Origin of the sequence: Paenibacillus spongiae, assembly GCF_024734895.1 — a bacterium.
Lineage (GTDB): Bacteria > Bacillota > Bacilli > Paenibacillales > Paenibacillaceae > Paenibacillus_Z > Paenibacillus_Z spongiae.
In genome coordinates this window covers 292,501-350,171 of the sequence record NZ_CP091430.1, presented here as the reverse complement: position 1 = coordinate 350,171, position 57,671 = coordinate 292,501, and the positions used below count along the sequence as shown (strand labels likewise).

The window sequence follows — 57,671 nt, the reverse complement described above, 5'->3', positions numbered from 1 at the left end:
CATTTTTCGCAAGCTGCGGATTGCTTTTGAAATCTGACCATCGGGGGACTCGCTCAGATCTCCTTTTAGTATCCCCTGAATTTTGACTTGTAAGGCTGTACAGATTTCCTGAATGCTCTTATTCCCGCTTTTCGTTAACTTCTTTTTATTGACCAACAATTGTAATAGCATTATGGCAATCGCACCAAATACTAAGGAACTTAAGCGGATAGGTAACAGATCAAGCGTGACCGGAAAAGCTAAAACGAATAAATACTGCAAGGCAAAAGGGAAATACAAAGGATTCCTCAAGTTATATGACAGTGAATAACCGATGACAAACATCATGACAAATGTGATCGGAATCCCTGCCCACATGTTGGCATTCGCAATAAATGCACCGATTCCCATTGCTACATTCAAGCCAATCAACTTGAACGTGTTGCTAACGGGATGAATGGTTAAATCTCTTTCCAACAACATAAGCATAGCTGTTACGGTCGAAACGCCTATAAGCGTGTTTTCCACACCAAATAGCATATTGAAGAAAAGAATGAATCCAATAATAGCAATGAACAATATTGTGTTCGAGATAATGGTTTTTATATTCAAACGAAATCCTCCGCCTTATCAATAGTCAATCCATGTGTTTATTTCCATGTAATGAAGTGTTATCGAGCCTTCAATTTTGAGAAATAGCGCAATTATCGCATTTTAACGGACGACATTCAACCAGAAAATCATGTTTTAGGGTTGGCAATAATTACTTATGTAGAACTAATTACGGCTAATATTCAGTACAAATAGTCTAATTATTATCGTTCCCTGTTTATTTCGAAATAAACGCCCTTCTTAGGAACGGGCGACTCCCCCCTCTCGCATCACCATAACAAAACAAGCGACCTTCGAGATAAGATTTTACTCTCTTCTCGAAGATCGCTTTTTGTTTCCAATGGGCCAAGCATAGATTCTAGGATTCCATCGCGGAGGTGTCTCTTTCGAAGTGAGCAATATCATGGCCAGTGGGATTTTGGAAGGTACGAAGCCCAAATGTCGGCGCTGCTGCAAAAATGTGATCAAAGATATCCGCCTGAATCGATTCATATACCCCCCAGTTGGTATCATTGCTGAAGGCATAGATTTCCAAGGGCAGGCCGTTGTCTCCCGGCGCTAACTGCCTTACAATCAGCGTCATGTCCTTATGGATTTTCGGATGATTCCTGAGATATTGATGGATATACACTCTGAATACGCCAACGTTCGTAAGCTGTCTTCCGTTCACATTGCTTTCCGTATTAATTTGACGTTCCATGTTGTACGCGTTGATTTCGCCTACTATTGTCTTAATATATTCGGTAAGGTAGTGAATCTTCTTAAATTCCTCGATCATATCCTTCGTACAGAATGAGATGCTATTCGTATCGATATAGACGCTTCGCTTAATCCTTCGGCCGCCTGATGCTTGCATCCCCCTCCAATTTTTGAAAGAATCTGATATGAGGGCGTAGCTCGGAATCATGGTGATCGTTTTATCGAAATTCATGACCTTAACCGTATTCAATGTAATATCGACCACGTCGCCGTCGGCATTATATTTGGGCATTTCAATCCAGTCGCCTAAACGTACCATGTCATTTGAAGATAGTTGAACACCTGCCACCAGACCTAGGATTGAATCCTTAAAGACGAGCATCAGAACAGCCGATAATGCACCTAATCCGCTGAGAATAATCAATGGGCTCTGATCGATGAGATTCGAGATCACCACAATGCCGCCGATGATAAATAGAAAGATCTTGGCAACCTGAATGTATCCCTTGATCGGCTTGATCTTAGAGACCTCATACGAGTGATAAATAGCTTCTAAGGCGTTGAGCAATGCATTAAAGACCGTGATGGTTACGATAATCATATAAGTTAATGCGGCTTTTTCAATCAAAGTTTGATATGCTGAGAAGATGGACGCAGAAGAATAGATAATGATCGCCGGCACGAGATGCGACAGCTTGTGGAACACCTTTTTCTCCACCACAATACTGTCCCAGGTATACCGATTTTTATGAATGAAATGAATAATCGTCTTCAGAACGATTTTTTGAGTTATGAAATTAGCCAGTATGCAGACCACAGCTATCAATACAACCATGATTATTTCTGACAGATAACCAATGGTTTCCACGTTCATGCCATATCCGTCTAGTTGCTCTTTAATAAAATCCATTTCTTCCTCCTAGCGTCGTTTATATTAGCCTATTATTATAAATTATCTTTAGACACTAGGCAATAATTCAAGATAACTCACGAAACGATTGACTGAATGGCATTAATTGACGGCGGCGTAATGATATTGAATTAGATACATCGAACCCATTTAATATAGGTTGCGACGGATTGGGCAACCTCGGCGGTTCAGGGTATTCGCCGCGGATTCCATGTATAACCGTTCGTCGCAGGACATTGACATTATAACTGACGGTGTAAATTAAACAGCTTCGCTGCGCCTACTAACATTTTTATAGTATAATATTGTTTATTTTCTCTTAGAAGCGGATGATACCAAAGTTAGAAAGGAATTGCTGGCATATGTGTGAGAATGCTATTCTGCCTAAAAAAATGATTAAACTATTCCCCTCCAGTTACAAGGCATTCAGTCTTGCTTTGCAGGCGCTGGTATTATTAGCAAAGCATTCAAATACTTGCCCAAGTGGAGATATGGCTCAAAAACTGCAATCCGAAGCGACGTTATTGCGCAGGATTATGGCAAATTTGGCACGACATCATATCGTTGAGACACGTGAAGGGCGAGATGGGGGTTACCGTCTGACACGATCGTCTGATCACATTCGATTATCCGAAGTCTATAAGGCATTACAGGTTTGGGAATCCGTCAATACGTGCATGATCGATGCTACGGGAGACAATCATTTTGGTCAACAAATGAAATATGTGATTTCGGATTTGACGGATGAAATGGAAGGCAGTGTGATAGATACGTTATCACAATATACCATTGCCGATTTAGTGAAAAAATCTGGCGAGGTTTGATGCGAAATAGAGTTGACACGATTAAAAAGGAAATATATACTGTGCAATAAATAACACAGTTTTTCATAGGCTATACTGTGTTTATTATGACACAGTTATTTAGGAGGACATTACCAACATGTCAACACAACTAGACTTGAAACAAGATTATTTCACTGTAGCTCATCAGCGCCGTTCGATACGCCAATATGACCCGAATTTAAAGCTGTCGAAAGAGGAAATTAAGGAAGTGTTAACAGAAGGTACACTCGCTCCTTCATCTAGCAACCTTCAGCCATGGCGCTTCCTGGTTATTGATGATCAAGCTCAAAAAGAAAAGCTGTTCCCGATAGCTTATAATCAACAGCAAATATTGAATGCTTCGGCAGTTATTGTGCTGCTAGGAGATTTGGAATGGTACAAGTCGGCAGAACAGATCTATAATCAAGCTATTCAAGCCGGCTTCATGAACGAGGAAAGCAAACAACAGCTGCTTGCTAATGTGAATCGTTCATATCCTCATATGAGTCTGGAGAAAGCACGCAGATTAGTTGCCACAGATGGCGGCTTAGTCGCTATGCACATCATGCTGGCTGCACAAGCAAAAGGACTTGCAACGGGTCCTATGGGCGGCTTTAAAGAGGATGAATTGAAGGCAGTTTTCAATATTTCGGATCGATATGATGTTGTCATGTTAATAACAATAGGAAAAGCAGTTGCAGATGGTTATCCAACCGTTCGTTATGGCGTAGACGATATCACATCATGGAATGAAATGAATAGATAATACCCTTCTAGCAATACGCATGTCGTAACATGAGCTCACAACCCCACTCTCTGGTGCCGTTGTGAGCTTATTCGTTTAACTCCTGTCTGAAAATCACGCCACACGGTTCTCTACGGAGGTAGTGACAGTTTTGATGTCTAGGCATGAAACATCCTCGCTACCGATTCAACATCTTCTTCCAGTAGGACACGCAGTATAAAAGGAGCGTGCTTATGTCGGTTGGGCGTGTTGTAGAATTGTGCATTTGTTCTATTGAACCAGCGTACCTGCCATCTTCATCTTGCTCATATTCGAATGTTAATTCATATACGGATAGCAACTCTCTCAATTGTTGTTTAGAGAACGCCATAATTATATCTCTGTTCCGCTTTATAGCTTGAGGCTCTTTTCACGCACGATAGTGTCTATAATTCCACCCTGCGCGCGGAACGCACCCCAATGTCCTCTCGGATTCAGGGTAATCGTCTCCCCCCGCTCCAAAGAGGTGAACCGTGGTCGCATAAATCCACTATACCTTTCTGAACGCTTATCATCTTTTTGAAACAAATTAAAAATCCCGCCCCAAAGACATTATCTTAGGGACGAGATTATTTGATCCGATTGCCGACGAATCACTTGACACGTGCAGCGATCGTACGCCTATCCATTAAGCCAATCGATTCGCTTCGGGATCGTCCATATCATAGCCGAAGGCGTCAAGCTCCGGCCATAATTCAGGGGCAATCGGGTAATTCGCGAGTTCCACCGTCTGAGCTACCCGTTCCGGCTTGCTCATGCCAACGACCGTGCTGGTGATCCGCGGGTCGCGAAGCGAAAATTGAAGCGCCGCGGCGGCCAACGGCACATCAAATTCCTGGCACACTTTGGCGAACGAACGCGCTCTTTCCACTACGATCGGCGAAGCATCGCTATAGGCATAACGGGCGTATGCATCCGGACCTTTCGCCAATATGCCGCTGCCATAAGGAGCGCCGTTGATGACGGCGACGCCCATGCGGCTCGCGACATCAAGCAAAGGCTCGGCAGCTCGATTGAGCAGCGTATATCGATTGTGGGTTTCCACAGCGCTAAATGCACCCGTTTCTACATAACGAATGAGCATATCGATCGGTCCGCCGGATATGCCGATGTGACCGATGACTCCCTCATCTTGAAACTTTTGCAGTACTTCTAACGGTCCGCCGGGTCCCATCACATTTTGGAAGGTGGTATGTTCAGGATCGTGGATATAAACGTATTGCAGACGATCAAGTCCCAAGCGTTCGAGACTTCCTTCGACGGAACGTTTGATCTGTTCGCCGCTGAAGTCGCCTGTCGTAAAGTCGCGGTCGGCTTTGGTGGCCAACACGTAACCCGCCGGAAGTCCGCCATTCGCTTGGATGGCCTTGCCGATCCGCCGCTCGCTCTCACCAAAGCCATAGGATGCAGCCGTATCCAGGAAGTTGATCGGGCTTTCAAATGCGGTACGCAGCGTTACCAATGCTTGTTCTTCCGGCGTGCCATATTGAAAGGTTTCCGGCATATCCCCGAGCGGAGCGGCTCCAAGACATAGCGGCGTTACGAGCAGGCCGGTACTGCCAAACGGCCGTTTGGATAATAGTGTGTTCGACATAGTGTGATCCTCGCTTTCATAGATGTCTTCATTACAGCGATACGCCCAAAAAGCCCCGCGTCAATTGGAAATCGATATTACCTTGCTGATAGAGACGCGGCGCATACGTATGTTCCAAAACTTGTTTGCTGCGCTCGAGAATTTGATTCGCCCATAAGGTCGGGTTGCCCGAGAGCACCAAATCGACATCTTCCTGATGTTTCTGCATCATGGCCTGTTCTGACGTTATTTGCAGCATCGGGACGAAAGGATGCGTCTGCATCGGACGATTGCCGATCAGCGCGACCACGATTTCCACACCGGTGGCTGCGAGTCCCGTGACCGTCTCCACCCAATGCGTTGTCGGAGTCTCCATAATGTGGAATCCGTTGCGGCGGACATGTTCCCCATAGGCGATGGACGGCCGAACTTGAGACGCAGTAAATAGATGTTGGCTGAATGCAGCCGCAGCAAGCAATCCGCTATTCTCAGGAATAACGACCACGCCTCCAGCACCGACAATCATCTTGGTCAGCGCTGCCAGCTGCTCGCCGGCATCGTCGATAATGGCACCGTCGCTTACGATCCCGACACGCAGTCCTTCCAGTCCGACTGTCACCTTCTCCGCAGGCTCGGCCGCGGCCAATCGATCGGCGAACCAAGCTTCGACCTTCTCGCTCACCTTGGCGATTCCGCCGTCGAGCTGAATGCTGGCATAGCCGAGCCGGCTCGCATCAACGCCATTTACTTCCATCTGATGGCGCATATAATCGTTGTGCGTTTTCTCGCAGCCATGCTCCAGCAGCAAACAATGCTCCACCATCGGGTGCGTGATGTAGCCCATCATCGTGCGGGCAAAAAGCGATTCGGCTGCCCCCCCTGAGGCTCCGCAGCCCTCCGTGTGTGCCAATGCGACAAAGCCCGAGAGACCGGGCTGCCCCGCTCCTTGCCCATTCAGCCGCTGTGTGATCATGTTGGCTACTTGTCCGGCGCAAAGGCTAGTCGGCACAATCAAGCCGATATTGTCACTGGACTGCCGATCCCGTTGCCGAGTAAAGGTAAATTGGATCGGGTTTGCCATCGCTTCATCATCTTGAATTTCTATCGGCGCTCCTGTCGGTGTGGGAGCGTGCAGCAGCGTCTCCAGCTGGCTCGCATCGTTCTGCTGCCAGTTGCGCCAAATTTGCACCTGGGCATGGCCCGCTTTCTCGCCGACGCTTCGCTGGCCGGAGGCAATTCGGATCGCCAATTCGAATACCTCTTGTCCCAGCTCATCCATCGACTTGCCTTCCAGATATTTCCCTGCGTTCACATCCATATCGTTCGACAGCAATTGGAAGCGGCGAGTTGTCGTGACCACCTTGACCGTCGGCACATACGGGAAATTGGTTATCGAACCATTTCCCGTCGTAAAGAATATCATGTTGCAGCCTGCGGCCACCTGTCCGGCGATGCTCTCCAAGTCATTCCCGGGGCTGTCCATGAAATAGTAACCGCCATCTTTCATGAGCTCCCCGTACTCGGTTGCAAAATCGATCCGCGTTACGGGGTCTTTCTTCATTGCGGCGCCTATGGATTTGAGATAGATGTTGTACAAGCCGCGATACATGTTGCCACCGGACGGATTACCTTCCGCGCTGGTGCCATGCCAAGACGTGCGCTCCTTAAATCGATTCACAAGTTCCAGAAATTTGCGCGCGGTTTCCGCATTGCGTACATTCGACAGGACATAGGGCTCCGCGCCAATCAATTCATCGGTTTCGGCCAGGCTGGCCGCGCCGCCGTAACGCACCAACTCTTCAGAAATCCAGCCGAGCAGCGGATTCGCGGATACGCCGGAAAATGCGTCCGAACCGCCGCACTGCAAGCCGATTCGCAAGTGGCGGATGGATTCTGGCGTTCGCTGCATCGCATTGACCGCCGGCAGCCACTCCCGTACTAACGCTTCGCCTGTAACCAGTTCCTCTTCGAAGCTGCCCGTGAGCGATACGAACTTATGAAGCACTTCATCGATCGGGTAGCTGTGCTCGCGTGCGTAAGCCTCCACCATCTTGTTCGTGACCGATTCATTGCCATAATCGACAAGCAATACCGCACCGACATTCGGGTTGACCATAAAACCGGCGAGCGTCCGCAGCAGCAAGTCCACGTTATTCGGCATCGAAGTACCGCCCTCCGTATGGGCCGCGGGAACAATCCCATCGATATTTGAATAGTTGTTGCATTCGCCTTGCAGACGGGCGGCAAGCTTTTTCACATAGCTGCCCGTGTGCGAGGTGGTGCCAAGCAGTACGATGTAGTTGCGCGTGCCGACCCCGCGATCTTCATGGCGGCGATATCCCATAAAGGTGCGCGTCTCCGTATACGCTGGCGATGCCTGAGCCGGCCGGAAGTTGTCCTCATCAAAGATATAGGGATGAACTTGATCCGCGAAATTGGGCACAGGCGGTAGCGCGAATGCCAACTTGCGCACACTGAGCGCTTCCAATACGGTTTCGTTGATCACATAGTGGCCGGGATGAATCGGCTTAAGCGCCACGCCGAAAGGCAATTGCCACGAAAGCAGCTCTTCGCCAGGAGCGATCGCTTTTACCGCGAATCGATGGCCTTCCATAACCGTGTAATCCAAGACGAAGGATTGGTTTTCATACTGAATGACGGTACCGGAGTTCAATTGGCGAATTGCAACGGCGCAGTTATCCCCGGGTAAAGGAAGTCTGGCTACTTCTTCAAATTGGTAAACGACGTCCATCGATGATCGGCTCCCTTGACGTAAAATTTCGCGCGAAATCTCAACAATTGTTGAATGCGTTTTCAAACCATCCATTACTATAACGCCAACTTGCATAATAATTAAGATTATATCACGAGAGCCGCGTTAGGTTGTCTTTCATAAATAATAATAGAAAAATATATGCAAAAATCCACAACCTCATGCGGTTGTGGATTTACATGGTGGAGGCGAAGTATGGTATGGCAAATCCAGAATCCGACGGAGTTAGCACAAAAAGAAACATGCTCAACATCTGGTCGTTTATACCCATTAAAAAAGCCAGCCTTATTCGGCTGGCTCCAATGTTCGGCAGGTATTTTGCCCTTACCCCTGCCATTATACAACCCTGCGGTCTCCCACAACTCCACATGCGACTTACTCGCCGGTTACTTCTTCTCGTTCTTGCCCTCCAGCGCGGCCTTCAGGGCATCGGCCAGCCCGCCGGTCAGCGTGACCTTGTCGCTATACTGCTCGACGAGCCGCTTCTGCTGATGCTTGTTGGTCCGCCCGCCGCCGGCTTTGTCCTCCAGCATCTCAATGATATTACATGGGCGGCACTGCGCGTATTTGCCCGCTTTGCCGGTATGGATCTCCATCTTTTTATGGCATTGCGGACAACGCTTGTTCGACAGTACTGGCTCGGCCGCGCGGCGGTAACCGCATTCACGATCTTGACACACGAACGTCTTGCCTCGCTTGCCCTTGACCTCCATCATTCGATTGCCGCAATCCGGGCAGTGCGCATGTGACAGGTTGTGCGGTTTATACTCCTTCGAATCCTGCTTCACCTCGGTTACCCACGCTGCAGCCTTCTGGCGGATGCCGGCCATAAACTTTTTCGCATCGCCTTGGCCTTTCGCAATGCGCTCCAGATCCCTCTCCCACTCCGCGGTCAGCTCCGGACTGCGAAGCTCCTTCGAGGCCAGCTCGATGAGCTGCTTGCCTTTGCCGGTCGGCACCAGCCGATTGCCTTGACGATCAATCGTCTGCGAGGACAGCAGCTTCTCGATAATATCCGCGCGCGTGGCCGGGGTCCCCAGCCCGTATTTCTCCATCTTGGACAGCAACCCCGCTTCCGTAAAACGTGCCGGCGGTTGCGTCTTTCCTTCGCGAAACCTGCTTTGCCTCAAGGTTAACGACTGCCCGGAAGTGAGCGCTGGCAGAAGCGGTCCGCTGCCGCCTGCCTCTCGTGCCGCTCCTCTGCCTCCATCCGCTGCTGCATCGTCGCTGCCATCGTCCTCACCATCCGACCAATCGGCCTCCTGCACACCGCCGTACGCTTCCTTCCAACCAGCTTCCTTCAGTACGTTACCTTTGGCGTAGAAACGGTCTTCGCCGACTCGTATGACCACGCTAGTCTCGTCATATCGGCAAGGCGAGCTGAACATCGCAAGGAACCGTCTAACGATCAATTCATGCAGCTTCCGTTCCTCCGGGCTCAGTGCAGACAGGTTGACATATTGCTCCGTCGGAATAATAGCATGATGATCGCTCACCTTGCTGTCGTCGACGATGCGTTTCGTGACCGAAAGCGGCGCCCGAAGCAACTTACGCGCCAGCGCCGCATAAGGCCCGACTGCAATGCTCTCCATTCGACCCTTCAGGGTCGGCACCATGTCAGATGACAAATAACGCGAGTCCGTCCGCGGATACGTCACCAGCTTATGCTGTTCATACAGCCGCTGCAGCACGTTCGACGTCTGTTTCGCCGAGAAGCCAAGCCGTTTGTTCGCATCCCGCTGCAACTCGGTCAGATCGTACGCTTGCGGATGAGGCTCGCTTCGCTCTACTGTCCGCAGCCGTTCGACGACCGCCGGCTTACCTTTCGTACGTGCAACGATAACTTCCGCCTCTGTCTGCGTCCATAGCCTGCCGTCATGCCTTTCCTCGCTGCGCCAAGCAGCATGGAAGCCTTCGCCGGCGAACTCCGCGGACACCGTCCAGAAGGGCTTCGGCATGAAGCCGTTAATCTCGCGCTCGCGCTCCATCAGCATCCCGAGCGTTGGCGTCTGCACCCGGCCTGCCGATAGCTGCGCATTGTACTTGCTGGTCAAGGCCCGCGTTACATTCAGACCAACCAACCAATCGGCTTCCGCCCGGCACACGGCAGAAGCATACAGCCGATCATATTCGCGGCCCGGCTTCAGCGACGCGAAGCCGTCTTTGATCGCCTTATCCGTTTGCGACGAAATCCAGAGCCGCTTGAACGGCTTCTTCCAATGAGCGAGTTCCATGATCCAGCGGGCAACCAACTCGCCCTCCCGTCCTGCGTCCGTGGCGATGATCAGATCGCCGATATCGGGCCGCTTGCATAATTGGAGGACGGCCTTGAACTGGCCGGATGTCTCCTTCAGCGGCTTAAGCGTCATCCGGTCTGGCATGATCGGCAGATCCTCAAGGTTCCATGTCTTGTACTTCGGATCGTAGTCCTCCGGCTCGGCGAGACCGACGAGGTGGCCGAGCGCCCACGTTACCACATAGGACGGGCCTTCAATATAGCTTTTGTTTTTATTCGTACAGCCGAGCACACGCGCGATTTCCCGCGCAACGCTGGGCTTTTCCGCCAATATGAGCGATTTCAATTTCATCTACTATTTCCCCCTGCACTTGTCATACTCTCATTATTCAATATTCGCGGGAATATTGTCAAAAAGCCGCGTCTCCGCCAGATGACGGAAGCGCGGCGAAAATCTGTGCACTGATCCCGTTAGCAGCTTACTTGAATCAGCCGTTTTGCGCCCGCAATCCTCGGCCTTTGGAGATGACGCCTACCGTACTCTGTTCGATAAAGCTGCCGCTCTATTCAAGTCACTCGGGCAAAATCGCCCCTTTCAGAACGCAAACAAACGCACTGCCTTTACGGCTCTCGTTATCTTTCTTCGCTACAACGGATACCAATTTGTCATGGATCAAAAACAAGCTGAGGATCTGACAGTCGATATGGTAAACCATCATTACGCCTTCCAAGAACTCGCCGCAGTCATACGTGCACATAGCCAAACATAGCAAAAAACCCGACCTCACGCGGTCGGGTTAATGATGGTGGAGGCGAGGGGATTTGAACCCCTGTCCGAAGATCACGCCACATGTGCTTCTACGGGTGTAGTCACAGTTTTGATGTCACCTTAGCAAGCGCCCCGTAACCGGCTATCGCTAAGGTCAGCCTGTTTGTCTTCTTCAGCTCACCGCAGGCGGAGATGAGACAGCGTATCCCACTAAGTGTGAGCCCCTACACCTGGCACATGGGCGATGCAAGGGAGGAGCTTAGCATACAGTTTCTTAGGCTGCTGCTAAAGTTGTACGTTGGTTGCCATTTAATAGGCTTTAGCGTTGATAAAGCGGACGCGTCCCCACTACCCGCAACCCATGCTCGTACTATCCCCGTCGAATCCATAAACGCCCCCAATATCGCATAAACGGCGTCATCTGAAGGCGCGTCTGCATCTATCGCATCACCATGCGATGGCGGACAAACTGCAAATTCGCATCTCCATGTTCCGTTTAGCTTAGGCGCTCTGGCGACGTACCGATCGAACCCGTTGGGGCAATCGGCATAGCGCTTCGAGCATTTGAATCATTGCTTCGTTGTTGCTTATTTAGTATAACACAATCGAAGACTTATTGTGCCGATGTCTTTCTGGTAACATTGGCGACGAACGCCACAAGCTCCAGAATACCGACTAACCATTACCGTGCGACCTTCTGCTTCTCGCGAAGCGCACGCTGGATATCACGCTGCGCATCCCGCTTCGCCGCTGATTCGCGCTTGTCATACTGCTTCTTACCTTTACCTAATCCAATAAGCAGTTTGGCATAGCCGTTGCGGACATAAATCTTCAGCGGTACGATGGAGTATCCTTCCTGCTTCGATTGCCCGAGCAGCTTATGAATCTGCGTCTTATGCAGAAGCAGCTTCCGTGCCCGTGTCGGATCGGTCGGATTATGCCGATTGCCCTGTTCGAACGGACTGATGTGCATGTTGTGGATGAACATCTCGCCGTTGCGGATCGTTGCGAATGCATCGCTGATATTCGCTTTCCCCGCGCGCAGCGCCTTAATCTCCGTCCCCATCAGCACGATGCCGGCTTCATACGTATCTTCGATGAAATAGTCATGGGAAGCCTTCTTGTTCTGGGCAAGCTGTTTCCCGTCACTCTTCTTACCGCCCATGCCAATCACCTCTTTGCTCTAGTAGACTTGAACGACCGCCGGAGCATTGGAAACAAATGGACTCCTAAGCAGTATTCATCAGGAGTCCATTGTAACAACTTTACAAGGCGAAATCAAGAAGTGACACAGGTCCGCCGCACCCTGCGGGCAGCTATACGGCCCGTTAGTTCGGCTGTTTAGGCTCGGCAGCCGCAGCTGCTTGACCTGCGCGATTTTTCTTCTTACGCGGCTTTTTCTTCACCACATTAGCGTCTCCCGCATCCGGTTTCGAATTCACCGTGTTGACAGCGCCATTCTCTGCGGGCTTCTTCCGGCGCCGCTGGTTTGTGCCGCTGCCGGCATTCCCGCTCGCGCCTTTATTGGCGCTGCTTGGCGCCTTGCCACGGCGGTTTCCATTCGATCCGCCGACTTGATTGCGGCCTCCGCCGCCAGGTCTTCCGCGGCGTGAACCAACGCCCGGGGAGAAGTGCTCATACTCCCCTTCATCGATTACGCCCCCGGTACCAAGAATCGGCAGTCCCCACATATCCTTTCGTACTGCAGCGCCTTTCGCATGCTCCGGTTTCCCCTTGCTCGTCGAAGCAGCGCTCTCGCTGCTAACCGTTCCGTCTTCCGTTCCCATTATTCGGTTCAAGTTATAATCGTCCTCCGGTTTCCATCCTCTGCGTTCCCCTTCATTCCTTGCAGCGCTATCGCTGCCGCGTCGCGCGAATACCATTCCGCCGCGCTCGCCGTTCCCGCGCTGCTCCTTCGCGCCGCGGCCTGGGCGAGCGCCCGCACCGCGGGCACCGCCGCCGCGCGCTCCCGCCGCTGCGCCCACGCGCTCGCTTGCGCCGGCGCGCTTCTGGCCACCGCGCTTGCCGGCCGCTCCGGCAGCGCGCTCGCCGCCTGCGGCACTGCGCCCGCCGCCGCGTCCCCCGCGAGCGCCAGCACCGCCAGCCGCTCCGCGGGCTGCACCGCCGCCCGCGCCGCCGCGATTGCCCCGCCCGGCGCGCTGGCCCTCGCGGGCTGCGGCAGAACCAGTCGACTCCAACAACGCAAAGTCGATGGTGTGTTCGTCCATGTTCACATGCTCGACGCGCACGCGCACCTCATCGCCGATTCGGAACATCCGCGACGTCCGCTCGCCGACCAGCAGCATGTGCTGTTCGTGGAAGTGGTAATAATCATCCGTTAGATCACTGAGACGGATGAGCCCTTCCACCGTGTTCTCCAGCTCGATAAAGATACCGAAGCTCGTCACACTGCTAATTATACCATCAAATTCCTCGCCGATCTTATCCAGCATATATTCGGCTTTCTTGAGCTTATCCGTATCCCGCTCCGCCTCAACGGCAACGCGCTCGCGTTCCGAGGACTGCTGGGCAATATCCGGCATCCGGGCTCCAAGCGCCTCTAATCGCGCATCGGAGAGTACCCCGCCATGCTCGAATACCTCGCGCATGACGCGATGGATGACCAGGTCCGGATAACGACGGATCGGTGAGGTGAAGTGCGAATAGAACTCCGCCGCAAGCCCGAAGTGGCCCAAGCTCTCCGCTTCGTATCGCGCCTGCTTCATCGACCGAAGCATGACGGTCGAGATCACCGTCTGTTCCTTCGTGCCGCGGATATCTTCCAGCAGCGTCTGCAGTGCACGCGGGTGAATTGCACTCCCGCCCTTGCCCTTGATCGTATAGCCGAAATTCGCGGCAAATTGAACGAAGGCCAGCAGCTTCTCCGAGTCCGGATTCTCATGAATCCGGTACAGGAACGGCACGCGCAGCCAATAGAAATGCTCGGCAACCGTCTCGTTGGCCGCCAGCATGAATTCCTCGATGATTTGCTCGGCAATCGACCGCTCTCGCTTCACGATATCCACCGGCTTGCCGTTCTCATCGACGATGACCTTCGCTTCCACGAAGTCGAAGTCGATGGCGCCGCGCTTCATCCGCGTCGACCGAAGCCGCATCGCGAGCTCCTCCATCAGCTTGAAGGAGTCGACCAATTCAGCGTAGCGCTCCGTAACTTCCGGATCCTCATCCTGTAAAATTTTACGCACATTCGTGTACGTCATCCGTTCTTTGGTCCGAATAACGCTCGTGAATACATCGTGGCGTACCCGCTTGAGCGTCTTCGCGTCGAACTCCATCTCGCAAGACATCGTCAGACGATCCACCTGCGGATTCAGGGAACATATCCCGTTCGACAACCGATGCGGCAGCATCGGGATCACCCGGTCCACCAGGTAGACGCTGCAGCCCCGGCGGTAAGCTTCCTGGTCGAGCGCCGATTTCTCTCTCACGTAATACCCGACATCCGCGATGTGAACGCCTAGCAGGTAGTTGCCATTCGGCAGCCGCTCCACGTTGACCGCATCGTCCAAGTCTTTGGCATCCTCGCCGTCGATCGTTACAATGACGCGGCCCCGAAGATCGCGCCGGCCTTGGCTGAGGATCTCTTCCTCCGTAATCGATTCCGGAGCCGCTTCGGCTTCCTCCAGCACATCCTCCGGAAATCCTTCCGGCAGCTGGTGCTTCCGGATGATGGATAGAATATCAACGCCCGGATCATTCTTATGGCCCAGAATTTCAACTATCTCGCCTTCGGCGGCCGAACGCCCCTCCGGATACGAAACGATGCGAACGACGACCTTCTGCCCGCTCACCGCACCCTGGAATTGCCCCTTCGGAATAAAGATATCGCGGTTGATCCGCTTATCGTCCGGAACGACAAAGCCATAAGCTTCATGGTTATCGAACGTGCCGACCACTTGCGTAACCGCACGCTCGACGACTCGCACGACTTCGCCCTCCATGCGTCCGCCGCTCTCGCTCTTGGAGGTGATCCGAACGAGCACGATATCTCCGTTCATCGCGCTGGCCAAATCGTTCGCATGCAAATAAACGTCCGGATGCGCTTTGTCCTCCGGCAGCAGGAACGCAAAGCCTTTCGCATGCGCCTGCACGCGCCCGCGCAGCAAGTTCATTCGCTCGGGCACGCCGTACCGGTCATTGCGGTTCCGGATGATCCGCCCCTCCTCTTCCAGCTGATTCAGCATGACGAGGAAGGCCTTGAACGACTCCGCCCCTTCTACGCCCAACTCCCGGTGCAGCTCTTGGTATGTCATCGGCTTATAGGCCGCTTCCCTCATAAAATCAAGCAGGGTCTCCTCTGTTATCATAATGCCTCCACTCGCATGCCGCTTCCCTCGAATTAAGTAGTTGCAGCTTCAGGTTGATAGATTCTCATATAGATTTAGTATACACGAAATGAAACAACGCCATCCGTTTTCGCAAAAATATTTGCCATATCGCGGATCATTTACATTTGACAAACTCAATATGCACATCAATCCACACAGCCGGCCTACTTCCTTCTTCACACAAGAACGCCCTGTTTCAAACCAAGCCCGTAACCGCAAACCAGCAAGCAGCAGCATAACTTGTTCATCCCGCTAACTATTATTCCACATAAAAAACATCATTACCCTTGCCGCGGCGAAGCCATTCGCCATTCCCAGCTTTCCACAAGGTTAACGATGTTTACGATTTATCTTATGTAACAAAAAAAAAGCGGGATGCATTCTCCCGCTTTCCACCGATTCAACGATTATGATTTGATCAGGTAAGCAACAATCAGTGCCGTTACGAAAAATCCAACCGCAAGGCCTACCGTAAGACGCTGCAAGAAAAGATCCAGTCCGCGCGCCTTTTGCTTACCGAACAAGTGCTCAGCACCGCCGGAGATGGCGCCCGAAAGACCGGCGCTCTTCCCTTTCTGCAGAAGAACGACTGTAATCAAGCCCAAAGAGAAAATGATCAACAAAATTTTGAAGAAAATATCCACAGTTCCACCTCCAACGAGAGAAGCATTCGCATTTTCCGTAGCCTTGCCACATCAGGACAAAGCCTGAGAACAACATTTTTATTTTATCACAGATGAATAGTGAATACAAGCATGTCCATCTTTGCTGCTCAGTACGTTGTGCTATGCATCCCATGCAGCACAAATCCTTCTTTAGCTTCATCAACCACTATACCAACGATCCTTATGCATTCCTTCTGATGAAAAGACCCTTACCTACATGTCATATTAAATAACAAAGTCATCCTTAAATCGATAAAAATTTTTAATTAACCAACTGTATTACTCACTTATATGTTATATTAACTAACATACAAAAAATTCATCGGAGTGTGATTTCAATGAAAGTTGCCTTCGTTGCACATGATCAAAAGAAAGAAGAGCTCATAAACTTCACGATCGCTTATCAACACTTGTTTCACGCGCATGAACTGTTCGCGACGGGCACGACGGGCCAGCTCATCATGGACCAAACAACGTTAGACATCTTTCTCTTTAAATCCGGTCCGTTAGGCGGCGATCAGCAGCTGGGCGCCTTGATCGCGCAGAACGATCTGGACCTCCTCCTCTTCTTCCGCGACCCGCTCGTCGCGCAGCCTCATGAACCCGATATCTCGGCACTGCTCCGCCTCTGCGACGTGTACGGCATTCCGGTTGCAACCAACATGGCCACAGCGGAGCTTCTGGTTCATGCGCTGGAGCGAGGGGACTTCAACTGGCGGGATATCATTCACAATAATCGTCCTGTCAATGTTACGGGCCTTAAGGAGCGGCCAGTCGATAAACAGCGCGGAGTCAGCTCCGCGGCGGCAGAACGCCAATAAAAGAAGAAAGAGGAGGCGATGGAATCGCCCCCTCTTCACGATCGATCATAAGCCGCCTGCTCCTGCCATTCTTACGAAATGGAATGGACCACCAGCTTGCGCAGCTGCACGGCTCGCTAAGTTGATCAATTAAAATCCGTTCTCACGGAAAAATTCCAGACAAATCTTCGCGCTTTCGAGCGACGAGGAAGCGAACTCCTCCTGCTCCACAATAAAGTATTCGATGCCGACCTTCTCAGCAACTCCCAATACGCCTTTCAGATCGACAACGCCCTTGCCAACCTCAGTGTCACGGCGCCCTTGACCGAAGTCCTTGAAGTGCGCCAGCGGCACGCGGCCCGCGTAACGCGTCACATAATCAACCGGATTCTGGCCGCCCATATGTACCCAGCCCAGGTCGAATTCAGCGATCAGGTACTCTGCCGGCACCTTCTCAAGCAGAAGGTCCATAGCAGGTCTGCCGTTCACAAGCTTAAATTCGAAGTCATGGTTATGATAGCCGTATTGCAAGCCGGCTGCCGCCACTTGTCTGCCCGCCGCCTCCAGGATGGATGCCAGCTTGTCGACATCTTCCTCCGTCGGATTCTCAGGAAGCGGCGCCCACGGCGTCACGATATATTTCAGGCCGATTTCTTTGGCATACTCGATTTGAACGGCCAAATCCTGCTCAATTTTATCGGGTTCGCCGAAATTCAATCCAACGTGAGCAGAAGGAGCTTCTAATCCGAGCTCGTCCAGAAGCGCTTTCAGCTCTTTGGCAGGCGTATTGAAATAACCGGCAAATTCAACCGCGTTATAGCCCATTTCGGCAACCTTGCGAATCGTGCCCAGGAAATCCTTCTCGGTCTGGTCACGCAATGTGTACAGCTGCAAACCAACGACTGGTTTTGTCATATTATCCACCGCTTTCAACGTATTTGGCGGTATTGATTAAGCCTCTCAGGTCCGCCCTTACCCCTGCATCCACTATGCAATATTGCTATTTAAATATAAGCAAGTAAGACGAAAACTTATACTTTCTTATATTAAAAAGAGGAGAGCCGGCGCACTAAGCACGCAGTCTCTCCCCTATTATAGCGAACGTCTCTATGGAAGATATACCTCCATTTGGGACATTCTTTTGTCATTTTGCTATTGCGCGATTACTTGAAGTTTTTCAAGTTGTAGAATGCGCTTTTGCCTGCGTATTGAGCAGTCGAACCCAGTTGATCCTCGATGCGGAGCAATTGGTTGTATTTTGCAACGCGGTCCGTACGGGACGGAGCGCCTGTTTTGATTTGACCGGCATTCGTCGCTACCGCGATGTCAGCGATTGTGCTGTCTTCGGACTCGCCGGAACGGTGAGAGATGACAGCCGTGTAGCCTGCGCGTTTAGCCATTTCGATGGCATCGAACGTTTCGGTCAGCGAACCGATTTGATTCACTTTAACCAGAATGGAGTTGCCGATGCTTTTCTCGATGCCTTGGGACAGACGCTCGGTGTTCGTCACGAACAGGTCGTCGCCAACCAGCTGCACTTTGCCGCCCAGCTTCTCGGTCAGCAGCTTCCAGCCTTCCCAATCGTCTTCGGAGCAGCCGTCTTCGATCGTAATGATTGGGTACTTCTCCACCCATGATGCAAGCAGATCCACGAACTCAGCAGGCGTGAAGGATTTGCCTTCGCCTTCGAGGTGGTACTTGCCGTCTTTGAAGAATTCCGTGGAAGCTACGTCCATACCCAGGAATACGTCGACGCCTGGCTTGTAGCCTGCGCGCTCGATAGCCGAGATGATGGTGGTGATGGCTTCTTCGTTGGAGCCCAGGTTCGGAGCGAATCCGCCTTCGTCGCCAACAGCGGTGTTCAAGCCCTTGTCTTTCAGAACCGACTTCAGGTTGTGGAAGATTTCCGCGCCGATACGCAGCGCTTCCTTGAAGCTCTCTGCGCCAACCGGCAGAACCATGAACTCTTGAACGTCGATGTTGTTGTCGGCATGCTCGCCGCCATTCACGATGTTCATCATCGGAACTGGGAGAACTTTAGCGTTGAAGCCGCCCAGGTATGTGTACAGCGGAACGCTCAATGCGTCTGCTGCAGCGCGGGCAACCGCCATCGATACGGCGAGGATCGCGTTCGCGCCCAGCTTGCCTTTGTTCGGCGTACCGTCCAGCGACAGCATTTTGCGGTCGATCAATACTTGATCCAGCGCGTCAAGGCCGATGATTTCTGGTGCGATGATGGAGTTGACGTTGTCAACAGCCTTCAATACGCCTTTGCCGAGGTAACGGCTTTTGTCGCCGTCGCGAAGCTCGACAGCTTCGTAAGCGCCAGTGGATGCGCCGGATGGCACGATTGCGCTGCCTTTGCCGCCGGACTCAAGAATAACTTCAACTTCAACCGTTGGATTGCCGCGGGAGTCGAGCACCTCGCGTGCATATACGTCAGTAATGATAGACATGAACGGAACACTCCTTATTTTGTATGGTGGTATTGCTTATCACTTACACGCTTGTCTGCTAAGCTTGCTCAATGATGGAGCTGCCGGTCATTTCGACCGGTTTCGCCAGCCCGGCCAATTCGAGAATCGTCGGCGCAATGTCGGCCAGGATGCCGTTCTCGCGCAGCGTAATGCCTGCCTTCGTCACGATGAACGGAACCGGGTTGGTCGTATGGGCGGTGAACGGGCGTCCCGACTCGTCAATGACCATATCGGCATTGCCGTGATCCGCCGTAATCAGGGCCACGCCGCCTTTGGCAAGCACCGCATCGACCACTTTGCCCATGCACTCGTCCGTCGCTTCCACCGCTTTGATCGTCGGCTCCAGCATGCCGGAATGACCGACCATATCCGGGTTCGCGAAGTTCAGAATGATGACGTCGTGCTTATCCGATTCGATCTCTTTCACAGCGGCTGCGGCAACCTCGTACGCGCTCATCTCCGGCTGCAGGTCGTAGGTCGCAACCTTAGGCGAGCTGATCAGAATGCGCGTTTCGCCCGGCAGCTCGACATCGCGTCCGCCGCTGAAGAAGAAGGTCACGTGCGGATACTTCTCCGTCTCGGCAATGCGAAGCTGCTTCTTGTTATTCTGAACGAGCACTTCGCCAAGCGTATTGTCGAGATTCTTCGGTTTATACGCAACAAACCCGCCAACCGTTTCACTGAACAGCGTCAGACAGACGAAGTACAGGTTCAGCGGCGCGCCCGCTCCACGGTCGAAACCGCGGAAATCATCGTTCGTAAACACTTGAGACAGCTGAATCGCGCGGTCCGGACGGAAATTGAAGAAGACCACGGCATCTTCGGATTCCACGAGGCCGACCGGCTTGCCATCCGCTCCGAGAATAACCGTCGGCATGACAAACTCGTCATACACCGATTTCTCATACGAATCGACAACCGCTTGAATCGGATCTGCGTATTGAGGACCTTCGCCATAGACCATAGCGCGGTAAGATTTCTCTGTCCGTTCCCAGCGCTTATCGCGGTCCATCGCATAATAACGGCCCTGTACGGTCGCGATCTTCCCTACGCCGATTTCTTCGATCTTCGCTTGCAGCTGCTCCAGGTAACCTTTCGCACTGTCAGGCGCTACATCGCGGCCATCCAGGAACGCATGAATGTAAACCTCGTCGAGGTCGTTCTTCTTCGCCAGCTCCAGCAGAGCAAACAAATGGCTTATGTGGCTGTGCACGCCGCCATCGGAGAGAAGGCCATACAGGTGAAGCTTCTTGCCGTTAACCTTCGCATGGTTAATGGCCCCGATCAGCGTCTCATTCTCGAAAAACTCGCCTTCGCGAATCGATTTGCCGATCCGGGTCAGGTCTTGATAGACGATCCGTCCGGCGCCGATATTGAGATGGCCGACTTCGGAATTGCCCATCTGGCCTTCCGGAAGCCCAACCGCTTCGCCGCATGCTGTCAGCGTCGTATGTGGAAAGGTCGACATGTAACGGTCGTAATTCGGCTTGGACGCTTGCGCAACCGCATTGCCGGTCACATCGTTCCGCAGGCCGAATCCGTCCATAATAATAAGCGCAACCGGTTTCGGAGCCGTCATCTTACTTCGCCCCCTCGACCAATTCGATGTAGGACGCCGCTTCCAGACTTGCACCGCCTACAAGAGCGCCGTCAATATTCGATTGTCCCATATATTCGCGAATATTGCCAGGCTTCACGCTGCCGCCGTATTGAATACGAACCGCATTCGCCGTCTCGCTGTTATAGAGGCCGTCGACAATGCCGCGAATATAGGCAATGACATCCTCCGCATCCTCGGATGTCGAGGATTTACCCGTTCCAATCGCCCAGATCGGCTCATAAGCAATGACGACCTGCGCCGCCTGCTCTGCGGACAAGCCTTGGAAAGCCGCTTCGGTTTGCACCTTGCATACGTCTTTCGTCTGTCCCGCTTCGCGCTCTTCCAGCTTCTCGCCCACGCAGACGATCGGCGTCAGGCCGTGCTTGAATGCCGCATGAACCTTCTTGTTCACGATCTCGTCGGTCTCCGCGAAATAAGCGCGGCGCTCCGAATGCCCGATAATAACGTACTTCACGCCGAGATCCTTCAGCATGACGCCGCTGATTTCTCCCGTGAAGGCGCCGCTGTCTTCGAAATGCACGTTCTGTGCCCCGATCGCGATCGACGTTCCTTTAGCCGCTTCGACAAGCGCCGGCAGCGTCGTGTATGGCGCGCAGATGACCGCTTCCACGCCATCTACCTCCGCCTTGCCCTTCACAGCCGCGATGAACGCAGTTGCTTCAGAAACGGTTTTGAACATCTTCCAGTTTCCCGCAATAATTGGTTTCCGCATGTTCTTCAGCTCCTAACAACATATTGAAGAATATTTTAACCTGCCTTCAACAGCATGCCATTACTTGTCGTTCAAAGCAACTACGCCCGGAAGCGCCTTGCCTTCCATGAATTCCAGGGAGGCGCCGCCGCCAGTGGAAATATGGTCCATCTTGTCTGCGAGTCCGAATTTCTCCGCAGCAGCAGCCGAATCGCCGCCGCCGATTACCGTGTAACCGGAAGTTTCCGCGCATGCGCGCGCTACAGCTTGCGTACCGTGCGAGAACGGTTCGATTTCAAATACGCCCATCGGTCCGTTCCATACGACCAGCTTGGAGTTCTTGATGACGTCCGCGTAAATCTCACGGGTTTTCGGTCCGATGTCGATGCCTTCCCAGTCAGCCGGAATGCCGTCGATATCCACGATCTTCGTATTGGCATCGGCGCTGAAATCGTCCGTTACCACGATATCGACCGGCAGAAGGAAGTTCTTGCCCATTTCTTTCGCCTTGTTAATGAATCCGAGTGCCAGATCCAGCTTCTCGTTATCAACAAGCGATTTGCCGATTTCGTAGCCTTGCGCTTTGTAGAATGTATAAGAAAGACCGCCGCCGATCACGATGTTATCCGCGATTTCGATCATTTTGTTAATGACATCAATCTTATCCTTAACCTTGGATCCGCCGACAATAGCCGTGAATGGACGCTCAGGATTGTTCAGCGCCTTGCCGAGCACATCCAGCTCTCTCTCCATCAGAAGACCGGAAACGGCCGGCAGGTGGTGAGCAATGCCTTCTGTCGAAGCATGCGCGCGATGAGCCGCGCCGAATGCATCGTTCACGAACAGGTCCGCCAGCTTCGCGAAGGACTGCGCGAGCTCCGCATCATTCTTCTCTTCGCCCGCGTAGAACCGGACGTTCTCAAGCAGCAGCACTTCGCCGTCTTTCAATGCTGCAGCCAGCGCTTCCACTTCTCCGCCTATCGCCGCATCCGCCTTGTTAACCGGCTTTCCAAGAAGCTCGGACAGACGCGCCGCAACCGGCGTCAAGCGCAGCTCCTCGACAACCTGCCCCTTAGGACGGCCAAGGTGGCTCGCCAGAATAACTCTTGCGCCTCTTTCGATCAAGTAGTTAATCGTCGGCAGCGTTTCGCGAATCCGCTTATCGTCCGTAATCGCACCGTTCTCCAACGGCACATTGAAGTCAACACGCACAAATACGCGCTTACCGCTTACCTCGACATCGCGCACACTCTTCTTATTCATCGATGCAGATCCTCCTCGGTTTGGTGGAACATGCAGATGCTCCGCTCCCGCATTGCTCTTGCAAGAAGATCGGAAGCCTCTGCCCTAGTTCCATCTATTCATCATTCCACTTAAGCCCTATCCATACCTGTTACCGGCTCGTTCGGCAAGCCGGAGCAGACTCTTTATCTATATACGCGGTGAATTAACCCACCATTTTTCTTCCGTATCAACCAACGAGAAGGAGCTGCACGGGCAGCTCCTTCGCAGTAGGTGTCCGTATTACAGACCTTTGGAAGCGATGTATGCGGCAAGATCAACGACGCGGTTCGAGTAGCCCCACTCGTTGTCGTACCAGGAAACAACTTTAACCATATTGCCTTCAACGACCATCGTCGACAGTGCATCGATCGTGGAAGAAGCCGGGTCGCCATTGTAGTCGCTCGATACGAGCGGCTCGTCGGAGTAGTTCAGGATGCCTTTCAGACGGCCGTCTGCAGCTTCTTTCAGAGCGCCGTTAACTTCTTCAACCGTAACGTTCACTTTCAGCTCGGCAACGAGATCCGTAACCGACACGTTAGGCGTAGGAACGCGCATTGCCATGCCGTTCAGCTTGCCTTTCAGTTCAGGCAGTACAAGGGATACCGCTTTGGCAGCGCCCGTCGACGAAGGAATGATGTTCTCTGCGGCAGCGCGAGCGCGGCGCAGATCCTTGTGCGGAAGGTCCAGTACGGACTGGTCGTTCGTATAGGAGTGAACGGTCGTCATCATGCCTTTGACGATACCGAATTTGTCGTTAATGACTTTCGCGAACGGCGCCAGGCAGTTCGTTGTACAAGAAGCGTTGGAGATAACCGTATGAGCGGCTGGATCGTATTTGTCTTCGTTAACGCCCATAACGATCGTAATATCTTCGTTGGAAGCCGGTGCGGAGATGATGACTTTCTTAGCGCCGCCTTTCAGGTGAAGCTCGGCTTTCTCCTTCGCCGTGAAGATACCCGTCGATTCAACGACGATTTCAACGCCTTCTTGACCCCATGGAAGGTTCTCAGGGTTGCGCTCAGCAAATACTTTGATTTCGCGGCCGTTAACGATCAACGCGCCTTCTTTCGCTTCTACTGTAGCGTCCAGCTTGCCGTGAGTCGTATCATATTTCAGCAGATGAGCGAGCGTGCTCGTGTCCGTCAAATCGTTTACAGCCACCACTTGGACTTCTGGGTTGTTCAAAGCTGCGCGGAATACGTTACGGCCGATACGGCCAAATCCGTTAATACCTACTTTAACCATCTTTTTTTCCTCCTAGTAACGTAATGTTTAAATTTATCTCAAGACGTCCGAACGCAGCCCCCGAGCTGCGAGCATACGTCAAGATCTCGCGTTGATGTCCAAACCTTCTTCATCATCCAGCAATGCGGCGATTTCTAGTGCTGCGGCTTCGTCGGTTACCAGTATGTCGTCATGTCCAAAGCGCATGACGGATGCGATCGCCTCGCCTTTGCTCCGTCCGCCTGCTACTGCGATGACAACCTCGGTTGCCATAATATCCTCCAGCCGGAGTCCGGCCGTCGGCATGCGGTGTACAACATTGCCATTCCGGTCAAAATAATACCCGAACGCTTCCGCCAGCGCCCCTTCTGCGTTCAGCGCCTCAATAACGGATTCGTCCACACGCCTTCTTCTCGCCATAACCACTGCGTCTCCGATACCATGGATAACAATGCGCGCATGACGGATCACTTCTACGATTTCACGGATATTCGGCTCCTGCATCAAGGACTGGTATGCTTCTTCCCCCAGATGATCGGGCACATGCAGCAGCCTGTACTGCGCGCCGGTCCGCTTGGCCATCGTCGATGCGATCGTGTTCGCCTGGTAGTCAAGGCTTTCGCCCAATCCGCCTCTTGCGGGCACGAACCAATTTCCCTTAAGCGAGGTTTGAGTCGTCAGCTGGCTTGCTACCTGGGCAAGCGTAGATCCGCCGGTTACGGCAACGATATCGTCCTTCTCCATCACCTTGCGGAGCGCCGAGCATCCTGCACGTCCAAGCTCCCGCTTCGCATGCGGCGAAATATCGGAGTCTCCCGGCACGATCATGACCTGCTTGAGGCCATACCGCTGGCGAATGCGAGTCTCCAGATCGGATAAGCCGAACATCGCTTTGTAGAAAGGCTCCATATCCTCCAACAGCCGCTTGCCTGCATCCGTAATCCGCATGCCGGCAGCATCGATATGAAGAAGTCCTTGCGCCTTCAAGAAATCCGTCTCCGCCCTCAGCACCCGCTCCGTCATCGTAAGAGAAGCGGCCAGCATCCGGCGGCCAATCATATCGGATAGCAGCACTTGGCGAAGAATGAGATACCGCTTCTTCATCGCCGCGAGCATATCCGGCACAAGCTGTTGCTGCAATTCAATGAGAGACTGCATCTTCCGCGTTCACTCCATTGTCAAAATTAAATCCGTAGACCATGGACACAATGCGTCCCGCGTTATCTTTTTAAGTCCCACTGCTATTGTACTCCAAAGCAGAACGCGGGGCAAGATGGGTTTTGCCGATGAAACCGTTTGCTGTCACGATTTACACAAAATTATTTTTTTCGCCCATATTGCTTTTTTCCCGATTATTAGATATACTAATCCTCGCTATCCCTTTTGCGCCCGTGGTCCAATGGATATGACGTAGGCCTCCGGAGCCTGAGATCGAGGTTCGATCCCTCGCGGGCGCGCCATAATACAACGAATAATCGGCTTATGCCGGTTTTTTTGTATCCTATGTTTGACCATCTTTGACTTTCGTTTCGCTTTCCGTTATGATGGTTATACTGAAGCACATTACCTAACTTAGGAAGCCAAGCTTCCATAATTAACAAACCATACTAAGGAGGGACTACTTAGACATGAATTTCGTACCTATGGTCATTGAGCAAAACAACCGCGGCGAGCGCGCCTACGACATCTATTCCCGGCTTCTGAAAGACCGTATTATCTTTTTGGGCACGCCCGTGAACGATGTGGTGGCGAACTCCATTATCGCACAGATGCTTTTTCTTGCCGCCGACGATCCGGAGAAGGATATTTCCCTCTACATCAACAGCCCGGGAGGTTCAGTCTCCGCAGGTCTCGCCATCTTCGATACGATGCAGTTCATTAAACCGGACGTCTCCACGATTTGCGTCGGTATGGCCGCTTCCATGGGCGCATTCCTGCTTGCAGCAGGCGCGCAAGGCAAGCGTTACGCCCTTCCGAACAGCGAAGTGATGATCCATCAGCCGCTTGGCGGCGCGCAAGGCCAAGCCAGCGATATCGAAATCCGTGCCAAGCATATTCTGAAGACACGCGATACATTGAACAGGATCTTGTCCGAGCGTACCGGACAGCCGCTTGAGAAGATCGAGCGGGATACGGATCGCGACTATTTCATGAGCGCTGCCGAAGCCGCAACTTACGGGCTGGTCGACAAGGTCATCGACAAACTGTAAGACATCCACCAGAGCGTCAACCGTTGTAATACGGTTGACGCTCTTTCTCTTTCATCAGCCTCTCCAAGTAAGCCCCTCTCTATAACACACTTCGCGTGATATGTCAATAAAAATTCACCCGGCTGAACTCATAACGACTCCTTCAATTATTCATGCTATCATGTACTAAATGATTCCATTTCCGCCTACGTCTAGGCTGTTTCAAGAAATCTTATTTAACGGAGTTGCACCCTCATGAAACTATCGAATCCAATTGCCAATGTGCGTAATTTCATTCGTTCTACTAATACCGAGCCCGTCTTCGCACACTACTCGTCTGAATATGACCGTCCCTACGAATCCGAGACGCCGGCAGATACGCAAGCGTTGAATTTGTTCCTGCCGATGCAGGACAAATCGCTGCTGCTGCGGCCTCTGAGCGACACCCATCTGGTGGAGGTCTACCACGAAGCGAAGGCCATGCGTTTATCTAATGAATTTATCTCGTTAATTGAACAAGCAATCCAACAACGCGGCTTGGAAGTACACGAAAGAAACTAACGACAACTGCTTGATGCAGCTTGCTTACTCACCCACTGTGGGAAACAAGCATAAAAGGCAGGAGCCCTAAGGGCTCCTGCCTTTTATGCTTTGCTGCTTGTTCATTGCATCTCATAAGCCACGCTTACGCTCGTCGTAACAGTAATTTCGCCGGTTTGAATCGACGTCTTGGCATTTGCAGCCGATTCATCACTTGCGAAGGCCACATTCCGCTGGAAGATCGGATTGCTGCTCACATTCCCTTGGGAGATCGCAGCGACTCCCTTAATGGAACGGCCGGCCGCCCTCGCCAGCGTCTCCGCCTTCGCTTTCGCATTGGCCATCGCCTTCTCGAGCGCCTGCAGCTCATACTGCTCCTGCTTCTCCGTGTTGAAGGTCACCCCTTCGATCCGATTCGCTCCCGCTGCCGACAAGCTGTCCAGCAGCTGACCGATGCCTTCAAGGTTGCGCGACGTAATCTGGACGGTATGGGTCGCCACATAGCCCGTCACTTTACTCGTCCCGTCCTTTTCATTGTATTTATATTCCGGTTGAACATAGAAGCTGATCGTCTTCACATCTTTTTTAGCCAGCTTGTAGGTATCGTACAGCACCTTCTCCATAGCCGCGAACTGACTGGCATTCTTCGCCTGCGCTTCCTTAGCCATTGCTGCCCGCGTTTCAATGCCGACATTAATATACGCTACATCGGGAGCTACCTGCAGCTCGCCATTGCCCGATACGGTTATCAAGCCTCTCTCCACTCCTCCGTCCGCTGCGGCCGCCTGAACCTCCGGTTTAGGGCCTCCCGTTCCGATGACCATTCCAATCCCGATGGCCGCAGCCAGCACCGGCACGAATAGCAGCATGGAGCGGCGCCGATAACGCTTTTCTTCGTCTCTCATCTTCATCATCTCCTTCATCGTTTACTCCCTAGACGTGCATTTTCCTAGTATTGTTGCAAAACTCTTCCATTAGCCATGAAATATGCAGTCATCGGTAAGAAAAGACGATCGCCGTCCTCCGGCGGCGGAGAAATCATTGTTAAAATTAAAAAAGCCCCCTCGAAGGGAGCTTTTTCGCCAAGGTTTATTGGTTTTCCAATTCTTCCTTGCTGACCAAATTGACTAAAGCGGTTACAGCTTGATCTGCGTCCGAACCTTCCGCACTTATGGTCACCTCGGTACCTGAGCTAATGGCAAGGCTCATAATGCCCATAATCGATTTTGCGTTCACTTTTTTGTCGTCCTTCTCGACGAATACCTCGGAAGAAAACTTATTCGCTTCCTGTACGAAAAGTGCGGCCGGTCTTGCATGGAGACCTGTTTTCAGTCGAACGACAACCGGATGCCTAGTCATGGAAACCTTACCCCCTATAATAAATTCATTCGTTAGATTGTTCACGAGTGCTATCGTCATTTTAGTCACTATTATACCACTTTTCCCATAACAGCACTAGCCTAATGCTACCCGTTCCTTAATTTTTCCGCAATCTCGTCAATTTTGCGAAGTCGATGGTTCACACCTGACTTGCTCACTTTCCCTTTAAGCATTTCGCCGACTTCTTTGAGATTCATATCCGGATGCAGCAGCCGGATTTCGGCTACCTCACGAAGCTTTTCCGGCAGGCTTTCAAGCCCGACTTCTTTTTGAAGCAGTTTTATGTTATCGATTTGCCGAACGGCGGCGCCAATCGTCTTATTCAAATTTGCCGTCTCACAATTGACAATCCGGTTAACGGAATTGCGCATGTCGCGCATGATGCGGACATCTTCAAATTTAAATAATGCCTGGTGGGCTCCTATGATGCTCAAGAGCTCGATTATTTTCTCGCCCTCTTTCATGTAGAAGATGAACCCTTTCTTGCGTTCAATGCAGCGCGCGTTCAAATCGAATTTGTTGGCAAGATCAACGAGCGCTTTGCAATGCTCTTCATACATGCAGGCAATTTCCAGATGATACGATGACCCTTCCGGGTTATTCACCGATCCTCCGGCCAAGAAAGCTCCGCGCAGATACGACTTTTTGCAGCAGCTCTTACGAAGCATATTTTTATCGATGCCTTGATTAAACATAAAGCCTTCCGAAACGATCCGAAGCTCACTTAATATCTCTTGTACTTTAACCGGAATACGCACAATATAGACATTGTTTTTCTTTAAACGCATTTTTTTTCGGACAAGCAGTTCGATATGGACCGTAAACATCTTCTTGATAAGCGAATAGATCCGTCTGGCAATCGCCGCATTCTCCGTTGAAATATCAAGAATGACTTTACGGTTCGTCAGCTGGACTGAGCCGTTCATTCGAATGAGAGCGGATAGTTCCGCCTTTTCGCAGCAGGAGTCGGCTTCAATAAGCGTTAGTTCTTTTTTGGTCTGCGCCGCAAAAGACATCCGTTCTCACCCCTTTCGATTCATCCAGTCTTCCACAAGCTGATAAATATGATGGCTCAATCTTGCTGCATCATGCCTCAAGTACGTCCGGAACAATACAAGCCTGTCGGCTATAACCTTATACCCCCGGCGCGTGACCTCGTCCAGGTCGAGATGGACCGCCTTAGCGCCCTTCTCCGCATATTTCTCCTGCACCTGCGGCGGGATCTCACCGTCATTGACGATCACATAGTCGAACAAGTGATGCCCGATATGCTCATACACGGCCTGCAGATGGTCGCCCACGGTATAGTTGTCGGTTTCGCCGGGCTGCGTCATGACGTTGCATATAAACAGTTTAACCGCATCTGACTCAACAATACTTTCCGCTAGCTTCGGCACCAGCAAATTAGGCATGATGCTCGTATACAAGCTCCCCGGACCGATGAGGATCGCGTCCGCCTCCCGAATCGCCTCCACCGCCTCCTGCAGCGGCTCCACCTGCTCCGGCTCGATGAATACCCGTTTAATCGCCTGACCGGCCTTCGGTATGAGCGATTCTCCGGTTACGAATGTCCCGTCGGCCATCTCCGCATGCAGCACGATCGACTGCCCGGCAGCAGGCAGTACACGTCCGCGCACGGCCAATACCCGGCTCAGCTCGCGTATGCCGGTCACGAAATCGCCTGCGATGTCGGTCATCGCGGCAAGCATAAGATTGCCCAGGCTGTGGCCAGCCAGACCGGTGCCATTGTTGAATCGGTACTGCAGCATCTCCGACAGCAGCGGCTCTACATCGGCAAGCGCGATGAGCACATTCCGAATATCGCCCGGCGGCGGCATCTGAAGCTCGTTTCGCAATATTCCGGAGCTGCCGCCGTCATCGGCTACCGTTACGATTGCCGTTATGTCGAGCGGTTTCTCCTTCAAGCCGCGCAGCATAACAGATAGACCCGTACCGCCGCCAATGACGACAATACGGGGTCGACGCTCTTTCCTAACCTTGTTCTCCATCATCCACCTCAGTGCCGATCGCGATCAGCATCACGATGACTGACACGGATATGCTCCGTATCGCTGCTTCCCAGCATGCGGCCCAAATACTCGGCAATCGCTACCGAGCGATGCTTGCCGCCCGTACATCCAATGCCGACGACAACCTGACTCTTCCCTTCCTTACGGTAAAGGGGAATCAGGAATTGAAGCATGTCGAGCAGCTTGGTCAGAAAGGTCTGGGTCTCGGGCCACTTCATCACATAGTCGTAAACTTCCGGATCTTGACCGGTATTCGGGCGCAGATGCTCCACATAATGCGGATTCGGCAAAAACCGGACATCATAAATTAAGTCCGCGTCTATGGGGATGCCGTATTTGAACCCGAATGACGTGATGTTGATCGAGATCGTACTCAGATCTGTATTTGTGAATCTTGACATGATACGTTCTTTCAGCTGCGCAGGTTTCAAATTACTTGTATCGATAACCTGCGTGGCCCAGCCCTTCAGATCCTCCAGCATGCGGCGCTCCAGCTGAATGCCCTCCAGCAGCTGCCCTTCCGGCGCCAGCGGATGCCTCCGGCGGCTTTCCTTATACCGTTGTACGAGAACGCTGTCCGTCGCATCCAGGAACAAAATCTCGTATCCAATGGTGTAGTGATCCTTCATGTAGCTGAGCGACTCCGACAATGCCGTAAAAAACTCGCGTCCCCGCAGATCGATGACAAGCGCTACCTTGCCGATCTTTCCGTTAGATTGCTCGATGAGCTCGGCAAACTTCGGAATGAGCACCGGCGGCAAATTGTCGACGCAAAAGAAGCCGAAGTCCTCCAGACTCTGCACGGCGATCGTCTTGCCCGCTCCGGACATACCCGTAATAATAACCAGCTTCGCCATCGCTGTTCCCGTATCCATCGTCTACACCTCCACAAAACGCAGCTTGAAAAACCAACCGTTCGCAGAAAGAGACGGCTGCATCGCAGGCGGCGCCGCTTCCATTACGTGAGGCGGCGCGCACTAACGCTGCGTAACATCCAACTACTCTACGTGCCTGCAAAACCTTATTTACCCGCTATAGGATGAATTGAAAAAGAGCAACGGCCCGTTATGAACGAATAATAAGTCCGGCAGCGCCTACAACGCCGGCATTGTTGCCGAGAATGGCCGGAACGATTTCCACGCCTTCGGCGATAATTTCAGGCGTTGATTTGATGAAGACTTCACGAATCTGCTCAAACAGAAACTCGCCGGCATGCGAGACGCCGCCCCCAATGATGAAGCGCTGCGGATTAAGCACAACCGCTACGGTCGACAATGCCTTGCCCAAGTAATAAGCCGCACGCGTCACGATACGCGAAGCCACCTCGTCGCCGGCTTTAGCCGCGTCAATGACATCCTTGGCCGTGATATTCTCTACGAAAGACAGCGAGGTGCGGTCGCCGCGCTCTACGGCGTCCTTGGCCATCCGGATAATGCCGGTCGCCGAAGAAACGGTCTCCAGGCAGCCCATCTTGCCGCAACCGCACTGAATCGCCTCCAGATCCGGTACGATCGACATATGGCCGAGCTCGCCCGCCACGCCGGCATAGCCTTCGACAATGCGGCCATTGATGATTATGCCTCCACCAACGCCGGTTCCCAGCGTGAAGCAGACGCACTGCATGATATCGCGACCCGCGCCAGCCCAAGCCTCGCCAAGTGCCGCCACGTTTGCGTCATTGTTAATAAGCACTTTCTTTTGGAGTTTATCCTCCAAGAATGTTTTAAGATGCACGTCACGGAAATGCAGGTTTGGCGAAAACTTGATGATACCGTTCGGAATATCAATAAAACCAGCAATGCCGATTCCAACGCCTTCTACCTGATCCCAGCTGTACGGCGATTCTTCAACGATGAGCCGGGCGTAGGCGGCGATATTATCACATACCGCATCCGAACCTTTCTCCGTTTCGGTTGGTCCTTCATAGGTATGGAGCAGTTCGCCGTTCGTATCGCAAATACCGACTTTAATCGTGGTACCGCCGATATCGACGCCGACTACAATTTTTTCAGACATGCCAAGTCCACCTCTACAATAATGGTAGTGTTGCTTCAGTTCCAACTATAATTGAACGTCTTCATTAGGTCAAGGTAATGCATGAGGCTTGAGCTTCGCTTCTTTTAATGGAAATAAATCCGTCCTATCGTACCGCTGACGGTTCCAAGGCGAACGCTTTATCAAGCAGCCGCTAAGCTATATTCGCTCTATAGTTCCCTCTTCTTCCCTGAATACATGAAGAGCGCCCCCTGTGCAAGGAAGCGCTCGTTCTGTTGTATAGCCAAGTTGCAATCCTGGTGCTACAGCGATTGGCTCCAGTCATGAGCGGGCTGGCCCTCAAGAAACTTCTCGCAGTCGAGCGCCGCCATGCAGCCGCTGCCTGCTGCCGTAATGGCTTGACGGTATTTATGGTCTTGAACGTCGCCGCAGGCGAATACGCCCGGCACATTCGTCTCGCAGGTTCCCGGCTTCACAACCAGATAGCCGGTCTCATCCGTTTCCAGCTGTCCGCTGAGGAACTTGGTGTTCGGCGTATGACCGATCGCAACGAAGATGCCGTTCGTCTCGATGACTTCCTCTTCACCCGTCTCATTATTACGGACCTTCATACCCGTGACGCCCATATCGCCGGCTATTACTTCAACTGGCGTACGGTTAAGCGCCCAACTGATCTTGCTGTTCTCGCGTGCGCGGTCCTGCATGATCTTGGAGGCGCGCATTTCTTCGCGGCGATGAACGAGCACAACCTCGGATGCGAAGCGCGTCAGGAAGTTCGCCTCCTCCATCGCGGAGTCGCCGCCGCCGACTACGATAATTTTCTTGCCGCGGAAGAAGAACCCGTCGCAGGTCGCACATGTGCTGACGCCGCGGCCTACATTCTCACGCTCGTTCGGGATGCCAAGGTACTTCGCCGAAGCGCCCGTCGAGATAATGAGGGATTCCGCCTGAAGCTCGCCTTGTCCTTCAACCTGAAGCGTGAAAGGGCGCTTGGACATATCGACCGCGTTCACCCAGCCGGTGCGGAATTCCGCACCGAAGCGCTCGGCCTGCTTACGCATATTCGCCATGAGATCCGGTCCCATGATGCCCTCGGGGAAGCCCGGGAAATTCTCGACCTCCGTCGTCGTCGTCAGCTGTCCGCCCGGCTCCGGTCCTTCAATGACCAATGGATTCATGTTGGCGCGCGCCAGATAGATGGCTGCAGTCAAACCGGCAGGGCCGGTCCCGATAATAATGGATTTGTACATATAGTTGCCTCCTTCACATTCGACACCTTGCTCCACAGTATGCCTACCCTTAGTTTCGGCTCCAGCCGAATGAACCATGCAGACCTGCGTTAGAGCTCTTCGTCTAAGATTAGTCCCGAATCTGCTCCGTTAGCGAAGGGAAGATCATCTTCATCTTTTCCTTAATGCCGCAAACTTCATCAATTCGTTTCGCGCATTTGCTCACGGTGGCGATCGATGTTCCGTAACGCTCGGACACCTCATGATAAGAGATTGCCCGGCGGTGCATCTTCGCGGTTAAATATTCCAGGGCAGCAGCCCATCCTTCTACCTTACCCAATTTCGGCACTTCCGGATAGACCCGTGATAAAAACTCGATCCACAACGTGAGGAGATCATGCTGCTGAACCAAGTCATAATGCTTGTTCATACGGATGAGCGCAGCTTCGAGAACGGCCTGCCACTTATCTTCCCATATCGGAAGCCGAGATGGCATACGGCTATGCTCAATGACGGTTTCTTCCCCTTCGAGCACGGCCTTAAGCGATTCATGCACGCCAATGGTGCGGAGCACGAAGATCGCAATCCGCTTCAGGTAGTCATCCTCCTGCGGCTCTACAATAAAGTCGCGGAGCGCATCCTTCACTTCGTTATCGGCAATCATTCCGAGCGCTTGGATCACCTGCAGCTTGGTATTGCGGTCGCCGTGGCGCAGTGCCCAGAAGAAGGAGGAACGAACCAGCGGATCGCGCTTCAGATGGTCTGGCAGCGTATCGCTCGACTTCTCCCACAGCTTGAACTGCTCTTCGAAGGGCAAATGATAATGGTAGCTTGTCGGCGCGGGCTCTCCGCCTTCCCGTACGCGTCCCAGCTGCTCCAGATAGTAGCCTGGCACGTTCGATTGCGGATCCATCTTGGCGACCTGCATCCACAGCCGCTCGGCTTCAGCCAGTCTTCCCGTATTGCATGCGGCAACGGCGGTATAGTGGTATAGGCAAGGATCGCTGCGAAGCGAGCCTTCCTTCATCAGACGCACGAAATGCCGGTACGCTTCGCCGTGCTCGCCTAGTATGCCCATCGTTGTAGCCAGCTTGAACACATGCTCCTGGTGAAAGGGCACCGTCTTGCACAATTGCGAAATAAGCGGACGCAGCTCTTCCTCGTTGCCGGCATGCTGATGAAAGATGGCCAGATTGCACAGCGCATGAAGATTGCCCGGCTCGATCTCAAGCACTTCGCCGATGGTATGCATCGCCTTCTCGAACATGCCCATGTAATAGTACGCCAGCGCCAAATTATTGCGCGCGGCGAGAAATTCGGTATTCTTCTCCACGATGCTCTCAAGCAGGCGCACCGCTTCGACGAACTTGCCCTCTTCCAGCATCGCGCGTGCCTGGTCATGCTCATAGAACCCTTCGCGCGCCTTAATGAAGGCAAGCTTGGTCGGACGCTCCAGTTCGAAGTGAAGCAGCTCCATCATCTCTTCCGCTTCATCCAGGAACTGTCCTTCGGCATCCTCTTCCAAGTAACGGACAAGCGCATCCTCGGCCGGTTCGTACATCTCCATATTGGCAAAGTTGTTCGCCATATAGAAGTGGCACTCCGTCATTGCCGGATCAAGCTCGTCGATAATCATGCGGAGAATGCGGTTCGATTCCTCGTAATCGCCCATCTCCGACAGGATCCCGGCCATGTTGCAATGGTTTACCGGATTGTCCGGCTCGTATTCCACAGCGCGCCGGAAATATTTCAGTGCCTTGTCATAATGATATCGATCCAGCGAGCGGACGGCTCGCTCGAAAAAGAACGTTGCGTCCCATTGAATCGGTATAACTTTCGTTTTCTTGCTCGCAGCCGCACGTTTCTTCTCTTTCATTTTCGCAAGGCACCTCCCCGGTACATCTAAGTTCTACGATTATACCATAGCGCGGCCTATCCATACACGAAAGAATATGTTGGCAAGACGCGGGTTAACCGGTTGCATCGGATTCCGATGACTGATGATTCAATGACAATTATGAGGCCTTATTGAGAAGGATATAACGATGCTATATGCCTGCATTTTTGAACAAGGTGCTGATCGATCCGCCTTCGATGATAATGCGGGTTGCCTCGGCCAGCATCGGCGCTACGGACAATACGGTGAACCGTTCGGAGTGGTTATCCGGCAGGGAAATCGAATCGGTGACGACGACTTCTTTAATATTCGGATGGTCCAATCGCTGCAGCGCGGGGCCGGAGAACAGCGGATGCGTCGCGCAGACGTATACGTCCTCGGCGCCGCGTTCCTTGAGGCCCTCGACTACGTTGACGATCGTCGTGCCGGTATCGATCATATCCTCGATGATGATTGGCGTACAGCCGTCAACATCCCCAATAACGTGAGTGATGATGGATTCGTTGTGAGTCGGCCGTTTCTTGATCATGATGGCGAACGGCGAGTCCAGATAGTTCGCCAGCTTCTCCGCCGTGGAAGCACGTCCAGCATCCGGGGATACGACGACGGGGTTCCGAATGTCTTTGCGTTTCAAATAATCGCTGATCAAATCTAGCGCGGTCAGATGATCTACCGGAATGTTGAAGAAGCCTTGGATGGCCGGCGCATGCAGGTCAATGGTTATGACACGGTTCGCACCGACGGTCGTCAGTACGTCAGCAAGCATTTTTGCCGAGATCGGCTCACGCGGTGCGGCTTTCCGCTCCTGGCGCGCATATCCGTAATACGGCATGATAATGTTGATCGTCCGTGCGGAAGCACGCTTTGCCGCGTCAATCATGACAAGCAGTTCGACAAAATGATCGTTGATTGGGTGCGAGAACGATTGCACCAGGAATACGTCGCAGTTACGGACCGACTCCTCGTAGTGAACATAGATCTCGCCGCTTTTGAAACGTGACAATTTGATTTTGCCGAGCGGCAGGCCGAGTTCGGCGCTGATCCGTTCAGCAAGTTTTGGATTCGAGGAACCCGAGAAAATACGCAGCTTGTCGCTAAACATGATACCCTCCTGAGCGATTGGACCACTTAATTTTTACATTCGTAGCAGCTTGTTTCGACAACTTTCATTATACATGGAATCCGGAATAATTCAAAAAGTCACGATTCGCCATTTTTGCCCTAAAAACCCTGCCAAAGGTGGGAATCCGACTTCTTACAACAGCGCACGAGCCTCGAGCAAAGAACGGCAGCCTCCCAGACTGTCAGCCTTGTAACGAGGATGTCTGTACGGCACATAACCGAGCTTCGCATGATGCGGCTCGGTTACTGGGCCCCTCGGGCCAATCTTTATTTGGAGGTCGGTTTCGTCTTGTTATGACGATGCCCTAGCTCTGCCATGACCTCATCGAGAGATAACCCGCGGTCGCGGAGCAGCACCATGAGGTGGAAGATCAGATCGCTAGTCTCCATCCGCAGCTCATCGTTATCCTTGTTTTTCGCCGCGATGATGACCTCGGCCGACTCTTCGCCGACCTTCTTCAGAATCTTGTCGACGCCTTTCTCGAACAAGTACGTCGTATATGCGCCTTCCGGACGCTCCACGTAACGCCTTGCAATGACGCTCTCCAGCTGGCTCAGCATCGCGAACCGGTCGGCGGCTCCTTCCTGCTTAGGCGCTTCGGCCCGGATGCTCTCCGCCCCGGCAATACCGCCGATCTCGTTGTAGAAGCAGCTGTATCGTCCCGTGTGGCATGCCGGCCCCTGCTGCTGCACGAGGACGAGCAGCGTGTCTCCATCACAGTCGTAATGCATCGATACGATGCGCTGCGTATGGCCGCTTGTTGCGCCTTTATGCCACAGCTCGCTGCGCGAGCGGCTCCAGAACCAGGTTTCGCCGGTTTCGACCGATTTCGCAAGCGACTCCCGGTTCATATAAGCCATCATGAGCACTTCTTTGCTGATTTGATCCTGCACGATTGCCGGCACCAGCCCGGCTTCATCCCATTTGATTTGTTCGGCCACAGCCTCTATAGGGTTTGCACTCATCGTACTTCGACTCCTTTCTTCCGCAGATCGTCTTTAACGTCGCGTATCGTCATCTCTTTATAGTGAAAAATCGTCGCGGCAAGACCTGCATCCGCGTGTCCCTGCTCGAATACGTCGTAGAAGTGCTCCAGCCGTCCCGCTCCGCCCGAGGCGATAACCGGAATGCTTAGCGAATCCGATACCGCACGCGTCAGCTTCAAGTCGAAGCCATCCTTCGTGCCGTCCGCATCCATGCTGGTAAGCAGAATCTCTCCCGCCCCCATGCGCTCCACTTCCTGCGCCCAGGCCAGCGCCTTCATGCCCGTAGCATTGCGGCCTCCATGCGTAAAGACTTCCCATTCTCCCCATTCCGGATTGAACTTCGCGTCGATCGCGACAACAATGCATTGCGAGCCGAATTTGCGCGCCCCGTCCTTGACCAGCGAAGGGTTCTTCACAGCCGCCGTATTGATGCCGATTTTGTCCGCACCCGCACGGAGCAGCCGCTTCATATCGTCAACATGGGAAATTCCCCCGCCGACCGTAAACGGAATCGTAATTTCACCTGCTGTCCGTTTGACCACTTCCACCATCGTAGCGCGGCCTTCGACCGAGGCCGAAATATCAAGAAATACCAGCTCGTCCGCGCCTTCCTTGTCATATGTCGCCGCAAGCTCGACAGGATCGCCCGCATCGCGTAAATTGACAAAATTGACGCCTTTAACAACACGGCCATCCTTCACATCAAGGCATGGAATAATTCGTTTGGCCAGCATACAGCTGCCTCCCCCTATCAGATAATGCGAACCTAAGCTTCCTGCTTATCCGGTACGATTAGCGAACCGCTTCGCGTGAAACGGCCAGATTCAAGAAATTGCCAAGCAGCTGCATCCCCAAATCGCTGCTCTTCTCAGGGTGGAACTGCATGCCGTATACATTGCCGCTGCCGACGATTGCCGTCACGTTCTGGTGATAGTCGGTCGTCGCGAGCAGGTCGCTTTCGCGCTGCGGCTTGGCATGAAAGGAATGTACGAAGTATACATGGCCTTCCGCAAGCCCCTCAAACAGAGGGCTCGGCTGACGGAAGATCAGCTTGTTCCAGCCCATATGCGGCACTTTATAATCGCCTTGGAAGCGAATGACATTCCCCGGAAGCAGTCCGAGGCCGGCATGCCGGCCATGCTCCTCGCTTTCGTCGAACAACAGCTGCATGCCCAGACAGATGCCGAGCAGCGGCTTGCCGGACGAAGCGTAGAACTTCGTTACTTCATCGAGTCCCGTATTCCGCAAATTTTGCATCGCATCGCCGAAAGCGCCGACGCCCGGCAGAATCGCGCCGTCCGCTTCCAGGATTTCTTGAGCGTCCGCCGTAATTTTCGCTTGATAGCCTAGCCGCTCGACCGCCTTGCTGACGCTGTGAAGATTGCCCATGCCGTAATCAATGATCGCGATCATCTTACAGCACTCCCTTCGTCGAAGGCACTCCTTGTACGCGAGGGTCAATGCTGGTTGCTTCATCAAGCGCCCGTCCGAGCGCCTTGAAGACCGCCTCGATCATATGATGCGTATTGACGCCGTAATGCACGATGACGTGTAGCGTCATGCGCGCCTCAAGCGCGAGCTTCCAGAGAAACTCGTGTACGAGCTCCGTAGAGAAGCTGCCCACTTGCTGCGACGGATACTGTGCCCGATATTCGAAGTGCGGGCGGTTGCTAAGGTCGATGACGACCTGGGCCAGCGCCTCGTCCATCGGCACGAACACCGATGCGTACCGCTTAATGCCCTTTTTGTCGCCTAATGCTTCCCGAATGGTCTGACCGAGGCAGATTCCGATATCCTCTACCGTGTGGTGATCGTCGATATCGACATCGCCCCTGGCTTCGACGGTCAGATCGAACTGACCGTGCTTCGTAAACAGATCCAGCATATGATTCAGAAACGGGACGTCCGTTTCGATATTCGACGTTCCGCTGCCGTCCACTGAAAACGCCAGCTTGATGTCTGTTTCATTCGTCTTGCGCGCCACATCGGCCGCGCGGATGACATGATCCGCCATGAAATGCCCTTCTTTCATCGTTTATTCCCGGCCCTCTCGCTCCAGCCGGATTTCGATCGCTCGTGCATGCGCTTCAAGACCTTCATGGCGGGCAAGCGTCATAATCTTATCGCCATTAGCCAGCAGCGCCTCTTTGCTGTAATAGATCAGGCTCGATTTCTTCACGAAGTCGTCCACGTTCACGGGAGAAGAGAAACGGGCCGTTCCATTCGTCGGAAGAATGTGATTCGGGCCTGCAAAATAATCGCCGACCGGCTCGGAGCTGTAAGGTCCGATGAAGATCGCGCCGGCGTTCTCGATCCGGCCCAGAATCGACATCGGGTCGGCGATCATCACTTCAAGATGCTCCGGCGCCATCCGGTTGATGACCGCGATCGCTTCGTCGAGCGATTCCGCCAGCAATACTGCACCGTTGCTGTCGATAGACTTGCGCGCTATGTCCGCTCTCGGAAGCTCCGCAAGCTGCTTCTCGACTTCAATGGCCACCCGGTCTCCAAACTCCCGGGAGGTCGTTACGAGAATAGCCGACGCCATCTCGTCATGCTCCGCTTGCGATAGCAGATCAGCCGCCACATAAGCGGCATCGGCCTGCTCGTCGGCCAGAACGACGATCTCGCTCGGCCCCGCGATGCTGTCGATATCGACAGCGCCGAATACGGCTCGCTTCGCGAGCGCGACGAAGATATTGCCGGGACCGCATATTTTGTCCACCGGCGGAATCGTTGCCGTACCGTAAGCAAGCGCCGCTACCGCCTGCGCTCCGCCTATGCGGTACATCTCCTTCACACCCGCTTCCGCAGCGGCTACCAGAATATAGGGATCGATACCCTCCTTGCCGCCCGTTGCCGGCGGCGTAACCATGACGATCTCCGGAACGCCGGCTACCTGTGCCGGAATGACATTCATCAATACCGATGAGGGATAAGCAGCCTTCCCTCCCGGAACGTACACGCCGACCCGCTTGAGCGGACGGAGAATCTGCCCGAGCATCGTTCCGTCGGCCTGCAGATCCATCCATGACTGACGAAGCTGCTTCTCATGGAATGCCCGAATATTCGCAGCCGCCTCACGGATGGCTGTCAGGAATGCGTCGTCCACGCGACCGTACGCCGCCTGAATCTCGCCTTCCGTTACCCGCAGCGAACCGGGGTCCAGCTTCACCCGGTCATGCTCCTCCGTATAGGCGAGCACGGCCGCGTCGCCCTCGTTCCGGACCGCTTCGACGATCTTACGGACCGTTTCATTCTGCTCCGGCGTGCCGTACTCCACCTCGCGCGTCAACCCAAATTGCTCCGCACGCAGCATACGCATGCGCTTCGCCTCCTTCCGAAAACCGCCGCACCTCATCGTGCGGCGTAATAATATAACTCTCTGCGCTTCGCATCGGACAGCCGGGATTACGCGTTCGGCTTCGCTCCGATGACATGCTGCAGCTTGTCGCATAAGCTCTGAATCGCTTCATTCTTCATCCGGTAGCTGACGCGGTTCGCAATCAGCCTGCTCGTTATGCCGAAGATCGATTCCATCTCGACGAGGCCGTTCTCTCTCAGCGTCTGCCCGGTCTCCACCATATCGACGATACGGTCGGCCAGACCGATCAAGGGCGCCAGCTCGATCGAGCCGTTCAGCTTGATGACTTCGACCTGCTGGCCCCGCTCGCGAAAATATTGCGAAGCGACGTTCGGATACTTCGTCGCCACGCGGGGATGGATGGCCGGCTTCCAGTCCGGTAGGCCGATGACCGACATGCGGCACTTCGCGATGCCAAGGTCGAGCAGCTCGTAGACATCCTTATTCTCTTCCATCAGCACGTCTTTCCCGACGATTCCGATGTCCGCCACACCGTATTCAACATAGGTAGGCACGTCCACCGGCTTGGCCATAATGAACGACATGCCCGCCTCCGGCAGCTCGATGATCAGCTTCCGCGTATCGTCGAAGTCGCTTGGAATCGGAAGTCCCGCCTCACGGAACAGCTTCGAAGCCTGCTTGTAGATGCGGCCCTTGGGCATCGCTACCTTCAGCAGATCCCGCCCGCTGTTCTCGACGGCAGCGGCAAGAATGCCCATGTCCATCCTCTCCAGGCCGCCTGCGGCGCTCTGGAGAGCTTCTGCGCTTATACCTCCGCTTACGTTCTTACTCATACCGAAGCACCTTCCTGTTCGCCGAAGAAACGAATGAACGCAGCAAACGTCTCTCCTTTGTAAACAACCTTCTCGCGGCTCTCCGATCGTTCGGCGTCAGCCGCAACCTCGTCAGCCGCCGACAGCTCCATCTTCTCCGTAATGACGACGGCCCCCGATTCCCGCAGCTGCTGCGCTTTAGCCAGCGCTTGCCCTCTACCGGCATCGTTGTAGCCGATAAGCACACGTTCCTTGAGATCGTCCTCGCTATCGCCGATCAGCTCCAGAATACGAGTCGTCTTAAGCGCAAAGCCTGTCGCCGGGGCAGGGCGTCCGAACTGCTTCAGCAGATTGTCGTACCGGCCCCCGCTCGCCACCGGAAATCCGAGATCGGCCGCATAGCCCTCGAATGTCATCCCCGTGTAATAGGAGAAGTCCCCGATCATCGTCAAGTCGATGAGCACGTGCTCGCAGACGTCATAAGCCTTCAGGACATCCCACATCTCGCATAGATGGCGGATCGACGCCTGGGCCGTTGCGTTCGAGCTCAGCTGCAGCGCCTGCAAGCATATTTCCTGGCTGCCGCGCAGCCGCAGAATGTCCTCCAGCTCGCGCTGTACCGGCTCGGGCAGCGATAATTCACGCAGCCGCTCCCGGTAGCCGACATAATCGCGTCTAAGCAGGCAAGCCTTCAGCTCTTCCTGCGCATCTTCACGGCCGGACAGCGTATCTTCGAACAGGCCGTTCAGGAAGCCCACGTGCCCGATGGCGATCTTGAACCGGTCGACGCCCGCTGCCTTGAGCGAGGCGATCGCCAGCGCCACGACCTCCGCATCGGCCTCGGCGGAAGCATCGCCTACCAGCTCAACGCCCGTCTGGAAGAACTCCGCCTCATGACCGGCCTCCTCCTCGATGGCGCGGAAGATGTTCGAATGGTAGGATAGGCGCAGCGGGAACTGCGAATCCTTCAGTACCGAGGAAACGACGCGGGCGATCGGCGCCGTCATATCGGATCGCAGTACAAGCGTTGTTCCGCGGTTATTGAGCAGCTTGAACAGCTTGCGGTCGGACGTTGAACTGGCTACGCCCACCGTATCGTAATATTCCATCGTCGGGGTCATAATCTGCTCATAGCCCCACGAGCGCATGCATGCCAGCACTTGATTCTCGATTTGCCGCAGCTTGACGACTGCATGCGGCAAGTAATCTTTCACTCCGATTGGTTTCTCGAACACTTTCGGTTTGGACATCATTCGTTCACCTACAGACGCTTTATCGCGTTAATGTGTTACCATGTTACCATACTGCCAAAATAAAGGATTTAGTGGTAATAGTACCACGCCTGCACTTCTTCGTCAAGAGGAAGAAACCGACTGCTCCGCCGTTCCAGACAGGAATGGCGAACGCCGTCATGCACCTCCACCGGGCTGAGAGACTCCGCCGCCGGGCGAAAGAAATCGTCTGCTTGGTTAGCATCGAGCCCCATTGCCTCTGTGACTGTATATTCATGGCTTGTCCCACCGGTCGGAGATCCGATAGGACCCCTGACAAGAAAGCGACCGGAGGCGGATCGCCCCCGGTTCGCTCATCTCAACTTGCTTCTCAGTTTCATTAAGCTCTCCGCTTGGGACGCCTCTTCGTCCTTTCGGCCGTGATACCGGTCAGGCAGCTTGCCCAGCACATAAGAAATCCCTCCGATGTATCGATATAGAACCACCAGCAGGGCAATGGATGCTCCAAGCGAGAAGACGAAGCCTCCCGCCACCCATACATGATAGATCCCATTCATCGGAACTGCCGGGGAGAGCTTCCGGTAGATCAGAAGAAACCCCGGATGTACCAAGTAAACCCCGAACGATAATGTTCCTAATTCATCCAGACCCTTGATCCATTTCTCAGGCGCTCTCGCGTACAGCGTGTATACGATCTGGAGCAGCACGAGAATGGAGGTGAACGTGAATAAATTATAGCCGCCTTCGTACCAGAGGTGGTGAAGGGCCTTGTTATTCGTCCGGGTTACATACCATACGGTGACATACAGTGCTGCGGAAGCTGCCCATACGGCCCACAGCAGCGCCGTCCAGGCACCTGTCCGGGCCCGCAGCTTCCACTTGCCGGGCTGCAGCCATTTCTTCACCTGCTCATAATGGATACCTACGAATACCCCCAGCAGAAAAGGTGCGAAGTAGGTAAACGCGACGGTTCCTTTGGATGGTATATGCCACACATACCGGTTCATCGCATAGAAGCCCCATTGGATGGCAAAGCCTAATGGAATAGCCCAATATACAAGCCGCTTCCACCGGCGGAATAGAGCTAACAACAGAGGGAACATCACATAGAACTGAATGGTGACCAGCAAATAGTATAGATGCGTGTATGCATTGCCATTCGCGAGTCTTTCCCCGAAAAGTCTTATAAATTCACTTATATTGGCTAGATTAAGGGGATGCCTGGTGAGAACGAAATACACGCCGCTGTAATAGACGAGTGAGACGGCGAAATAAGGAATGACGATGTAGACCAGCCGCTTCCTAAAGAAACGGGACCAGTCGCCACCGGACATCGGACGGTCGTAGTAATTATAGAAGAGAGTGAAGCCGGTGAGAAAGACAAAAGCCGGGACGCAATACAGCGCGAGCGTATTCAACAGGTTGTAGGCGAAGAAAGAATCGTAATTCACGAGATTAACAACAGATGCTGATGTTGCATGTACCATCAATACGCCAAGTATCGCGATTGCGCGAAGGATGTTTAATTCCCGAACCGTCTCTCGTTGGGCCATACCCGTTCCCCTTCCATCATCGTCTGAGGCGGCAGCGGTACCCTATTCTTCCGTATTCACTTCTATAACGGCATCGCAGGGGTTACGCTTACCGGAATCCCTACTAATATATACCACTCATCCCTTATTTATCAAATTATTTTCGTTCAGATTCGACCTTGCTTCAAGCCTTTATTTTGACTGCTGTTCTTTCGTTATCGTATGGATCGGGTTGCCGCCGACAAACGCGCCCGGCTCGACATCTTTATGGACCACCGAGCCCGCCGCAACGACTGCGCCATCCCCGATCGTCACCCCGGGCAGAATCGTCGTATTCGCTCCGATCATGACGCCGGAGCCGATCACGACTTCGCCCAGCCGATACTCGCGAATCAAATACTCATGCGTTAATATCGTTGTGTTATAGCCGATAATCGTATTATTCCCTACCTTGATGCGCTCCGGAAAAAATACATCGACCATCACCATGAGCGCGAATGCGGTGTGGCTTCCCACTTTCATGCCGAGCAAATTCCGGTACACCCAGTTTTTGACCGGCAGAGAAGGACAATAACGGGTGAATTGAATGCAAATAAAATTTTTGACGGCCTTCACCCTGCTGACTGTCTTGTACATTTGCCAGAGGGCGTTCGGCCCCTCGACCGGATAGCGCTCCACATTACGCAAGCGGATCCCGCTCCAATCCGACTAATGCGTATAGATCACGCATATCGTGAATGATGTGCCTTGCGCCGCTTTCAATCAGCTTGTCCTCGCCCTTAAGCGACCAGGCTACTCCGACTGGTATACAACCTGCCGCTTCCGCCGCTTCAATATCGACTACACTGTCGCCGATCATCACAGTCGCAGCCGGATCCGCTCCAAGCGCTTCGATCGCTTTGAGTACGGGCTCAGGATGCGGCTTAGGATGGACCACATCGTCGATCGTAATGATCCCTTCCGGCATCACATAGTCGTACAGCTCGGTATACCGCAATCCGCGCTCCGTCGTAAGCTTCGCTTTCGTCGTTACAATCCCGATTTGGAAGCCCTCCGCCTGCAGTCTTGCCAATACCTCCTGCACGTAAGGGAAAGGCTTCACGTATTCATCGTGAAGCCTCAGATTGATTTCGCGGTACATCGAGACAAGATGCGACACTTCCTCCAGATTGGAGAAACCCTGCATCTGTACGGCTAGCGGCAGTCCCATGGTTGGAATGATTTGGTCCCGGCCGAATCCGGCCGGCACCACTCCCTCCAGCGAATGCAGGAACGATTGAATAATCAGCTCGTTCGTATCAAGAATGGTTCCATCCAAGTCAAACAACAGCGTCCGGATTCTTGTTGTCATCGTGCTACTCCTTCTTCGCTGATTCCGCGTCCGCTTCGCCTGCAGAACCGGCTTTCGAAGCATTCTGCTTCTTTTCCGCCTCAATAGCTTTACCCGCAGCGCCGTCCTTCTGAATCATTGGCTTGCTGTCTTGAGCGGATGCTGCCGCAGAACCGCCCTCTTGTCCGGCAGCTGCACCTGCAGGAAGACCCGTTTTCCGGTTCATAATGGGGTCGCTGTAGCGCTCCACGGCGGCACCCGTCTTTCTGCGGATAATGATGATGATAATGGCGGCAATAATGAGGATAACGGAAATCAGCTGCGAAATCCGTACATTGCCGTATTCGGGATCCAGATAGCCTTGCTCGAACAGAAGCGTCATCGGCGACCACAGCCCGTCCATCAGCGATACAAGCCAGGATGGGCCTTGGAAGGCCAGGCTGTCCGTACGAAGAGCTTCGATGAAGAAGCGCCCGATCGAATACCAGATGAAGTACGTCATCAGCAGCTCCCCCGCACGGAGGAACGGTCTGCGCCGAAGGACTAGCAGCAGAATAAGTCCCGCTAAATTCCAGACGGATTCGTATAGGAAGGTCGGGTGGTGATAGACGCCGTTAACGTTCATCTGGTCGACAATCCATGCCGGCAGATGCAGCGTATCCCGCAGGAAGCTTTCCTCCGCAGGTCCTCCGTAAGCTTCTTGATTCACGAAATTGCCCCAACGCCCAATCATTTGTCCTACGATGAGCGAGGGCGCGCAGATGTCGGCGATACGTATTAAGCTGTAGCCCTTATAGCGGGAATAGAAATAACCGCAGATGAATGCGCCGATCAATGCCCCATATATGGCTATTCCGCCATTCCATATTTGAAAAATAGCCAGCAGATCATGCTTGTAGTCCTCCCATTTGAAGGCGACGAAATACAAGCGGGCGCCGATAATGGCAGACGGTACGCCGAACAGCAGCAGGTCCATGAAGAAATCCGGAGACAAGCCGAATCGTTTGCCTTCGCGAACCGCCAGCAGCAGCCCGACCAGTGCAGCTGTGCCTAGTATAATGCCGTACCAATGGACGGTAATCGGCCCTAGCGCGAAAGCGATTGGATCTAGACGAAGTCCTATCATGCGTTCATATCTCCTTTATTTATCATTTTCAATCATAATCATCCGTATCGTCTGCGATGGTTTCCGTCAGCTTGTTCGTAAATTGCAGTGCCGCATTGTACCCCATCCGCTTCAAGCGGAAGTTCATCGCCGCCACTTCGATAATGACCGCCAAGTTGCGTCCCGGACGAACCGGTACCGTAACGAGCGGAACATCGGTATCGATGATACGGGTCAGCTCTTCATCGAGGCCCAGGCGGTCATACTGCTTATCGGGCTGCCAGTTCTCGAGCTTGATCACTACGCTGATCCGCTTCATATTGCGAACCGCACCCGCCCCGAAGAGCGTCATCACGTTAATGATGCCGAGACCGCGTATCTCCAGAAGATGCCGGATTAGCTCCGGGGCGCTGCCATGCAGCTGACCGTCCGAAGTTTGCCGAATCTCGACCGCATCGTCGGCAACAAGCCTGTGGCTGCGTTTGACCAGCTCCAGTGCCGTCTCGCTCTTCCCGATGCCGCTTCCGCCCGTAATGAGCATGCCAACGCCATAGACGTCGACCAGTACACCGTGTATGGTGGCTGATGGCGCAAGCCTGCGCTCCAGGAAGTTTGTAATGCGGCTTGAAATAATTGTCGTGGCCACGTTGCTGCGCAGAACCGGGATTTGTTTGCGGTTCGATTCTTCAATCAGCTCCCGCGGCACCTCCAGCCCTCTTGTTACGATGAAGCAGGGCGTTGCATCGTGGCATAGCCGTTCGATCCGATCCACCCGTTCCTCATTGCTTAGCGTTTCCATAAAAGCGAGCTCTGTTTTTCCTAGAATTTGTACCCTTTCCTCAGGAAAATAATGAAAATACCCCGCCATCTCCAATCCAGGCCGATATAAATCGTCAACCGTAATACTGCGACGCAGTCCGTCTTCTCCGCTTACAATCTCCAGCTGAAACTGCTGGACAAGCTCGGACACCTTTACCTTCTTAGCCATGGTTCGGCCTCCCTCACTATCGTTGCCTGCTGCTTTTTGGCACAGCATTATATTTAAAAAATTCCAATATGATTATCGTAACGAAAAAAAGCATCGAACGCAACGTCGCCGCTGTTTTCGATGCTTGAAAATACTTGCTCTTATGGATTGATTTCGATTTGGAACGGCTGCAGCGCATAACCCGGATAGTCTTCCACGTCAAAGGTAAGCGGCTGCGGATAATCTCCTTTCGGGAGAGGAACATATACATACTTCTTATTCTCGTTGGAGTTGAAGGATCCGCTCGTAAAATAATCCGGCGAAGCCAGCTCATGCTTCTTGCCGGCCCCGTCTATAAATGTCGATCCAACCAAGTTATAGGCGGCATTAAGCTGATCCACCTCATCCAACTGATTGATGGCCAGCGTCAGCAGCATATAATCCGCTTTTTCGTTGATACCTTCGAATGAGACCCTTGAATCCGGAGCCTCAAGGACGCTCGCCTTCTCCGTATCGATGACTAGCTTCGCCTGCTTAGGTACGGTGAATATTCCATCCGCTTTTATCGTCAGCTGCTTGGGGCGGTTGAAGTAGCTGCTCTCAAAGTGATAGACCCTTCCGCCTTCCGGCAGTCCGTAGGCATTGGTCCAGCGCCAAGGCTCCCCCCGCTCATCCTCGATGACCATATGAATAAACCCTTTTACCTGGCTGCTGTTAGCCGAATCGTTGCGCACGACGACCTCCAGCTGCAGCGGGGAGAGCTTCGCGGTTTCGAACGTAACCTTCTGCCCGTCAATCTCGACCGTTTTGCCGATCGCCATTTCTTGAGATAACCCTTCAAACCGGGAATGATCGATGGGAAACTCAACTTCCAGCACCGTATCGTCTACTTCCGCTTTCATTTTCACTTGCTTTGGCATCGTGACCGTATTCAGCAGCTGCAGATCGACCATATCCTGTGGGGCGCGAGGCTCATTAGCCGTTTTGCCCATGGAACTGTAGTCGAACATGAGGGTTCCCTCCAGCCGCTTATTCTCCTCGTCATAGAAGCTGAAGCTTATGCCGGTATCGCCCCAGCCCTTGGTTATATTGGAAGAATAGAAGACAACGAGCCTTCGCTCATCGGCGATCAGACCCTCTACCGTCAATTGGATGCCGTCCTTCTCGACGGTCTTCCCGATCAGCTGCATAAAGTCTTTATCGATTGCCGTGCGAAGCGCAGAGTCGTACTCCACCAGCTTGACGAAAGCACCGATCCCCGGAATGTCCCGCATGGCATTGGCAAACACGGGCGACACTCTGACCGTGAAGGCAAAGAGCAGCACGAAGCAAGCGATCACCGCTCCTGCACTTAGGCCGGCACGCCATCTTCGTCTGGGCTTTGAACGTGCTTTTCCCTGTTCCAACCCTCGGCGAATCGCGCTTACAATCTTTTCTTCGGCTATCCCAGCCGATACGGCATTCAACCGGCTGCCTTCCATACGCAAAGATTCCGCTACCGTCAGGTCTGCAGCAGTAAGCTCCGCTTCGTCCATAACGACCTCCGGCTTATCCGGTTCATTACATTCCACCGGCAGTTTCTTATCCTCACAGGTCTCCCTGCGCAGCGCTCTCTTTTCCCTGTCCGAACTGTCCGGTTTGCGCTTGTCCTTCTCGTCCATCGCTCATTTGCACCTCCTCGGTCCGCACCATGTACTTTCGCAGCTGCTTCAGCCCTTTATGAAGCCATGTTCGGATCGTTCCATCCGGCCGCTGCAGGATGCCGGCAATATCCAGGACCGTCAGATCCTCATAATATTTAAGCCGGATGACATCCCTGTAGGGCTCCTCCAGCAGCTCCACAGCCGCGGCGATATCTAACCGGTCCTCTGCGCCGGCTGCCCCGCTCTGCAGCTCCCTATCGTCCTCCATCCCGGCCTGGACCGGTTCTTGCCGCATATCTGCTGGAATAGCTCTCTTACGCCGCCGCAGCTCATCGGTGCATACGTGAATTAAGATACGAATAAGCCATGTTGTGATATATTGCGGCTTTTTCAGGGCATGCCTTTTGAGCCATGCCCGGCATACCGTTTCTTGAATCGCCTCCAACGCATCGGCTTCATTCCGCAGGTAAGCATACGCAATTCTCATCATTTGCTGCTTCTCGCCATTCATGATTTGCAGAAAGGCCTGTTCGTCCCCTTTGGCAGCAGCTTCTGCCAGCTGTTCCTTGTTCATCCTACCCTCCAGGGCGGCAATTACCGCTTCTCCTCTTCCTTCTACCGCCAGTATCGATTAGACGGGAAACCTGCGCAAACGGTTTTCACAAAATATAAAAAAAGCAGCCATCCGAAGGGATGACTGCTCTTCCAAGGCTTATCGCCGTTTAAGTCAATTAAACTTCAAATACGTTCAGTTCGCTCTCTTTGTCGAACACATGAACTTTGTTCATATCGATCGCAAGTTTCACGTTCGTGCCTTCTTTAACGCCGGAACGGCCGTCAACACGAGCGATTACAGTGTCTTTGCCCAGTCCGTTCAAGTACAGGTACATTTCGTGACCCAGGTTCTCTGCTACTTCAACATGAGCATTAACATGCGTTTGCGGGGAAGCTTCCAGGAATACTGGCTCTTCGTGGAAATCTTCTGGACGAATGCCAATGATAACTTCTTTGCCGATCAGGCCTTTTTCACGAAGCAGCTGCGCTTTGCCTTCTGGTACCAGAACGTCGATGTTGCTCGCTTTGAAGCGAACAGCTCCGCCTTGATCCGCCAGCGTGCCGTTGATGAAGTTCATCGAAGGCGCGCCGATAAAGCCTGCTACGAAGATGTTTACCGGATGGTTGTACAGCTCTTCCGGAGAAGCTGCTTGCTGGATGATGCCGTCTTTCATAACGACGATACGATCGCCCATTGTCATGGCTTCGATCTGGTCATGCGTTACGTAGATAACAGTCGTTTCAAGACGCTTCGCCAGTTTGGAGATTTCCGCGCGCATCTGACCGCGGAGTTTCGCATCCAAGTTGGAAAGCGGTTCGTCCATCAAGAATACTTGTGGTTCACGGACGATTGCGCGGCCCAGAGCGACACGCTGACGTTGACCGCCGGAAAGCGCTTTTGGCTTACGCTCAAGAAGATGTTCAATATCGAGAATTTTAGCGGCTTCACGAACACGCTTGTCGATTTCCGCTTTTTTGAATTTACGAAGTTTAAGGCCGAATGCCATGTTTTGATAAACGTTCATATGTGGATAAAGGGCATAGGATTGGAAAACCATCGCGATGTCGCGGTCTTTCGGAGCAACGTCATTCACAAGACGCTCACCGATGAACAGTTTACCTTCGGAAATTTCCTCAAGACCTGCAATCATACGCAGCGTCGTCGATTTACCGCAACCGGAAGGACCGACAAGAACGAGAAACTCCTTGTCTTTGATGTCAAGGTTAAAGTCTTTAACAGAAGCGTTATCCGAACCCGAGTATTTCTTGTAAACATGCTCTAAGCGTACACCAGCCATGCTTATTTCCCCCTAAACGAATAGTTGTTTATCCTTACACTTATCTTATATCAGTTTTGTACTTGTTTACTATGCACAAACTTTACAAAAAAACTACTTCCTTTTCGTCACTTTGTACAATAGTAATATGATTTTTACAAGAACGGCATCGCGGAATTGTCTGACGTCCAGCTCTGTTTCTTGCTTCAATTTATCCAGCCGATAGAGGAGCGTATTCCGATGAATATACAGCTTCTTGGCCGTCTCGCTGACATTGCAGTCCAGTGAGAAGAATGTCTCTAATGTCGTTAATATTTCCGGCTCCAGAAAGACGTCGGTGCGCTTCAGCGCCTGCTCTACGAATCTAATCCGCTGCGATTCCGGAATCGTGCTCAGCAGCCGTTCCAAGTGCAGGAGCCACGGAAAATGAATATTCGTTCCCACATGGAAGGCACGTCCCAGATTAACGGTTTCCCGAAGAAGAGCGGCCGTAGCAACGATAGAATGTATGGGGGAGATCGGATGAGAGACCGTCAGATGGCACTCGCCGATTGATTCGCTGGCCAGCATTTCGTGAAGCCCCATTGCAATAGAGGCCAAGCTTTCTTCGAGTGATTCCTCCGATTCTTCCTCCCTGTCCTCCGATTGCGCATCGCGAATGAGCGATACCGGTCCAAGCACCAGCCATTCCTGCTCCTGTAGTGGAATTAACATGATCTCTTCCGCCAGAAAGGTGCGAAGCAGCTTCTCCAGTTCGCTATAGCTTGTCCTTCCCAGCTCCGTCTGCTCGCTCACAAGCAGAAAAGGAATCATCGTCGTAAACACTTTGCCTCTGCCAATAAGTCGTTCCGGCACCGAGTTCTGCGTATCTCCGTTGTTCAGCTGTTCCACAATCCATGCGCCCAGCTCATTGGCATGACGCTCCGAATCCGTTAATCCTGCAAAAATCGGCATCTGAGCCATCTTTAATTGGGAGAGCGTCCATGATATTAACCGTATCTCCATATCCGTCAGCGATCCAGGATCCACCTCAATAAGATCCAGGCTGGAATCGCTTCCGCGAACCACAAACCATAACAGACCGCTCGGCAGCGTGATACAATCGCCTGGTGAAACCGCATTCTTTTGCAAATACAGCACATGGCTTTCTTCAGCGCTTACAAGGCTTTTCCACTCCTGTACAGGCACCTGCAGCTGACGGATAGGCCGTGCGATTACCTTCTCCAATTGCTCCATCCAGTTAGCTTCACTCATCGGTTAGCCCCTATCATGTGAGCATGCAGCTCTCTTTTTTAGGCCATTGTACCATAGATCAAAGGTAATTTCAGCTTAGGGCAAGGAGAACAACAATAGACAATAAAGAAAAGAGAGCCGCAATTAAATAGATAAACGACACCGTTTGGATCTGTGTTAATCCCCAGCGCATGAGCATATGGTGGGTATGCAGCTTATCCGCGCGATGAAGTCCTTTGCCCGAAATCAGCCTGCGGAGCATCACGACGGTCGTATCCAGAATAGGAACTCCCAGTGCCAGCAAAGGGACGGCAACCGTCACGAAAGTCGCGCTCTTGAAGGCGCCATCCACTGCAATCACGGCCAGCGTATATCCCAAGAACGTCGCACCTGCGTCCCCCATAAAGATGCGTGCCGGATAGAAATTAAAAATGAGAAACGCGACACATGCCCCTACAAGAATGACAGCAAGCAGCGCCGTGTCGAGCTGCCCCTTGAAGAGCGCCGCGATAAATAGCGTGATCGACGACAAGGTGGAAACTCCCGAAGCAAGTCCATCAACCCCATCGATAAAATTAATCATGTTAATGAGTGCAAACACCCATGCAGCCGAAGCGAAAATCGCGAACCACTCGGGCAGCACTATAAGTCCGCCTGGACTCGATAACCCTACAATCCGAATTCCGAATAGAAGGGGTATCAAAGCAACGCCCGCATAGATGATAAGACGCGGCCAGACCGGAAAATCCTTTCCTTTCGACTTAGCCGCATCGTCCAGCAATCCAATCAGCACCAGTAATAATCCACCTAGACTAATGGTCAGGCTAAGCGGAGTAGTGCCTTGAAATGCAAGCAGCGGAATAACAATACCTAAATACAGCCCCGCGCCCCCCATAAGCGGAACCGGCTTCCGGTGAATTTTGCGCGAGGTCGGCCGGTCAACAAATCCGAGCCGCAAAGCTAGCCTCCGCAAGAGTGGAACGCACAGAAAAACAATACCAAAGCTGATTATGGCCGCGATGATATACGGCATGAGCATTCCTCCCGAGGAACGTATGACTGTTTAAACATCAGTGTGCCCCGCCTTGTGCAAATTACCCATCGTCCGGATCATCCCTAGGATTAACATCATGAACCATTAATCGGCATAACAAAAAACCCGCAGACATTGGTCTGCAGGCTGTTGGTGTAAAAAATGGTGAGCCATGTAGGACTCGAACCTACGACACCCTGATTAAAAGTCAGGTGCTCTACCAACTGAGCTAATGGCTCTTACTTAGGAAGGGAATGGTGGAGGATGATGGATTCGAACCACCGAACTCGGCTGAGAACAGATTTACAGTCTGCTGCGTTTGGCCACTTCGCTAATCCTCCACAGTATTACAATAACAAGGCTTGTACATGAAATGGTGGCTCGGGACGGAATCGAACCGCCGACACGAGGATTTTCAGTCCTCTGCTCTACCGACTGAGCTACCGAGCCAGGAATGGCGGAGCCGACGGGATTCGAACCCGCGGTCTCCTGCGTGACAGGCAGGCATGTTAGGCCTCTACACCACGGCTCCGCATTGTATATAGATGGTGGAGGCTGACGGGATCGAACCGCCGACCCTCTGCTTGTAAGGCAGATGCTCTCCCAGCTGAGCTAAGCCTCCGAATATGGTAGCGGCAGAGGGACTCGAACCCACGACCTCACGGGTATGAACCGTACGCTCTAGCCAGCTGAGCTATGCCGCCACATAATTCAGGTTTACAACGCCGCCAAGCGCTGTGTGCAACCTCTTGATTCAGCTGATCTTGTCAGCCTACTCAACGATGTTACACCCTGAAAACTGGATACGAGTTTGCGTAACTCTTACATCTTAAGCATATGCTTCCGAAGCAGACTTTCACTCCGTGAAAGCTTGTAGGATAAGCCCTCGACCGATTAGTATTCGTCAGCTGCATGCATTACTGCACTTCCACCCCGAACCTATCAACCTGGTCGTCTTCCAGGGGTCTTACGAATTGGGAAATCTCATCTTGAGGGGGGCTTCGCGCTTAGATGCTTTCAGCGCTTATCCCGTCCGTACGTAGCTACCCAGCGGTGCTCCTGGCGGAACAACTGGTACACCAGCGGTACGTCCATCCCGGTCCTCTCGTACTAAGGACAGCTCCTCTCAAATTTCCTACGCCCACGACAGATAGGGACCGAACTGTCTCACGACGTTCTGAACCCAGCTCGCGTACCGCTTTAATGGGCGAACAGCCCAACCCTTGGGACCTACTTCAGCCCCAGGATGCGATGAGCCGACATCGAGGTGCCAAACCTCCCCGTCGATGTGGACTCTTGGGGGAGATAAGCCTGTTATCCCCAGGGTAGCTTTTATCCGTTGAGCGATGGCCCTTCCATGCGGTACCACCGGATCACTAAGCCCGACTTTCGTCCCTGCTCGACTTGTAGGTCTCGCAGTCAAGCTCCCTTATGCCTTTGCACGCTACGAATGATTTCCAACCATTCTGAGGGAACCTTTGGGCGCCTCCGTTACTTTTTAGGAGGCGACCGCCCCAGTCAAACTGCCCGCCTGACACGGTCCCTCCACCCGATTCAGGGTGGCAGGTTAGAACTCCGATACGATCAGGGTGGTATCCCAACGGTGCCTCCACCGAAGCTGGCGCTCCGGCTTCCTAGGCTCCCACCTATCCTGTACAGATCGTACCAAAGTCCAATATCAAGCTGCAGTAAAGCTCCATGGGGTCTTTCCGTCTTGTCGCGGGTAACCTGCATCTTCACAGGTATTAAAATTTCACCGGATCTCTCGTTGAGACAGCGCCCAAGTCGTTACGCCATTCGTGCGGGTCAGAATTTACCTGACAAGGAATTTCGCTACCTTAGGACCGTTATAGTTACGGCCGCCGTTTACTGGGGCTTCGGTTCACAGCTTCGGGTTGCCCCTAACCGCTCCCCTTAACCTTCCAGCACCGGGCAGGCGTCAGCCCGTATACTTCGCCTTACGGCTTCGCACAGACCTGTGTTTTTGCTAAACAGTCGCTTGGGCCTTTTCACTGCGGCCCCCTCGGGCTATTCACCCTACCGAGGCACCCCTTCTCCCGAAGTTACGGGGTCATTTTGCCGAGTTCCTTAACGAGAGTTCTTCCGCGCGCCTTAGCATGCTCTGCTCGCCTACCTGTGTCGGTTTGCGGTACGGGCACCTTCACCTGGCTAGAGGCTTTTCTTGGCAGCGGGAACTCATGACCTTCGGTACTATAATTTTCCCTCCCCGTCACAGCTCAGCCTTATCGATGGGCGGATTTGCCAACCCATCAGCCTTGCTGCTTGGACGGACTATTCCATCAGTCCGCGTCACTATCCTTCTGCGTCACCCCATTGCTCATAACGGTTTACGGTGGTACAGGAATTTCAACCTGTTGTCCTTCGACTACGCCTTTCGGCCTCGCCTTAGGTCCCGACTTACCCTGAGCGGACGAGCCTTCCTCAGGAACCCTTAGGCTTTCGGCGGACAAGATTCTCACTTGTCTTTTCGTTACTCATACCGGCATTCTCACTTGAATGCAGTCCACCAGTCCTTACGGTCTGACTTCAACCCGCATTCAACGCTCCCCTACCACTGATCTTACGATCAATCCATAGCTTCGGTGGTGTGTTTAGCCCCGTTACATTTTCGGCGCAGAGTCACTCGACCAGTGAGCTATTACGCACTCTTTAAATGGTGGCTGCTTCTAAGCCAACATCCTGGTTGTCTTTGCAACTCCACATCCTTTCCCACTTAACACACACTTGGGGACCTTAGCTGATGGTCTGGGCTGTTTCCCTCTTGACAATGGATCTTAGCACTCACTGTCTGACTCCCGGATACAAGTCGATGGCATTCGGAGTTTGACTGGACTTGGTAACCCTTGGCGGGCCCCGCACCCAATCAGTGCTCTACCTCCATGACTCTTTCATTCCGAGGCTAGCCCTAAAGCTATTTCGGGGAGAACCAGCTATCTCCGAGTTCGATTGGAATTTCTCCGCTACCCCCACCTCATCCCCGAATTTTTCAACATTCGTGGGTTCGGGCCTCCAGTGCGTGTTACCGCACCTTCACCCTGGACAGGGGTAGATCACTCGGTTTCGGGTCTACGTCCACGTACTTAGTCGCCCTATTCAGACTCGCTTTCGCTGCGGCTCCGGCTCTTCACCTTAACCTTGCACGGGAACGTAACTCGCCGGTTCATTCTACAAAAGGCACGCCATCACCCCTATAACGGGCTCTGACTTCTTGTAAGCGCACGGTTTCAGGTTCTTTTTCACTCCGCTTCCGCGGTGCTTTTCACCTTTCCCTCACGGTACTGCTTCACTATCGGTCACTAGGGAGTATTTAGCCTTGGCAGATGGTCCTGCCGGATTCCCACGAGGTTTCACGTGTCTCGCGGTACTCGGGATCCGTCTCGGAGGGTGCTGACTTTTGGTTACAGGGCTTTTACCTCTTGTAGCGGGCCTTTCCAGACCTCTTCGCCTAACCAACACCTTTGTAACTCCATGTGAGACGTCCCACAACCCCAAGAGGCAAGCCTCTTGGTTTGGGCTAATCCGCTTTCGCTCGCCGCTACTGACGGAATCACTGTTGTTTTCTCTTCCTCAGGGTACTTAGATGTTTCAGTTCCCCTGGTATGCCTCTTTCTGACCTATGTATTCAGTCAGAAGTGACTGCCCATTACGACAGCCGGGTTTCCCCATTCGGACATCCCCGGATCAAAGCCTGCTTACGGCTCCCCGAGGCAGTTTCGTTGTTCGCCACGTCCTTCTTCGGCTCCTAGTGCCTAGGCATCCTCCGTGCGCTCTTACTAGCTTAACCTATGTGCTCCGGTTGATTCGCTGGACGCTCCCGTTGAACACCTGTTTCTTGATCCACTAAACTCTTCGAGCTGTGGAAACAGATCTTCAAAAGTCGCTTACCATCGAACAACCTTCGCTTGCAATTTAAGATCCACGATCTGATCCGAAGATCAAAACCTTCACTCAAACTGCGAAAAAACTC

General features: G+C 52.9%; 47 protein-coding genes, 7 tRNA genes, 1 rRNA gene, 1 other RNA gene and 1 pseudogene (1 of these 57 running past the window's edge). 7 read left to right on the top strand and 50 right to left on the bottom strand.

Translation table 11 applies throughout. The features are described from left to right. Both L1F29_RS01640 and L1F29_RS01635 read right to left on the bottom strand, forming a co-directional pair. Positions 1–591, bottom strand: partial view of an FUSC family protein gene (locus L1F29_RS01640; protein ID WP_258386668.1) — the 5' end (the start) only. 1,314 nt of this gene lie to the left of the window's left edge; 591 of the gene's 1,905 nt are visible here — the first part of the coding sequence; it begins with the start codon at positions 589–591; its stop codon lies off the left edge, out of view. Between the two features lie 358 nt (positions 592–949). Continuing rightward, positions 950–2,200, bottom strand: coding sequence for a mechanosensitive ion channel family protein (locus L1F29_RS01635; protein ID WP_258386667.1), 1,251 nt, complete (start codon positions 2,198–2,200; stop codon positions 950–952). A gap of 362 nt (positions 2,201–2,562) precedes the next feature. On the opposite strand from L1F29_RS01635, the gene L1F29_RS01630 reads away from it, so the two are divergent. Further along, positions 2,563–3,024: an RrF2 family transcriptional regulator gene (locus tag L1F29_RS01630; protein ID WP_258386666.1), complete on the top strand. Its 462-nt coding sequence runs from the start codon at positions 2,563–2,565 to the stop codon at positions 3,022–3,024. Between the two features lie 118 nt (positions 3,025–3,142). After that, complete coding sequence (locus tag L1F29_RS01625; protein WP_258386665.1) at positions 3,143–3,790, top strand: nitroreductase family protein; 648 nt, start codon at positions 3,143–3,145, stop codon at positions 3,788–3,790. Positions 3,791–3,927: 137 nt separating this feature from the next. On the opposite strand, the pseudogene L1F29_RS01620 reads toward L1F29_RS01625, so the two are convergent. From L1F29_RS01620 to L1F29_RS01605, 4 genes and pseudogenes are all read right to left on the bottom strand, one after another. Further along, positions 3,928–3,999: pseudogene (locus tag L1F29_RS01620) on the bottom strand (hypothetical protein); the annotation flags it as partial. A 437-nt stretch (positions 4,000–4,436) separates the two neighbouring features. Continuing rightward, on the bottom strand, positions 4,437–5,402 hold the full coding sequence (locus L1F29_RS01615) for an aldo/keto reductase (protein WP_258386664.1): 966 nt from the start codon (positions 5,400–5,402) through the stop codon (positions 4,437–4,439). A gap of 31 nt (positions 5,403–5,433) precedes the next feature. Further along, the gene (locus L1F29_RS01610; protein ID WP_258386663.1) at positions 5,434–8,133 is read right to left on the bottom strand and encodes a UxaA family hydrolase; all 2,700 of its coding nucleotides are present in this window, start codon (positions 8,131–8,133) and stop codon (positions 5,434–5,436) included. 407 nt (positions 8,134–8,540) lie between these two features. Then, positions 8,541–10,736, bottom strand: coding sequence for a DNA topoisomerase III (locus tag L1F29_RS01605; protein WP_258389574.1), 2,196 nt, complete (start codon positions 10,734–10,736; stop codon positions 8,541–8,543). 151 nt (positions 10,737–10,887) lie between these two features. Between L1F29_RS01605 and L1F29_RS01600 the strand changes: the two genes are divergently transcribed. After that, on the top strand, positions 10,888–11,160 hold the full coding sequence (locus L1F29_RS01600) for a type II toxin-antitoxin system death-on-curing family toxin (RefSeq protein WP_373876466.1): 273 nt from the start codon (positions 10,888–10,890) through the stop codon (positions 11,158–11,160). Positions 11,161–11,194: 34 nt separating this feature from the next. On the opposite strand, the gene ssrA is transcribed toward L1F29_RS01600, so the two are convergent. The 4 genes from ssrA to secG form a co-directional block, all read right to left on the bottom strand. After that, positions 11,195–11,558, bottom strand: a transfer-messenger RNA (tmRNA) gene (gene ssrA / locus L1F29_RS01595). A gap of 283 nt (positions 11,559–11,841) precedes the next feature. Further along, positions 11,842–12,324 (bottom strand): SsrA-binding protein SmpB, encoded by a 483-nt coding sequence (gene smpB / locus L1F29_RS01590; protein ID WP_258386662.1) that lies wholly within the window; start codon positions 12,322–12,324, stop codon positions 11,842–11,844. A 163-nt stretch (positions 12,325–12,487) separates the two neighbouring features. Beyond that, positions 12,488–15,487: a ribonuclease R gene (gene rnr, locus L1F29_RS01585; RefSeq protein ID WP_258386661.1), complete on the bottom strand. Its 3,000-nt coding sequence runs from the start codon at positions 15,485–15,487 to the stop codon at positions 12,488–12,490. 428 nt (positions 15,488–15,915) lie between these two features. Then, positions 15,916–16,152: a preprotein translocase subunit SecG gene (gene secG / locus L1F29_RS01580; protein WP_258386660.1), complete on the bottom strand. Its 237-nt coding sequence runs from the start codon at positions 16,150–16,152 to the stop codon at positions 15,916–15,918. Between the two features lie 359 nt (positions 16,153–16,511). Here secG and mgsA point away from each other — a divergent pair, with 359 nt between their 5' ends. Next, positions 16,512–16,994 (top strand): methylglyoxal synthase, encoded by a 483-nt coding sequence (gene mgsA, locus L1F29_RS01575; RefSeq protein ID WP_258386659.1) that lies wholly within the window; start codon positions 16,512–16,514, stop codon positions 16,992–16,994. Between the two features lie 129 nt (positions 16,995–17,123). Here mgsA and L1F29_RS01570 read toward each other — a convergent pair whose 3' ends face one another. From L1F29_RS01570 to L1F29_RS01540, 7 genes are all read right to left on the bottom strand, one after another. After that, on the bottom strand, positions 17,124–17,888 hold the full coding sequence (locus tag L1F29_RS01570; protein WP_258386658.1) for a sugar phosphate isomerase/epimerase family protein: 765 nt from the start codon (positions 17,886–17,888) through the stop codon (positions 17,124–17,126). Positions 17,889–18,136: 248 nt separating this feature from the next. Further along, the gene (gene eno, locus L1F29_RS01565; protein ID WP_258386657.1) at positions 18,137–19,429 is read right to left on the bottom strand and encodes a phosphopyruvate hydratase; all 1,293 of its coding nucleotides are present in this window, start codon (positions 19,427–19,429) and stop codon (positions 18,137–18,139) included. A gap of 58 nt (positions 19,430–19,487) precedes the next feature. Beyond that, positions 19,488–21,029, bottom strand: coding sequence for a 2,3-bisphosphoglycerate-independent phosphoglycerate mutase (gpmI, locus tag L1F29_RS01560; protein ID WP_258386656.1), 1,542 nt, complete (start codon positions 21,027–21,029; stop codon positions 19,488–19,490). 1 nt (position 21,030) lies between these two features. Next, positions 21,031–21,783: a triose-phosphate isomerase gene (gene tpiA / locus L1F29_RS01555; RefSeq protein WP_258386655.1), complete on the bottom strand. Its 753-nt coding sequence runs from the start codon at positions 21,781–21,783 to the stop codon at positions 21,031–21,033. Between the two features lie 60 nt (positions 21,784–21,843). Next, positions 21,844–23,025: a phosphoglycerate kinase gene (locus tag L1F29_RS01550; RefSeq protein ID WP_258386654.1), complete on the bottom strand. Its 1,182-nt coding sequence runs from the start codon at positions 23,023–23,025 to the stop codon at positions 21,844–21,846. 261 nt (positions 23,026–23,286) lie between these two features. Beyond that, positions 23,287–24,291 carry a type I glyceraldehyde-3-phosphate dehydrogenase gene (gene gap, locus L1F29_RS01545; RefSeq protein WP_258386653.1) on the bottom strand — a complete coding sequence of 335 codons (1,005 nt, stop codon included), beginning with the start codon at positions 24,289–24,291 and terminating at the stop codon, positions 23,287–23,289. A 78-nt stretch (positions 24,292–24,369) separates the two neighbouring features. Continuing rightward, complete coding sequence (locus L1F29_RS01540) at positions 24,370–25,428, bottom strand: sugar-binding transcriptional regulator (RefSeq protein ID WP_258386652.1); 1,059 nt, start codon at positions 25,426–25,428, stop codon at positions 24,370–24,372. Positions 25,429–25,655: 227 nt separating this feature from the next. Here L1F29_RS01540 and L1F29_RS01535 point away from each other — a divergent pair. From L1F29_RS01535 to L1F29_RS01525, 3 genes are all read left to right on the top strand, one after another. Next, positions 25,656–25,730 (top strand) — tRNA-Arg (locus tag L1F29_RS01535). A 168-nt stretch (positions 25,731–25,898) separates the two neighbouring features. Beyond that, positions 25,899–26,480 (top strand): ATP-dependent Clp endopeptidase proteolytic subunit ClpP, encoded by a 582-nt coding sequence (clpP, locus tag L1F29_RS01530; RefSeq protein WP_258386651.1) that lies wholly within the window; start codon positions 25,899–25,901, stop codon positions 26,478–26,480. A gap of 234 nt (positions 26,481–26,714) precedes the next feature. Continuing rightward, positions 26,715–27,020, top strand: coding sequence for a sporulation histidine kinase inhibitor Sda (locus L1F29_RS01525; RefSeq protein ID WP_258386650.1), 306 nt, complete (start codon positions 26,715–26,717; stop codon positions 27,018–27,020). A 101-nt stretch (positions 27,021–27,121) separates the two neighbouring features. Here L1F29_RS01525 and L1F29_RS01520 read toward each other — a convergent pair whose 3' ends face one another. The 33 genes from L1F29_RS01520 to L1F29_RS01360 form a co-directional block, all read right to left on the bottom strand. After that, on the bottom strand, positions 27,122–27,904 hold the full coding sequence (locus L1F29_RS01520; RefSeq protein WP_258386649.1) for an SIMPL domain-containing protein: 783 nt from the start codon (positions 27,902–27,904) through the stop codon (positions 27,122–27,124). Between the two features lie 184 nt (positions 27,905–28,088). Beyond that, the gene (locus tag L1F29_RS01515) at positions 28,089–28,358 is read right to left on the bottom strand and encodes an HPr family phosphocarrier protein (protein ID WP_090583454.1); all 270 of its coding nucleotides are present in this window, start codon (positions 28,356–28,358) and stop codon (positions 28,089–28,091) included. Between the two features lie 107 nt (positions 28,359–28,465). Next, on the bottom strand, positions 28,466–29,395 hold the full coding sequence (gene whiA, locus L1F29_RS01510; RefSeq protein ID WP_258386648.1) for a DNA-binding protein WhiA: 930 nt from the start codon (positions 29,393–29,395) through the stop codon (positions 28,466–28,468). Positions 29,396–29,401: 6 nt separating this feature from the next. After that, complete coding sequence (mgfK, locus tag L1F29_RS01505; RefSeq protein ID WP_258389573.1) at positions 29,402–30,388, bottom strand: gluconeogenesis morphogenetic factor MgfK; 987 nt, start codon at positions 30,386–30,388, stop codon at positions 29,402–29,404. Between the two features lie 8 nt (positions 30,389–30,396). Beyond that, positions 30,397–31,284: an RNase adapter RapZ gene (rapZ, locus tag L1F29_RS01500; RefSeq protein WP_258386647.1), complete on the bottom strand. Its 888-nt coding sequence runs from the start codon at positions 31,282–31,284 to the stop codon at positions 30,397–30,399. A gap of 190 nt (positions 31,285–31,474) precedes the next feature. Beyond that, the gene (locus tag L1F29_RS01495) at positions 31,475–32,425 is read right to left on the bottom strand and encodes an ROK family glucokinase (protein ID WP_258386646.1); all 951 of its coding nucleotides are present in this window, start codon (positions 32,423–32,425) and stop codon (positions 31,475–31,477) included. A 281-nt stretch (positions 32,426–32,706) separates the two neighbouring features. After that, positions 32,707–33,654, bottom strand: a complete 948-nt coding sequence (trxB, locus tag L1F29_RS01490) for a thioredoxin-disulfide reductase (RefSeq protein ID WP_258386645.1) — start codon at positions 33,652–33,654, stop codon at positions 32,707–32,709. Positions 33,655–33,763: 109 nt separating this feature from the next. Then, on the bottom strand, positions 33,764–35,509 hold the full coding sequence (locus L1F29_RS01485; protein WP_258386644.1) for a tetratricopeptide repeat protein: 1,746 nt from the start codon (positions 35,507–35,509) through the stop codon (positions 33,764–33,766). Between the two features lie 172 nt (positions 35,510–35,681). Continuing rightward, positions 35,682–36,632, bottom strand: coding sequence for a ribose-phosphate diphosphokinase (locus tag L1F29_RS01480; protein WP_258386643.1), 951 nt, complete (start codon positions 36,630–36,632; stop codon positions 35,682–35,684). Positions 36,633–36,919: 287 nt separating this feature from the next. Beyond that, positions 36,920–37,618, bottom strand: a complete 699-nt coding sequence (gene hisIE / locus L1F29_RS01475; protein ID WP_258386642.1) for a bifunctional phosphoribosyl-AMP cyclohydrolase/phosphoribosyl-ATP diphosphatase HisIE — start codon at positions 37,616–37,618, stop codon at positions 36,920–36,922. After that, positions 37,615–38,373: an imidazole glycerol phosphate synthase subunit HisF gene (hisF, locus tag L1F29_RS01470; RefSeq protein WP_258386641.1), complete on the bottom strand. Its 759-nt coding sequence runs from the start codon at positions 38,371–38,373 to the stop codon at positions 37,615–37,617. Before hisF ends, hisIE begins: the two co-directional genes overlap by 4 nt. A 58-nt stretch (positions 38,374–38,431) precedes the next feature. Continuing rightward, positions 38,432–39,052, bottom strand: coding sequence for an imidazole glycerol phosphate synthase subunit HisH (gene hisH / locus L1F29_RS01465; RefSeq protein WP_258386640.1), 621 nt, complete (start codon positions 39,050–39,052; stop codon positions 38,432–38,434). A 1-nt stretch (position 39,053) separates the two neighbouring features. After that, on the bottom strand, positions 39,054–39,653 hold the full coding sequence (hisB, locus tag L1F29_RS01460) for an imidazoleglycerol-phosphate dehydratase HisB (protein WP_258386639.1): 600 nt from the start codon (positions 39,651–39,653) through the stop codon (positions 39,054–39,056). 21 nt (positions 39,654–39,674) lie between these two features. Next, positions 39,675–40,964, bottom strand: coding sequence for a histidinol dehydrogenase (gene hisD, locus L1F29_RS01455; RefSeq protein ID WP_258386638.1), 1,290 nt, complete (start codon positions 40,962–40,964; stop codon positions 39,675–39,677). Between the two features lie 86 nt (positions 40,965–41,050). Next, positions 41,051–41,722 (bottom strand): ATP phosphoribosyltransferase, encoded by a 672-nt coding sequence (gene hisG, locus L1F29_RS01450; protein ID WP_258389572.1) that lies wholly within the window; start codon positions 41,720–41,722, stop codon positions 41,051–41,053. A 71-nt stretch (positions 41,723–41,793) separates the two neighbouring features. Next, positions 41,794–43,026, bottom strand: a complete 1,233-nt coding sequence (locus tag L1F29_RS01445; RefSeq protein WP_258386637.1) for an ATP phosphoribosyltransferase regulatory subunit — start codon at positions 43,024–43,026, stop codon at positions 41,794–41,796. Positions 43,027–43,361: 335 nt separating this feature from the next. Continuing rightward, complete coding sequence (locus tag L1F29_RS01440; RefSeq protein WP_258386636.1) at positions 43,362–44,561, bottom strand: acyltransferase; 1,200 nt, start codon at positions 44,559–44,561, stop codon at positions 43,362–43,364. Between the two features lie 171 nt (positions 44,562–44,732). Beyond that, positions 44,733–45,227 carry an acyltransferase gene (locus L1F29_RS01435; protein ID WP_258386635.1) on the bottom strand — a complete coding sequence of 165 codons (495 nt, stop codon included), beginning with the start codon at positions 45,225–45,227 and terminating at the stop codon, positions 44,733–44,735. Further along, positions 45,220–45,891 (bottom strand): HAD-IA family hydrolase, encoded by a 672-nt coding sequence (locus L1F29_RS01430; protein ID WP_258386634.1) that lies wholly within the window; start codon positions 45,889–45,891, stop codon positions 45,220–45,222. Before L1F29_RS01430 ends, L1F29_RS01435 begins: the two co-directional genes overlap by 8 nt. 4 nt (positions 45,892–45,895) lie before the next feature. Then, positions 45,896–46,996 carry a prolipoprotein diacylglyceryl transferase gene (gene lgt, locus L1F29_RS01425; protein WP_258386633.1) on the bottom strand — a complete coding sequence of 367 codons (1,101 nt, stop codon included), beginning with the start codon at positions 46,994–46,996 and terminating at the stop codon, positions 45,896–45,898. 28 nt (positions 46,997–47,024) lie between these two features. After that, the gene (gene hprK / locus L1F29_RS01420; protein WP_258386632.1) at positions 47,025–47,963 is read right to left on the bottom strand and encodes an HPr(Ser) kinase/phosphatase; all 939 of its coding nucleotides are present in this window, start codon (positions 47,961–47,963) and stop codon (positions 47,025–47,027) included. Positions 47,964–48,103: 140 nt separating this feature from the next. After that, positions 48,104–49,603, bottom strand: a complete 1,500-nt coding sequence (locus tag L1F29_RS01415) for a DUF4179 domain-containing protein (protein ID WP_258386631.1) — start codon at positions 49,601–49,603, stop codon at positions 48,104–48,106. Beyond that, on the bottom strand, positions 49,530–50,159 hold the full coding sequence (locus L1F29_RS01410) for a sigma-70 family RNA polymerase sigma factor (RefSeq protein WP_258386630.1): 630 nt from the start codon (positions 50,157–50,159) through the stop codon (positions 49,530–49,532). Before L1F29_RS01410 ends, L1F29_RS01415 begins: the two co-directional genes overlap by 74 nt. Positions 50,160–50,316: 157 nt before the next feature. Next, a complete protein-coding gene (locus L1F29_RS01405) occupies positions 50,317–51,438 on the bottom strand; it encodes an ABC transporter ATP-binding protein (RefSeq protein WP_258386629.1) in 1,122 nt (373 codons plus the stop codon). Between the two features lie 93 nt (positions 51,439–51,531). Beyond that, entirely contained in the window at positions 51,532–52,671 is a 1,140-nt protein-coding gene (locus L1F29_RS01400; RefSeq protein ID WP_258386628.1) for a PucR family transcriptional regulator, read from the bottom strand. A gap of 70 nt (positions 52,672–52,741) precedes the next feature. Continuing rightward, entirely contained in the window at positions 52,742–53,683 is a 942-nt protein-coding gene (locus L1F29_RS01395) for an MraY family glycosyltransferase (RefSeq protein WP_258386627.1), read from the bottom strand. A gap of 163 nt (positions 53,684–53,846) precedes the next feature. Then, positions 53,847–53,922, bottom strand: a tRNA-Lys gene (locus L1F29_RS01390). A gap of 16 nt (positions 53,923–53,938) precedes the next feature. Then, positions 53,939–54,024: transfer RNA gene (locus L1F29_RS01385), tRNA-Tyr, on the bottom strand. Positions 54,025–54,057: 33 nt separating this feature from the next. Continuing rightward, positions 54,058–54,133, bottom strand: a tRNA-Phe gene (locus tag L1F29_RS01380). Positions 54,134–54,138: 5 nt separating this feature from the next. Continuing rightward, positions 54,139–54,215: transfer RNA gene (locus L1F29_RS01375), tRNA-Asp, on the bottom strand. Between the two features lie 14 nt (positions 54,216–54,229). Continuing rightward, positions 54,230–54,305, bottom strand: a tRNA-Val gene (locus L1F29_RS01370). Between the two features lie 5 nt (positions 54,306–54,310). Beyond that, a tRNA-Met gene (locus tag L1F29_RS01365) sits at positions 54,311–54,387 on the bottom strand. Positions 54,388–54,557: 170 nt separating this feature from the next. After that, positions 54,558–57,488, bottom strand: a 23S ribosomal RNA gene (locus L1F29_RS01360). Between the last annotated feature and the right edge of the window lie 183 nt (positions 57,489–57,671).

Coding starts and splice junctions, on each gene's coding strand:
- mgsA (WP_258386659.1), top strand. CDS start 16,512: ATGAAAGTTGCCTTCGTTGCACATGATCAAAAGAAAGAAGAGCTCATA.
- hisB (WP_258386639.1), bottom strand. CDS start 39,653: ATGGCGGATCATGTCATCCGCGCGGCCGATGTGGCGCGCAAGACGAAT.
- L1F29_RS01615 (WP_258386664.1), bottom strand. CDS start 5,402: ATGTCGAACACACTATTATCCAAACGGCCGTTTGGCAGTACCGGCCTG.
- tpiA (WP_258386655.1), bottom strand. CDS start 21,783: ATGCGGAAACCAATTATTGCGGGAAACTGGAAGATGTTCAAAACCGTT.
- hisG (WP_258389572.1), bottom strand. CDS start 41,722: ATGGGCATTCTTGCCGCTGCCGTCGAGAACAGCGGGCGGGATCTGCTG.
- L1F29_RS01410 (WP_258386630.1), bottom strand. CDS start 50,159: ATGAACAAGGAACAGCTGGCAGAAGCTGCTGCCAAAGGGGACGAACAG.
- L1F29_RS01525 (WP_258386650.1), top strand. CDS start 26,715: ATGAAACTATCGAATCCAATTGCCAATGTGCGTAATTTCATTCGTTCT.
- smpB (WP_258386662.1), bottom strand. CDS start 12,324: ATGGGCGGTAAGAAGAGTGACGGGAAACAGCTTGCCCAGAACAAGAAG.
- hisF (WP_258386641.1), bottom strand. CDS start 38,373: ATGCTGGCCAAACGAATTATTCCATGCCTTGATGTGAAGGATGGCCGT.
- eno (WP_258386657.1), bottom strand. CDS start 19,429: ATGTCTATCATTACTGACGTATATGCACGCGAGGTGCTCGACTCCCGC.
- L1F29_RS01630 (WP_258386666.1), top strand. CDS start 2,563: ATGTGTGAGAATGCTATTCTGCCTAAAAAAATGATTAAACTATTCCCC.
- L1F29_RS01550 (WP_258386654.1), bottom strand. CDS start 23,025: ATGAATAAGAAGAGTGTGCGCGATGTCGAGGTAAGCGGTAAGCGCGTA.
- trxB (WP_258386645.1), bottom strand. CDS start 33,654: ATGTACAAATCCATTATTATCGGGACCGGCCCTGCCGGTTTGACTGCA.
- L1F29_RS01485 (WP_258386644.1), bottom strand. CDS start 35,509: ATGAAAGAGAAGAAACGTGCGGCTGCGAGCAAGAAAACGAAAGTTATA.
- L1F29_RS01440 (WP_258386636.1), bottom strand. CDS start 44,561: ATGGCCCAACGAGAGACGGTTCGGGAATTAAACATCCTTCGCGCAATC.
- L1F29_RS01395 (WP_258386627.1), bottom strand. CDS start 53,683: ATGCCGTATATCATCGCGGCCATAATCAGCTTTGGTATTGTTTTTCTG.
- L1F29_RS01625 (WP_258386665.1), top strand. CDS start 3,143: ATGTCAACACAACTAGACTTGAAACAAGATTATTTCACTGTAGCTCAT.
- hprK (WP_258386632.1), bottom strand. CDS start 47,963: ATGGCTAAGAAGGTAAAGGTGTCCGAGCTTGTCCAGCAGTTTCAGCTG.
- L1F29_RS01430 (WP_258386634.1), bottom strand. CDS start 45,891: ATGACAACAAGAATCCGGACGCTGTTGTTTGACTTGGATGGAACCATT.
- L1F29_RS01415 (WP_258386631.1), bottom strand. CDS start 49,603: ATGGACGAGAAGGACAAGCGCAAACCGGACAGTTCGGACAGGGAAAAG.
- L1F29_RS01515 (WP_090583454.1), bottom strand. CDS start 28,358: ATGACTAGGCATCCGGTTGTCGTTCGACTGAAAACAGGTCTCCATGCA.
- mgfK (WP_258389573.1), bottom strand. CDS start 30,388: ATGGAGAACAAGGTTAGGAAAGAGCGTCGACCCCGTATTGTCGTCATT.
- rnr (WP_258386661.1), bottom strand. CDS start 15,487: ATGATAACAGAGGAGACCCTGCTTGATTTTATGAGGGAAGCGGCCTAT.
- hisIE (WP_258386642.1), bottom strand. CDS start 37,618: ATGAGTGCAAACCCTATAGAGGCTGTGGCCGAACAAATCAAATGGGAT.
- L1F29_RS01540 (WP_258386652.1), bottom strand. CDS start 25,428: ATGCAGTCTCTCATTGAATTGCAGCAACAGCTTGTGCCGGATATGCTC.
- L1F29_RS01520 (WP_258386649.1), bottom strand. CDS start 27,904: ATGAGAGACGAAGAAAAGCGTTATCGGCGCCGCTCCATGCTGCTATTC.
- L1F29_RS01405 (WP_258386629.1), bottom strand. CDS start 51,438: ATGGCTGGTGTACGCTTAGAGCATGTTTACAAGAAATACTCGGGTTCG.
- L1F29_RS01495 (WP_258386646.1), bottom strand. CDS start 32,425: ATGTCTGAAAAAATTGTAGTCGGCGTCGATATCGGCGGTACCACGATT.
- clpP (WP_258386651.1), top strand. CDS start 25,899: ATGAATTTCGTACCTATGGTCATTGAGCAAAACAACCGCGGCGAGCGC.
- L1F29_RS01570 (WP_258386658.1), bottom strand. CDS start 17,888: ATGACAAAACCAGTCGTTGGTTTGCAGCTGTACACATTGCGTGACCAG.
- L1F29_RS01480 (WP_258386643.1), bottom strand. CDS start 36,632: ATGTTTAGCGACAAGCTGCGTATTTTCTCGGGTTCCTCGAATCCAAAA.
- hisD (WP_258386638.1), bottom strand. CDS start 40,964: ATGCGTATGCTGCGTGCGGAGCAATTTGGGTTGACGCGCGAGGTGGAG.
- gap (WP_258386653.1), bottom strand. CDS start 24,291: ATGGTTAAAGTAGGTATTAACGGATTTGGCCGTATCGGCCGTAACGTA.
- rapZ (WP_258386647.1), bottom strand. CDS start 31,284: ATGGATACGGGAACAGCGATGGCGAAGCTGGTTATTATTACGGGTATG.
- hisH (WP_258386640.1), bottom strand. CDS start 39,052: ATGATCGCGATCATTGATTACGGCATGGGCAATCTTCACAGCGTCAGC.
- lgt (WP_258386633.1), bottom strand. CDS start 46,996: ATGATAGGACTTCGTCTAGATCCAATCGCTTTCGCGCTAGGGCCGATT.
- L1F29_RS01610 (WP_258386663.1), bottom strand. CDS start 8,133: ATGGACGTCGTTTACCAATTTGAAGAAGTAGCCAGACTTCCTTTACCC.
- L1F29_RS01635 (WP_258386667.1), bottom strand. CDS start 2,200: ATGGATTTTATTAAAGAGCAACTAGACGGATATGGCATGAACGTGGAA.
- L1F29_RS01400 (WP_258386628.1), bottom strand. CDS start 52,671: ATGAGTGAAGCTAACTGGATGGAGCAATTGGAGAAGGTAATCGCACGG.
- gpmI (WP_258386656.1), bottom strand. CDS start 21,029: ATGACGGCTCCGAAACCGGTTGCGCTTATTATTATGGACGGATTCGGC.
- L1F29_RS01445 (WP_258386637.1), bottom strand. CDS start 43,026: ATGTCCAAACCGAAAGTGTTCGAGAAACCAATCGGAGTGAAAGATTAC.
- whiA (WP_258386648.1), bottom strand. CDS start 29,395: ATGTCTTTTGCGGCGCAGACCAAAAAAGAACTAACGCTTATTGAAGCC.